General features: G+C 64.0%; 40 protein-coding genes and 2 pseudogenes (1 of these 42 running past the window's edge). 26 read left to right on the top strand and 16 right to left on the bottom strand.

The window, feature by feature from the left end:
• The 6 genes in view from HYR72_16260 to HYR72_16285 are tightly spaced (at most 49 nt apart) and all read left to right on the top strand, a layout consistent with a single transcriptional unit that may run on beyond the window.
• Positions 1 to 901: the 3' end of a DEAD/DEAH box helicase family protein gene (locus HYR72_16260; GenBank protein ID MBI1816534.1), read on the top strand. It extends 1,487 nt beyond the left edge of the window; only the last 901 of its 2,388 coding nucleotides appear in the window; its start codon lies beyond the left edge, outside the window; its stop codon occupies positions 899 to 901.
• The gene (locus HYR72_16265) at positions 898 to 2,181 is read left to right on the top strand and encodes a restriction endonuclease subunit S (GenBank protein ID MBI1816535.1); all 1,284 of its coding nucleotides are present in this window, start codon (positions 898 to 900) and stop codon (positions 2,179 to 2,181) included. Before HYR72_16260 ends, HYR72_16265 begins: the two co-directional genes overlap by 4 nt.
• On the top strand, positions 2,181 to 2,507 hold the full coding sequence (locus HYR72_16270; protein ID MBI1816536.1) for a hypothetical protein: 327 nt from the start codon (positions 2,181 to 2,183) through the stop codon (positions 2,505 to 2,507). Before HYR72_16265 ends, HYR72_16270 begins: the two co-directional genes overlap by 1 nt.
• Positions 2,492 to 2,743 carry a DUF2283 domain-containing protein gene (locus HYR72_16275; GenBank protein MBI1816537.1) on the top strand — a complete coding sequence of 84 codons (252 nt, stop codon included), beginning with the start codon at positions 2,492 to 2,494 and terminating at the stop codon, positions 2,741 to 2,743. The genes HYR72_16270 and HYR72_16275 overlap by 16 nt, the downstream gene beginning before the upstream one ends.
• 49 nt (positions 2,744 to 2,792) lie before the next feature.
• Positions 2,793 to 4,358 carry an N-6 DNA methylase gene (locus HYR72_16280; protein ID MBI1816538.1) on the top strand — a complete coding sequence of 522 codons (1,566 nt, stop codon included), beginning with the start codon at positions 2,793 to 2,795 and terminating at the stop codon, positions 4,356 to 4,358.
• Between the two features lie 25 nt (positions 4,359 to 4,383).
• Positions 4,384 to 4,791, top strand: a complete 408-nt coding sequence (locus tag HYR72_16285; protein ID MBI1816539.1) for a gamma-glutamylcyclotransferase — start codon at positions 4,384 to 4,386, stop codon at positions 4,789 to 4,791.
• 41 nt (positions 4,792 to 4,832) lie between these two features.
• Here HYR72_16285 and HYR72_16290 read toward each other — a convergent pair whose 3' ends face one another.
• Both HYR72_16290 and HYR72_16295 read right to left on the bottom strand, forming a co-directional pair.
• Positions 4,833 to 5,423 (bottom strand): hypothetical protein, encoded by a 591-nt coding sequence (locus HYR72_16290; GenBank protein ID MBI1816540.1) that lies wholly within the window; start codon positions 5,421 to 5,423, stop codon positions 4,833 to 4,835.
• A 36-nt stretch (positions 5,424 to 5,459) separates the two neighbouring features.
• Complete coding sequence (locus tag HYR72_16295) at positions 5,460 to 6,764, bottom strand: hypothetical protein (GenBank protein MBI1816541.1); 1,305 nt, start codon at positions 6,762 to 6,764, stop codon at positions 5,460 to 5,462.
• A 197-nt stretch (positions 6,765 to 6,961) separates the two neighbouring features.
• On the opposite strand from HYR72_16295, the gene HYR72_16300 reads away from it, so the two are divergent.
• The gene (locus HYR72_16300; GenBank protein MBI1816542.1) at positions 6,962 to 9,028 is read left to right on the top strand and encodes a hypothetical protein; all 2,067 of its coding nucleotides are present in this window, start codon (positions 6,962 to 6,964) and stop codon (positions 9,026 to 9,028) included.
• A 282-nt stretch (positions 9,029 to 9,310) separates the two neighbouring features.
• Here HYR72_16300 and HYR72_16305 read toward each other — a convergent pair whose 3' ends face one another.
• From HYR72_16305 to HYR72_16335, 7 genes are all read right to left on the bottom strand, one after another.
• Entirely contained in the window at positions 9,311 to 9,865 is a 555-nt protein-coding gene (locus tag HYR72_16305; protein MBI1816543.1) for a LemA family protein, read from the bottom strand.
• A gap of 124 nt (positions 9,866 to 9,989) precedes the next feature.
• A complete protein-coding gene (locus tag HYR72_16310; GenBank protein ID MBI1816544.1) occupies positions 9,990 to 10,301 on the bottom strand; it encodes a type II toxin-antitoxin system PemK/MazF family toxin in 312 nt (103 codons plus the stop codon).
• Positions 10,298 to 10,531 carry a ribbon-helix-helix protein, CopG family gene (locus HYR72_16315; protein ID MBI1816545.1) on the bottom strand — a complete coding sequence of 78 codons (234 nt, stop codon included), beginning with the start codon at positions 10,529 to 10,531 and terminating at the stop codon, positions 10,298 to 10,300. The genes HYR72_16310 and HYR72_16315 overlap by 4 nt, the downstream gene beginning before the upstream one ends.
• Before the next feature lie 31 nt (positions 10,532 to 10,562).
• On the bottom strand, positions 10,563 to 10,769 hold the full coding sequence (locus HYR72_16320) for a four helix bundle protein (GenBank protein MBI1816546.1): 207 nt from the start codon (positions 10,767 to 10,769) through the stop codon (positions 10,563 to 10,565).
• Positions 10,770 to 10,859: 90 nt separating this feature from the next.
• Positions 10,860 to 11,585, bottom strand: a complete 726-nt coding sequence (locus HYR72_16325) for a DUF1566 domain-containing protein (GenBank protein ID MBI1816547.1) — start codon at positions 11,583 to 11,585, stop codon at positions 10,860 to 10,862.
• Complete coding sequence (locus tag HYR72_16330) at positions 11,543 to 12,577, bottom strand: hypothetical protein (protein MBI1816548.1); 1,035 nt, start codon at positions 12,575 to 12,577, stop codon at positions 11,543 to 11,545. Before HYR72_16330 ends, HYR72_16325 begins: the two co-directional genes overlap by 43 nt.
• 638 nt (positions 12,578 to 13,215) lie before the next feature.
• Positions 13,216 to 14,115 carry a LysR family transcriptional regulator gene (locus HYR72_16335; GenBank protein ID MBI1816549.1) on the bottom strand — a complete coding sequence of 300 codons (900 nt, stop codon included), beginning with the start codon at positions 14,113 to 14,115 and terminating at the stop codon, positions 13,216 to 13,218.
• A 308-nt stretch (positions 14,116 to 14,423) separates the two neighbouring features.
• Between HYR72_16335 and HYR72_16340 the strand changes: the two genes are divergently transcribed.
• The 14 genes and pseudogenes from HYR72_16340 (at position 14,424) to HYR72_16405 (ending at position 30,258) form a co-directional block, all read left to right on the top strand.
• On the top strand, positions 14,424 to 16,931 hold the full coding sequence (locus HYR72_16340) for an NAD(P)/FAD-dependent oxidoreductase (GenBank protein ID MBI1816550.1): 2,508 nt from the start codon (positions 14,424 to 14,426) through the stop codon (positions 16,929 to 16,931).
• Positions 16,928 to 17,374 carry a nitrite reductase small subunit NirD gene (gene nirD / locus HYR72_16345; GenBank protein MBI1816551.1) on the top strand — a complete coding sequence of 149 codons (447 nt, stop codon included), beginning with the start codon at positions 16,928 to 16,930 and terminating at the stop codon, positions 17,372 to 17,374. Before HYR72_16340 ends, nirD begins: the two co-directional genes overlap by 4 nt.
• A complete protein-coding gene (locus HYR72_16350) occupies positions 17,364 to 18,425 on the top strand; it encodes a hypothetical protein (protein ID MBI1816552.1) in 1,062 nt (353 codons plus the stop codon). The genes nirD and HYR72_16350 overlap by 11 nt, the downstream gene beginning before the upstream one ends.
• A gap of 2 nt (positions 18,426 to 18,427) precedes the next feature.
• Complete coding sequence (locus HYR72_16355; GenBank protein MBI1816553.1) at positions 18,428 to 20,599, top strand: molybdopterin oxidoreductase family protein; 2,172 nt, start codon at positions 18,428 to 18,430, stop codon at positions 20,597 to 20,599.
• The gene (locus HYR72_16360) at positions 20,596 to 21,198 is read left to right on the top strand and encodes a 4Fe-4S binding protein (GenBank protein ID MBI1816554.1); all 603 of its coding nucleotides are present in this window, start codon (positions 20,596 to 20,598) and stop codon (positions 21,196 to 21,198) included. The genes HYR72_16355 and HYR72_16360 overlap by 4 nt, the downstream gene beginning before the upstream one ends.
• Positions 21,195 to 21,659: a Rieske (2Fe-2S) protein gene (locus HYR72_16365; GenBank protein ID MBI1816555.1), complete on the top strand. Its 465-nt coding sequence runs from the start codon at positions 21,195 to 21,197 to the stop codon at positions 21,657 to 21,659. Before HYR72_16360 ends, HYR72_16365 begins: the two co-directional genes overlap by 4 nt.
• The gene (locus HYR72_16370; GenBank protein ID MBI1816556.1) at positions 21,659 to 22,861 is read left to right on the top strand and encodes a NarK/NasA family nitrate transporter; all 1,203 of its coding nucleotides are present in this window, start codon (positions 21,659 to 21,661) and stop codon (positions 22,859 to 22,861) included. The genes HYR72_16365 and HYR72_16370 overlap by 1 nt, the downstream gene beginning before the upstream one ends.
• Before the next feature lie 508 nt (positions 22,862 to 23,369).
• On the top strand, positions 23,370 to 24,653 hold the full coding sequence (locus HYR72_16375) for an ABC transporter substrate-binding protein (GenBank protein ID MBI1816557.1): 1,284 nt from the start codon (positions 23,370 to 23,372) through the stop codon (positions 24,651 to 24,653).
• Between the two features lie 12 nt (positions 24,654 to 24,665).
• Positions 24,666 to 25,439, top strand: coding sequence for a nitrate ABC transporter permease (gene ntrB, locus HYR72_16380; GenBank protein MBI1816558.1), 774 nt, complete (start codon positions 24,666 to 24,668; stop codon positions 25,437 to 25,439).
• Between the two features lie 13 nt (positions 25,440 to 25,452).
• Positions 25,453 to 27,212, top strand: a pseudogene (locus HYR72_16385) (ABC transporter ATP-binding protein).
• Positions 27,199 to 28,623: an alginate export family protein gene (locus tag HYR72_16390; GenBank protein MBI1816559.1), complete on the top strand. Its 1,425-nt coding sequence runs from the start codon at positions 27,199 to 27,201 to the stop codon at positions 28,621 to 28,623. Before HYR72_16385 ends, HYR72_16390 begins: the two are co-directional and overlap by 14 nt.
• A 45-nt stretch (positions 28,624 to 28,668) precedes the next feature.
• Positions 28,669 to 29,445, top strand: a complete 777-nt coding sequence (locus tag HYR72_16395) for a Crp/Fnr family transcriptional regulator (GenBank protein MBI1816560.1) — start codon at positions 28,669 to 28,671, stop codon at positions 29,443 to 29,445.
• Positions 29,446 to 29,568: 123 nt separating this feature from the next.
• Positions 29,569 to 29,841 (top strand): acyl carrier protein, encoded by a 273-nt coding sequence (locus HYR72_16400; GenBank protein MBI1816561.1) that lies wholly within the window; start codon positions 29,569 to 29,571, stop codon positions 29,839 to 29,841.
• A 30-nt stretch (positions 29,842 to 29,871) separates the two neighbouring features.
• On the top strand, positions 29,872 to 30,258 hold the full coding sequence (locus HYR72_16405) for a hypothetical protein (GenBank protein ID MBI1816562.1): 387 nt from the start codon (positions 29,872 to 29,874) through the stop codon (positions 30,256 to 30,258).
• Between the two features lie 13 nt (positions 30,259 to 30,271).
• Here HYR72_16405 and HYR72_16410 read toward each other — a convergent pair whose 3' ends face one another.
• Complete coding sequence (locus HYR72_16410; GenBank protein ID MBI1816563.1) at positions 30,272 to 31,546, bottom strand: metallophosphoesterase; 1,275 nt, start codon at positions 31,544 to 31,546, stop codon at positions 30,272 to 30,274.
• 75 nt (positions 31,547 to 31,621) lie between these two features.
• Between HYR72_16410 and HYR72_16415 the strand changes: the two genes are divergently transcribed.
• Complete coding sequence (locus HYR72_16415) at positions 31,622 to 32,212, top strand: YbhB/YbcL family Raf kinase inhibitor-like protein (GenBank protein MBI1816564.1); 591 nt, start codon at positions 31,622 to 31,624, stop codon at positions 32,210 to 32,212.
• On the opposite strand, the gene HYR72_16420 is transcribed toward HYR72_16415, so the two are convergent.
• Together HYR72_16420 and HYR72_16425 are read right to left on the bottom strand one after the other, a co-directional pair.
• Complete coding sequence (locus HYR72_16420) at positions 32,209 to 33,450, bottom strand: MFS transporter (GenBank protein MBI1816565.1); 1,242 nt, start codon at positions 33,448 to 33,450, stop codon at positions 32,209 to 32,211. The two genes, HYR72_16415 and HYR72_16420, sit on opposite strands and share 4 nt — an antisense overlap.
• A 57-nt stretch (positions 33,451 to 33,507) precedes the next feature.
• Positions 33,508 to 34,341, bottom strand: coding sequence for an enoyl-CoA hydratase/isomerase family protein (locus HYR72_16425; GenBank protein ID MBI1816566.1), 834 nt, complete (start codon positions 34,339 to 34,341; stop codon positions 33,508 to 33,510).
• A gap of 213 nt (positions 34,342 to 34,554) precedes the next feature.
• On the opposite strand from HYR72_16425, the gene HYR72_16430 reads away from it, so the two are divergent.
• Positions 34,555 to 35,793, top strand: a complete 1,239-nt coding sequence (locus HYR72_16430) for a HAMP domain-containing histidine kinase (protein MBI1816567.1) — start codon at positions 34,555 to 34,557, stop codon at positions 35,791 to 35,793.
• Positions 35,794 to 35,820: 27 nt separating this feature from the next.
• Entirely contained in the window at positions 35,821 to 37,500 is a 1,680-nt protein-coding gene (locus tag HYR72_16435) for an AMP-binding protein (GenBank protein MBI1816568.1), read from the top strand.
• 21 nt (positions 37,501 to 37,521) lie between these two features.
• Here the strand turns inward: HYR72_16435 and HYR72_16440 are convergent, their stop codons facing one another.
• From HYR72_16440 to HYR72_16450, 3 genes are all read right to left on the bottom strand, one after another.
• The gene (locus HYR72_16440) at positions 37,522 to 37,710 is read right to left on the bottom strand and encodes a hypothetical protein (GenBank protein MBI1816569.1); all 189 of its coding nucleotides are present in this window, start codon (positions 37,708 to 37,710) and stop codon (positions 37,522 to 37,524) included.
• A gap of 47 nt (positions 37,711 to 37,757) precedes the next feature.
• Entirely contained in the window at positions 37,758 to 39,593 is a 1,836-nt protein-coding gene (locus HYR72_16445; protein ID MBI1816570.1) for a glycosyltransferase family 39 protein, read from the bottom strand.
• A 79-nt stretch (positions 39,594 to 39,672) separates the two neighbouring features.
• Entirely contained in the window at positions 39,673 to 40,629 is a 957-nt protein-coding gene (locus tag HYR72_16450; GenBank protein MBI1816571.1) for a hypothetical protein, read from the bottom strand.
• Positions 40,630 to 40,794: 165 nt separating this feature from the next.
• Between HYR72_16450 and HYR72_16455 the strand changes: the two genes are divergently transcribed.
• On the top strand, positions 40,795 to 41,115 hold the full coding sequence (locus HYR72_16455; GenBank protein ID MBI1816572.1) for a hypothetical protein: 321 nt from the start codon (positions 40,795 to 40,797) through the stop codon (positions 41,113 to 41,115).
• A gap of 41 nt (positions 41,116 to 41,156) precedes the next feature.
• Here HYR72_16455 and HYR72_16460 read toward each other — a convergent pair.
• Positions 41,157 to 41,255, bottom strand: a pseudogene (locus HYR72_16460) (energy transducer TonB).
• A gap of 933 nt (positions 41,256 to 42,188) precedes the next feature.
• Between HYR72_16460 and HYR72_16465 the strand changes: the two are divergent.
• Complete coding sequence (locus HYR72_16465) at positions 42,189 to 43,094, top strand: hypothetical protein (protein ID MBI1816573.1); 906 nt, start codon at positions 42,189 to 42,191, stop codon at positions 43,092 to 43,094.
• Positions 43,095 to 43,491 lie beyond the last annotated feature (397 nt).

Raw genomic sequence — 43,491 nt, forward strand, 5'->3', positions numbered from 1 at the left:
GTACGCGTTCAAATGCACCGCGAGTGTCTCCGGGAGCGAGTATCTCGCCGACCTACGCGGCGCGCCGCGGTCGCACTTCATCGCCACGACCGTCGACCTCCTCACCACCGGCGTCGATGTTCCGGTGGTGCGCAACATCGTCTTCTTCAAGTACGTGCGCTCGCCGATTGCGTTCTATCAAATGGTCGGGCGCGGCACGCGGCTCGATCCGCCCACCGGCAAGCTGATGTTTCGGGTGTACGACTACACCAACGCCACGCGCCTGTTCGGAAAGGGCTTCGTCACCAAGCCGTCGCCGCCGCGCGAGCGCAAGGAGCCGGGTCCAGAGCCTCCTCCGCCGATCCAAGTTGAAGGATTCGATGTACAGATCAGCGATGCCGGCCGTTACATCGTGACGACGGTCGACGGCCATGCGATGCCGGTGACCGTTGAAGAGTACAAGGAGCGATTGGCGGCGAAGCTAGTCGAGGAGGCGCCGTCGCTCGATGCGTTCCGGGCGCGCTGGATCGTGCCGCACGAACGGCGCGAGCTGCTTCAGCATCTACCTGACGGCGCGCGCTCGGCAGCGCTGGTGCAGCAGCTCGAAGAAATGACCGAGTATGATCTGTACGACGTGCTCGCTGAGCTCGGATACGGCTTGAATCCGCGCACCCGCTCCGATCGCGCCGACGCCTTCGCGTACAAGCACGCCGGCTGGCTCTCCGCCTTGCCGCCAGAGGCGGCGGCTACGCTCAATGCGCTGGCCTCGCAGTTCGCACGCGCGGGTACCGAAGGGCTGGAGAACCCGGAGGTCTTCCAAACCCCAGAGGTGGTGCGCGCTGGCGGGCTTGCTGCATTGAGAACGATTGGTAAGCCAGCCGAGGTATTGCACGAGACAAAGGAACGGATGTTCGCTGCATGACCGATCGCGCCGCAATCAACTCGAAGCTAAGCAGCGGTGCGTCGTCGCAAGGCGCGGACGTAGCCACAGCCGCAATGCAATCGGTGCGAGGGGGCTGGACACGCGTCCCCTTCGGCGATGTGTCTGAAATCGTTGCTCCCCAGGTTGATCCAACGGACCCTCGGTTCGCAGATCTCCCGCACGTGAGCGGTGAGAACATCGAGTCCGGAACGTGCCGCCTCACCCGCGTAAAGACGGCAGCAGAAGACCGCATGATCAGCGGGAAGTATCTTTTCGAGCCGGGCGATGTTCTCTATTCGAAGCTACGTCCCTACCTTCGCAAAGTAGCCGTGCCTGACTTCCGCGGCGTCTGCAGCGCAGACATGTATCCTCTACGCGTCCGGCGAGAATTCCTCGATCCACATTTTGCCGCCTGGATGTTGGTTTCGGAGGAATTTACAAAGTACGCCATCGAAGAGTCGACGAGGGCGCGCATGCCGAAACTGAATAGAGACCAGCTCTTCGCGTGGAAGGCACCGCTCCCGCCTCTCCCAGAGCAGAGACGCATCGCGACGATTCTGGGGCAGCAGATCGAGGCCCTCGATCGGGCGCTTGCGGCAGCAAAGGCTCAGATGAGTGCGGTCGACGCCTTGCCCGCGGCGTACCTACGCGCGGTCTTCCACAGCTCACTGGCAAAGGCTTGGCCGACGAGAGGGATAGGAGAAGTCGCCAAAGTGCAATCTGGATTCGCATTCAAGAGCGAGTGGTTCGCGGCAAACGGCATCCGCCTACTTCGGAATGCGAACGTTTTTCAGGGATATGTAGCTTGGGACGATGAGGTCCGGCTGCCGATCGAGCGGCGTGGCGAATTCAGAGAGCACGAGCTATCCGTCGGCGACATCGTTCTTTCGCTCGACCGCCCTGTCGTCTCTAATGGCCTAAAGGTCGCTCGCTTGACTGCCGCAGATGTTCCAGCGCTGCTCCTTCAACGAGTGGGACGCTTCCGCCTTAGTGGTTCCGCGGATCCAGATTACGTGTACGCTTTTCTCAATTCCAAAACTTTCATCGCTGCAATAACCCAACATGACTACAGCCTCGCGGTCCCGCATGTGTCGCCAAAGCAAGTTGAGGCGGTCGCGATTCCTCTGCCGCCGCTTCCTGAGCAGCGGCGCATATCGGCAATCCTGCGCGACCAGATGGCGGGAGTGGAGAGATCGCGGAAGGCGCTCCGGGAACAGCTCGACGCCATCAACGCTCTCCCGGCCGCGCTCTTGCGGCGCGCATTCAGCGGAGAGCTCTGATGAACCGGTTCCCGTGCCCGTACCTGCACGGTGACGTGGATCTCACCGACGAACGTGAACGGCACATTGCGGCCCACCATCCGGATATCGTGCCGGAGCACAGCCACCGCATCGCGGAAACGCTTGCCGACCCTGACGAGGTGCGCGCAGACTCGGACTATCCGAACACCCGCCTCTTCCTGCGCTGGTACGATGATCTGCGAGCGGGTAAGTATGTGACTGTGGCCGTGGTGTCGGATCAACCGTCCGGCACGCGACATTGGATTGTGACGGCTTTCGTAGCGCGCAAGCCGCCGAGAGGAGACATCGAATGGAAACGCCCCTGACGTTTGAGTACGACGAGGTGGGCGACATCTTGTACATCAACAAGGTTCCCCCGTACGCCGAGCAGGACAGCGAGCAGTTGGGGTACAACATCGTCGCGCGCCGCAATCCACGAACCGCGGCGATCGAGAACCTGGAAGTCTTGTTCTTCACCCGTTGGTTGTTCAAGGGCGAGCAGCGGAACATCAGCGGCCTGCGTGACCTGTTCGCCGAGCCGGGAAGTTCGGCCCACGCGTAAGATGGTGCGTGCGAGCAGAGGCTCCAACAACCTTCCCAAGGTCAGAGCAATGAGAAGCGGCACCGGAAACGGCAGCGCCAAGCGCCTCGCTACGCCGCAATCCGTCAACAGCGCGGTCAAGAGCATCTGCGACGTCATGCGCCGGTCGAACTGCGCCGGTGCCATGCAGTACGTCCCGGAGCTGACGTGGGTTCTGTTCTTGCGCATCCTCGATGAGCGCGAGGCGCGGGAAGCGGACGCTGCGGAAGCGGTCGGAGCGGAGTACACCCCTTCGATCGAGCCGCCGTACCGCTGGTGCGATTGGGCCGCGCCGTATGATGAGTCATTGCGCACCGTTGGTGACGGAAGGCCTCAAGGGTGGAAACGCAAGGAGCTGCAAGACGGATCACTCGGCAGCTTCTTTTCCTTTGTGAACGGGCTGCTGCTGCCCTTCCTCAAGAAGATGCGGGAGCGGCCCAATGCCGCGGCAAAGCAGAAGATCATCAGCGCGATCATGTCGGGCGTTGAGCGGGTGCGGATCGACACCGAGCGCAACATGCTCGACATCCTCGACAAGGTGGACGCGATCAAAGACGAAACGATCGAGCCCACGCATGTGTTCCCGCTCTCGCAGGTCTACGAGGGGTTGCTCCTCAAGATGGGTGAGAAGGGGAACGACGGCGGCCAGTTCTTCACTCCACGTGAAGTCATTCGGGCCATCGTGCGCACCGTCAATCCGCAGCTCGGTCAGACGGTCTACGATCCATGCTGCGGCACCGGCGGCTTCCTCGTACAAGCGTACCAGCACATGCAGACCGCGCTCGGCGACCGCGCTACAGGCGATCAACTCGAGACGCTGAAGCACGACACGTTCTACGGGCGCGAGAAGGACAACCTCATCTATCCCATCGCGCTGGCCAACATGGTGCTGCACGGGATCGAAGAGCCGCGTCTGTGGCACGGCAACGCCCTCACCGGCAGTGAAACCTATGGTGGTCTCTTCCAAGATGCTCCCGCGCTCTTCGACGTCGTGCTCACCAATCCCCCGTTCGGCGGCAAGGAAGGCAAAGACGCGCAGACGCGCTTCGCCTACAAGACCCGCGCGACGCAGATTCTGTTCCTGCAGCACGTGATCGATAGCCTCAAGCCCGGTGGGCGCTGCGGCATGGTGTTGGATGAAGGCGTGCTCTTTCGCACCAACGAGACCGCCTTCGTGCAGACCAAGCGCAAGCTGCTGGACGCGTGTGATCTGTGGTGCATCGTCAGCCTGCCGCAGGGTGTGTTCACGGCCGCGGGTGGGAGCAGCAAGACCGACCTGCTCTTTTTCACCAAGGGTCAACCGACCGAGCGCATCTGGTACTACGACCTGTCGGATCTGAAGGTCGGGAAGAAGACGCCGCTCACTCTGAATCGGTTCGAAGAATTCTTCCGACTGCTGCCTGAGCGCGCTGACAGCGAGCGCAGTTGGACCGTGACGCGCAAAGAGATCGACGACAGCGGCCTCGATCTCAAAGCCGTAAACCCTCGTGCCCCGGACAATGAAGACAAGCGGACGCCGGAAGAACTGCTCGCGCTGATCGAAGCAAAAGGTCGCGAGGTCGCCGAAGCATTGGCGATACTCCGGAGTCGCGAGTGATGCGGTGCCGGCGCGAGAATATAGGATGCACGCAAGCATTGGCGCGAGGCGCCCCGCGCGCTTCTTCTTCTACGGAACGCTACGCGACGCCGCGCGCGTGAACGCGGTGGTCGGCCCTGCTTCGGGTTGGCGACGAGTCGCCGCTGGTAGCATCAGCGGGCGCATGTACGACGTCGGACCGTATCCGGCGCTCCGCCCCGGGCGCACTGCCGCGGAGCGTGTGCGCGGCGTCGTGATCGAGTTCGCCAACGGCGCCGCGGCGCTGCCTCTGCTCGATGCATACGAAGAAGCCGTCGCGGCGACACTCTACGTTCGTCGCCGCTGTCGCGTGCGTCTGACTAACGGCCGGACCCTGACTGCCTGGGTGTACGTCTACAACCGCCCGGTGACCGGACTACAACGGATTGCGGGCGGAGATTGGATGCATCGCTAGGCAGGCGGTCTCCGGTGCCCTTAGCGCTGCGAGGAGACTACCTATTCACGCACGATGGCGCTGCGGACCTCGGTGGCCGAGTGGCCGCCGCTGTCGGTGAGGGCTGCGGCAATCGACAACACGCTCCCGGGTACTGCGCTCGCATTCGGCAATACGCGGATCTTCACCGTGCCACTTGGCGCCGGCAGCCCGCTCCAGACGAGCTGCCCATCGACCCCGAGTCCCGCGTTGGGCACCGTGAGTTCCGTGGCGAGTCCCGCCGGCAACGTCACCGAGAGATCGCCGCCTCCGCTGACGTTGCGATAGCGGATGAGCAGTTGCACCGTTAGCCCACGGTGTACGGCCGTCGGAGCGACGACGGAGAGCGTGAGTTCCCGCGAGGTCGCCGCGCTGGTCTCGTTGCTCGCGACCGTGTCGCGACTGGCAGCGGCGGCCGCACCAGTGCCGTCGGTAGCCGTGGCATCGGCCGAGAGGATGGCCGGCACCGACGCTTGCGGGTCGATCCGTGTCTTCACCACCAGCAGTCCCGACGGAACGGGAAGATTCAGCCACGTGAGCGACCCCGCAACGATGCGACTGGGCGCCAATGAAGTCGAGAGAACTGTGACACCCGCAGGCAGCGCAAGCGTCACCTCGGCTCCGACAGCCGCGCCGGTATAGCGAACGAGCTAGGTCATCGTTCCACCCGGCACCGCTTTCCTTGGCGCGATCAGGGTCAGAAACAGTCCTGCGCGTTGACTTGCCCGCGGGCGCAACACGTCACTCGCCGCCACTTGCCGCCCGAATGCGTCGGCAAGCGTGGCACGGTTCTCAAGCGCGCTGGCGGCGGCAAGGCCGGGGTCGATCATCGCCTTGATCGTCGCCACGCCCGCGGGGCCCTTCGGCAAGGAGCCGGCGAAGAGAGTGACCGTTCGGCCGTTCACGAGTGTGGCCGCGCTCGCTGACACGCCGCGGATCGACAGGCCGGGTGGCAGCACGCTGGTGATCACCACGTTCGACGCATCACCCTTGCACGGATTCAACCACAGGAGCTGATAGAGGATTGCGCTCCCGAGCACCTCAGTGCCGGAATGGCGTATGCGGAATTGCAGCTCGCACCCGTTCATCGGGCAGGCGACCGCTTGGTAGTCGTCAAACCCCAGCACGCCGACTTCGGTCGCCATTCCCGTCAGCTTGTCGATCGCCCACAGTTTGTTCGCGTTGAGGCCCGCGCCCGCGCCGGTGGTACCATAGAGCTGCCCGAACTTGTCGAAGCTCAGCCCGCCCATATCATCGATTGGAGCCGCCGACGGATCTTGCAGCGCTCCGACCAACGTACAGGAGCCGTCCGTCTTGTCGATGCTCGCCAACTCATCAAAGGTCCCACCCGTATTGCTCACCGCGTACAACTGGCCATCGAGCGGATCGAAGGCGAGGTCCTCGATATCATCGAGGCAGCCGCTGATCGGAACGTAGTCCTGTCCAGCGCCAAAGGCCCGCGGAATACGCGCTCCGCTGGTGGGATCGATCTGAATCAGCACGTCATCCTCGATCAGCCGCCGGTGGCTGCCGTAGAGGATGCCGGTGGCTGGTTCGAAGGTGAGGCCCTTCACATCGTCGAAGGTTACGAACCCGTCGATCCCGTCGCCGATGCCGAACAAACTTGGAAGAGCGGAGAAGGCAGCGGTCGCGCGATCGAGCGTCCCGAGACCATCGGCGGCAGCAGCGTGCAGCACGTTCCCCGCCGGCGGCAACGCAATGGCTGCGATGCTGATAGCAGTATCGGTTCGGTCCTTGGTCAAGCCGATTGTAGTCTCGAGGCCGGACGTCTTGTTGACGCTCACCAACACGTGATTGGTGTTCGAGACCGCGAAGCAAACGTTCGGGTCCAGCTGCGCGTGAGCGGCGGACGAGCCAATTGCGCCCGTGGCAACTGAACTCCCCAGCACCAGGGTGATCAAAACAAGCGGACGGTGTCGGACGGGCCAGTGCATGAAATACCCCATCTCCGCAGCGGACTCTTCTGTTCCTTGGTACCACGCGCTTCGCTACGCGAGCAACCATTATCCTGCGCCTTGCATTTCGACTCCGGCGCGTTTGGGCTTGTTACGGATGCCGTCGCGCGCTTGACTCAGCCGACCCTGAGCTATAACCCCGCACTCATTCTCGCGACTCACAACAAAGGATCTGCATGCATCGCGCGCGCTTTGGAATGGTAGTCGGTTTGCTCCTCAGTCTCGCTGGCTGCGGGGGCAATTCGTCGACGCCGGTCGTGACACCGACGGCTTCGCACACAGCGACCATCGCCGTCGCCACTACGACCCCACTACCTTCGGCAACCGCCACTCCATCGGCGACGATCACCAACACGACCACAGCCACGCTTTCGCCCACGTGTGCCTGCACGCCAACCGCTTCGCCGACACAATCATTTACGGCAACGCCGAGCGTTACCCCGATTCCGACCGGTCCGATTGCATTGTTCTCCGCCGATGCGCTCAATCCCGCGAATCCGTTTCCGAGCGATCGGCTGCTCGACGACACTGGGCACGTCCACGTCACCGGCGCGCTGATTGGCGCGGATCTGCCCGCCGATCCGACCTTCGACACGGCCCGTGATCTCTCCAACACGGTTGCGGATCAGCTCACCGCGTTGACCGGCTTTAGCACCTTCGCGCCGATTCGAGTCAAGGTCGATCGCGCGGTGATCGTGCCGGAACTTGCGCAAGGCGATGTCGTGCTTCTGCAGCTTGATACGCTTCAGGATGCACCCGTCACGGTCGTGGCGGTTACTCCCGACATCAGCGGCGACTACGCCATCGAGATTCAACCGGTCGTGCCGCTGAAGCCGAAGACTCGCTACGTCTACGCCGTCACCCGCAATGCCGCGCACGACGCGGAGGGCCACGCACTCATTGCATCAGCGGACCTCAACGCGAGGCTGCACGGCCACGGCCCCGCCGACGCAGCGACAACCACTTGGGTGGCGACGCTCGCGCCGGTGCTGAGCAAGCTGCACGAGCGCTTCGGAACTACTATCGACGATGTCGTCGCGATCGACACGTTCACCACGCAGTCGATCGCCGATGATTTGATCGCGATTCGCGACGTGTTCGACAGCGGCCGGCTGCCCGCCGCCGATCCGGTGTTCGACAACTCGCCAATCCGCGGCCTGACGCTCGGCGTGTTCGCCGAGGGTACCCCGGAGTTCCTAGACTTGATCGGCAGCGCCACGTCACCCAATGTCGCCGCGGTCGCCATCGGCGTGTTCGACTCGTACGATTTCCGCACCGCAGAGGGCATCTTCGATCCCGACCGCATTGCACTGCGCACGACGCCGAAGCAGAACCATCTCGATTTCTACATGACGATCCCGAAGGCCCCGCCACCGCCGGGCGGCTACCCGATCACGATCTTCGGTCACGGGCTCGGGGGCAGTGGTCGCAACGCGGTCTTCGTCTCACAATTGATCGGCGACGCTCCGATGATGGCAATCGGCATCTCCGATGTGCAACATGGACGGCGCGGCAGTATGGCGAACTTCTTCGTGCTCAGTAACGGCTTCATCACCCGCGAGAACTTCCGCCAGACCATCGTCGACTATTTGCAACTCGCGCGCATGATTCGCCACACCACCGTCGGCCCACTGGCGCAGGTCGACAAGACGCGCATCAACTATATGGGCGTCTCCCTCGGCGGCATCATGGGCACGCTTTACATGGGCGTCGAGCCGCTGGTGAAAGTCGGCATGCTCAGCGTCCCGGGCGGCGGATTGCCCAGCATCATTCAGTCGGTAGAGATCGGCAAACTGCTCAAACCGCTGATCGCGAACACCGCCGGCATCGCGCTCGACGACCCGCTGTTCCCGGTGTTCTTCTACCGCTTCAGTCAGCTCTCGCAGTGGTACATCGATCCGGCCGACCCGATCAATCTGGCCCCCTACATGCTCGACTCCACAAAGAGCCTGCCCGGCGTACCGCCAAAATTGATCCTGATGCACGAAGGTATCGTCGACAACGTGCTACCCAATTTCACCACTGACGCGCTCGCCTTGGCGATGGGCCTGCCTGACGCGAAGGCGACTCACGGCTGCGCGTCATCCGACGGCTGCAGCGGCATCTGGCGCTTCGTGATGACGGAGTACGGTCAGCCCGAACTCTCCGGCCACGGCGTCACCGGCCTTATCCCCGAAGCCAGCGCGCAGGCCGGACACTTCTTAGTCACCGACGGTCACGAGATCAGTGACGCGGTTCCGTAAAACTCGCTGATGGCTGGTGGCTGATCGTTACGGACGATCAACGGTCGCCATCTCTCCAACCGCCATTGGACGGCTTTGCGCAAGGAGGCCCTCGATACGATCGCTTCGCGATCTACTCGGGCAAGCGGGTGGTAGGCTCTCCAAGAAGAAACCGATTCCCCGAGTAGTCGCACTGAGGAGAAGCCGAAGGCTTCGTATCGAAGGGCGGCGTATCGAGCGGCGGCTCTTTGTGTAGAGCTGTCTATCCGCCATACGCCATCAGCAGCGAGGCGAAGCGTCGCTTCAAAACGCGACCTTCGGGACCTGCTGCGCTTCCTTCGCGGCTTCGAAGTATTTCTCCTCGCTGAACCCGAACCAGTGAGCGAACGTCACCTGCGGGATCTTCTTGATGTAGATGTTGTACTCGCGCACGGTGTCGTTGTAGCGGCGGCGTTCGGTGGCGATGCGATTCTCGGTGCCGGCGAGTTCGTCCGACAGGCGCGCGAACTGGGCGTCGGCCTTCAGCTGCGGATACTGCTCGCTGATCACCAGCAAGCGCGAGAGCGCCGAGCCCAGATTCTCGGCCGCGTCGATCTTTTCCGAGCGTGAGCCGGCACCGATCAGCTTCGAGCGCGCGTCGGCGATACGCTCGAACACTTCCTTCTCGTGTCCGGCGTAACCCTTGGTGGTCTCGACCAGATTCGGAATCAAATCGTTGCGCCGTTGCAGTTGGTTCTCCACCTGCGCCCACGTCGCGTCGACCTGCTCTTTGAGCGACACCATGGTGTTGTAACCGCAGCCGCTCACACTCGCCGCCAACAGCATCGCCAACCCGATTCGAGTGATCCGCACGCGCATCACGCAGCCCTCCCTGCGCTTGGTGTCGTCCACTGCCCGCCGCGAGTCAAGCGCCGGCCCGGATGGATTCCCGCCAGAAGCACGCGGGACTGACGGAGGGGGACAGGTGCGTCGTGATTGCTCGTCAGTATCCGAGCGCAAACAACAGGGCCGCGCGCACTTCCGTCATGCGTGGCGCGCTCAGGGTTGTGATCAACGCCCCGATGCGGCCGCGTGAGACCGTTTGCACGTGATCCAAGTTGACCACACATTCTCGGGCCATCCCATCCCCCTTGCTGAGCATCACCTCCGACGGGATCTCACGCACCGTCGAGGTGATCGGGGCGATGGTCACCTCTCCAAGATAGTCGAGCGCCGACTCGCGCGTGAGAATCACCACCGGGCGCTTCTTGTCCGGCGCCTGGAACCGATACCAGCGGACTTCACCTCGCCTCATGGTTCGGGCCACGCCTGCTCGGACTCCCAGGCGTCGAACTCCCCGCGCCGCACCGGTTTTGCGCTGTAGCCGCGACGGTGCTTTTCTTCGAGTCGACGCAAATCCAACCGGCGCAGGGCGTCGCGGAACGCTCGGCGGGCAAAACCCGAGCGCGTAGTCCCCAGCTTGCGTGCGGCCCGATCGACCTTCGCAACCAGGTCATCCTCCAACGTCATTTGTACTGTTCGCATGACCGTCGGCTATCACTATGACTGTAGCTATTCAACCCAACATTCGTAGAGCAGCGGGCGCTTTGTCGCGCCGCGCGTTGGCGCGCACGATCCGCGTCAATATCCGGCGCGCGGTGTCGCGCAAGTCCGATCCGATCGTATACTTGTGGTAGCGCGAGAAACTATGCACCACCTGCTCGATGTACAGACACAGGTCGTATGCCCGTTTGTAGATCGGAAGATGGTCGCTTCGTGCCACTACGCCCTGTGGAAAACTTTTCCCGACCGGGGGCTCACGCCCCCGGTCAAATTGTCAATCGATCAAATCATCCAATGATCAAGGGCGGACTCACAAGCCGCCGCGCACCGCCCGAACGCTGTCCGGGAGGGGCTTATAGTCGCTGTACACGTCCCCGTAGCCGAAGGTCACGACCCACGCGTAGTTCGGGGGGCTGTTGGCGGTGGTAGTGGACGACCAGTAGCCGCTGGACGCCGTACAACTGCAGGTCGTGACGGTACAGCTTGCGACGCACCCAGTGCTGAACGCCGGGCTCACCGTCGGGCCTGGGTACGCGATCTCGTAGTTCACAATGCTCTGCAACTCCTTGATGCTCGGAATGCGCCAGTCCGTGCGCCCGGCGAACCCGCCTCCCCCATTCAGCGCCGCCAGAAACGCGGTCACCATTGTCCCGTTCATCGTGTACGGCGACGTGTTCATGCCCCACGTGTAGGTGTTGTCCTTGTCGTGGATGGAGCCGTTGTCGCTCTTCTTCTCCCACATCAGGCCGGTGTTGGTGTCAGTGATCGTGCCGTCGCCGTTGTCGGTGTACGCCAGCGTCGCCCCCGGCTGCACGTCGCCGTCGGAACCCGTGCCGTACGAGGTGGTCTGCCCCGAGGCGGGAAACCCACCCGCAGACAGCGTACCGGTCACGCCGAACAGGTTGACCCCGCTCGCAATGTTCGAGGCCACCAAATCGGTATCAACGGCGCAGTAGCCGGCGCCGTTGTGATAGCCGGTAGCGATGGTTTGGTTCACTGTGCTTGGGGTGAGCGTGACGGCGCCGTTGTTCGCCATCGTGCCCGTCCCCGCGCCGCTGGCGTTGGAGAAGGTCTTCGGCGAGAGCACGTCGCCGGCCGCCGCGTTGCCGCGTTGCCGCTGGCTTGGATCACGCTGCCGTTGACGCCGAACAGGTTCACGCCGTTCTTGATGTTGCCCGACACCAAGTCGGTGTCGCCCACGCACTTGCCCGATCCATTGTGGTAGCCTGCGGCGATGACTTGATCGCTGGCGGAGGGCGTCAGCGTGACGGCGCCGTTGTTCGGCATGGTGCCGGCCACTCCACCAGCCGTGCCGTTGGAGAACGTCGTACCGGTGAGGCAGCTGCTCGCGACGGCGGTGCCGGTCGACACGATGCCACCACACTGTACACTCGGTTGTCCGTCGTCGTCCGGCCCGTCGATGGCGGCCACCACCGCATCGAGACCGGCCACCGCGTCACTGATCTTGTTCGGGTCGCTGATCGGCGGCGTGAGCGCGAGCATCGCGGTGCGCACTTCAGCGAGCCATTCCAGGGCGCGCGGGTACTGCGTGACGATCGCCTGCTGCGCCGCGCACGCGTGCGAGGCCGCCACGCAGTCGCTCCACTCGTGCAGGGTGTCGATCGAACCGTCGCCGCCGAAGTGCGTGCACCAGGTGTCGAGATTCTCCGCCTCGATCGGCTCGCTCAGGGCCGCCCCGGGTCCGAGAACGTCGGGCACGCCGTGGGTAACGTTGAGCATGCCCGGAGCGCACTTCTTGTCGATCGCCGCCGTCAGCTTCTCGCCCAAGCTCTTGCCGGTGGCGCGCGTGTCGTAGATGTTGCGAAACTGGAGCACGCAGATTACGGGCACCGGGGTGGTGAGCGGCGCGTTGGCCTTTATCACCTTGCCGGCCACCGCGTTGAGGCAGTTCGCCACGGCGTTGAGGTCATTGTCGGCGTAGGTTTTGGAGGCGGTCTTCACCGTGTTCTGGCAGGTGTTGAGGCTGGTCGCCGGCGGCGGCGGCAGGGCCGTGACCGGCCGGCCCACAGCAGGGCCCCGGTGATGGTGAGCGCTGATCGTGTTCTCATGATGGTTCCCCCTCTCTTTTTTTCGGACTGCTTTATTCGCTGCTTGCTTCTGAGTGCCGCGATGATCACGGCGGCCCTAACGGACCGCCGGACAGGCACGGAGGCCTGTCCCCACCGGATCGGATTTCGTTCCGCTCCCCCCGTCATTCCCGCAGGATTCCCCTCCGTCATTCCCGCGTGCTTCTGGCGGGAATCCATCCGGCGTCTCCATCCGCCTGGATGCCCGCCTAGTGATTGCGGGCATGACGGAACCGGGGGAAGTGGCATGCGGAAGAAAAACCGATTTGTGAAAGGGAGAAACCGCGAACGGTGGCGAAGCAACTAGTGCGTGCGTGCGTGCGTGCGTGCGTGCGTGCGTGCGTGCGTGCGTGCGTGCGAGAAGCGCGCCATCGATGCGAACGGTTCGAGGAATACTGTCGCTCCCGAGCATCGCAAGCACGGTAACCCAGTGACTCAATCAGTGTCAATCGAGATTCGTGAGGCGTGACTCGTGAGTCGGGGTCGTCGAAGCCATCCGCTCCGTAAGATCGATCGACCTGTTTGCCCGAGTTGTGAGCGGAGCGAACGCATCGAGGGCTTTTCCCTCGTGCAAAGCCCCTACGCAGTCAACAGTTGCGGCAAGCGCTCGGTACACAGCCGCGCGAACGCCTTTAGGGTCTGCAACTGGTGATTCGCTTCGCGAAAGCCGAGGCCCCAGCCGCGACCCAGGCCGCTTTTGCCGATGGAGACCGTGGCCACGTTCCCACTCGCCGTTTCCGCACGCACCGCCCAGCGCGGTACGATCGCCACTCCCAAGCCGACTCGGACCATTCCAACCACGGCTTCGAGATGATCCATTTCCATCGCGACCTGCGGAAACACCCCGGTCTCCAGCAAGATGCGCTCGATCAGGGCAAACGTCTGGCTGCGGCGCTCATAGATGAGCAATGGCTGGCCGGCGAACTCGCTCGCTTGAATGCGCTTGCGTTCCGCCCACGGATGCGACGGCGCCACGATCGCCACCAGCTCATCGCGGCCGAGATCGAGAATGCGCAACTTGGGCTGCGACACGGGCAGCGTCAGCACACCGACATCCAACTCGCCTTCGTGCAGGCGTTCGAGCGTCAGCCGTGTGTGTCCGCTCACCACGCGCAGTTCGACTTTCGGAAAACGGTCGCGAAACTCCTTAAGCACGCTCGGAAGTAAGTAGTGACACGCGGCGCCGCCGGCCCCGATGCGTAACACACCACCGCCCGCGTGCTCGTAGTCTGCGAGCACACGCTCCGCCTCGTCGATCTTGGCCAGAATCTGCCGCGCATAGTGCAGGAGAATATCGCCGGCGGCGGTCGGTCGCGCACCGGCTCCGGTGCGCGCCACCAGCTTCACGCCGACTTGCCGTTCGAGCGCGCTGATCTGCTGACTGATCGCCGACTGGCTCAGGTTCAGTCGTCGCGCCGCGCGCGTAAAGCTCGCCAGATCAACAATCGTCGCGAACGTCCGCAGTTGCTTCGTGTCCATTACGGCACTCCCTCTTCATAAGTCAGACCGATCGACGGGTTCCATCCCGCTGATGTCCTATCCACCACACCGTTGCTCGCTTCTGCAGCAGGCCGCTGCCTATGTGAGCGAGCGATAGGCACACTCGCACCGTCACGCAGATCGGTCCTCCACGGCGCAAGGCACTGAGGCTTGGGGCACGCGACCCGCGCCAATGCTGGACCTCTGCTTGCTTCTCCACAAGCAATGAACGTGCGCGCGACCCGATCGGCATTTCGAATGATCATAAGAAGCAGATCGGATGCCAGCAGCGCGGCCAGGAGGAACGCATGAGCGAGAGCGCACAACGCCGACTCGTAGTGATCGGCAACGGCATGGCTGGCGCTCGGGTGGTCGAAGAGATCTTGCAGCGCGATGCCGTGCAGTTTCGCATCGCCATGTTCGGGGCCGAGCCGTACGGGAACTACAACCGCATCCTGCTGTCGAACGTTCTCAATCGCACCCAACCCATGGAGCAAATCTTTCTCAATCCGCTGCCCTGGTATGCGGAGCGCGGCATCGCCTTGCACGCCGGAGTCAAGGCGCTGCGCATCGATCGAGCGCGCAAGGTCGTCATCGGGCGACCGATGGATTCGGCGGCGCGGCCGTACGACCTCGATGGCAGCGACGCTGCCGCCGCTGACATCGAAGTGCCGTACGATCACGTCATCATCGCCACCGGTTCGCGCCCGTTTGTGCCGCCGATGGACGGCATGGGGAAGGTGGGCACATTTCTCTTTCGCACCATCGACGATTGCGATCGCATCGCTGCGTACGCGGAGGGCTGCCGCCGCGCGGTGGTGATCGGCGGTGGCCTGCTCGGGCTCGAAGCGGCGCGCGGGCTGCTAACCCACGGCGTTGCGGTCACCGTCATCGAAGCCGCGCCTCAACTGATGATGGCGCAGCTCGATGCCGACGCCGCGGCCGTTCTCAAGACGACGATGGAGCAGATGGGCGTCGAGGTTCTGCTCGACACTATCACCACGCACATGCTCGGCGACGCCCGAGTCACCGGGCTGCGTTTCAAAGACGGCCGCACGTTCGATACCGACATGGTGGTGGTCAGCGCCGGCATCCGGCCGATCACCGAGATTGGCGGCAGCTCCGGGCTCACGGTCGAGCGCGGTATCGTCTGCGATGATCAGCTCCGCACGAACGACCCCGACATCTTCGCCGTCGGTGAGTGCGTGCAGCACCGTGGTCTCATCTATGGTCTTGTCGAGCCGATCTGGGATCAGGCCAAAACCATCGCCGACGTGATCACGGGCGTGAATCCCTCGTCCGCCTATGTTGGTTCGAAGCTGGCCACCAAGCTGAAGGTGATGGGTGTCGAACTCGCCTCGATGGGCGATGTCCGCACCACGCAGCCGGGCGACGATGTGGTCGTCTACCGCGAGCCGAGTCGCGGCGTGTACAAGAAACTCGTCGTGCGTGACAACACGCTCGTCGGCGCCGTGCTGCTGGGCGAGACCGACACGGCCGGCGTGCTGACGCAGATGTTCAGTCTCGGCACGGCCGTTCCCGAGCGCCGCGCCGATCTGCTGTTCGGCACGACCAGCGGCGCGCCCATCCTTTCAGTCTTCGACCTCCCCGAGCACGCGCAGATCTGTAACTGCAACGGCGTCTCGAAGGGCCAGATCAAGGAGGCGATTCAGATCGGCAAGTGCCGCTCGGTGTCGAAGGTCGGCGCCTGCACCAAGGCCGGCATGGGCTGCGGTAGTTGCAAGCCACTGATCCAGCAGTTCCTCGAAGTCTACGGCGGCGAGGTGCAGGACGATGATCCGAGCGAGCACTACTACGTTCCCGGCGTGCCGCTGCCAAAGCCCGAATTGATCGCTGCCATCAGGGCGCGCCGACTCATCAGCGTCAGCGCGGTGTTTCGCGAGTTGGCGGGTGGTCGTGAAGATCCCGCGAGCAAGCCCGGCCTGGCGTCGCTGCTCAAGTCACTGTGGCCGGATGAGTACGACGACGAGCGCGATGCGCGCTACATCAACGATCGCGTCCACGCCAACATTCAACGCGACGGCACCTTCAGCGTCATCCCGCGCATCTACGGCGGCGTGACTTCGGCCGCGGAGCTGCGCCGCATCGCCGACGTCGCCGACAAGTACGATGTGCCGATGGTCAAAATCACCGGGGGCCAACGGATCGACTTGCTCGGAGTGAAGAAGGACCAGCTCCCGGCGATGTGGAAGGACCTCGGCATCCCGAGCGGGCACGCGTACACCAAGGCGTTCCGCACCTGCAAGAGTTGCGTCGGCACCGACTTCTGCCGCTACGGACTCGGCGACTCGATCGCGTTGGCGCAACAGATCGAGCGCCGCTTCCAAGGGGTGGAGTCGCCGCACAAGATGAAGCTCGCCACGGCGGGCTGCCCGCGCAATTGCTCCGAAGCCTACGTCAAGGATCTCGGCGCTGTCGCGATCGGCAACGGCAAGTGGGAGATTTATCTCGGCGGTGCCGCCGGCGGCACCGTGCGCAAAGGCGATCTGCTGTGCACCGTCGACTCGCATGCCGACGTCCTCAAGTACATGGGCCGCTTCATGCAGTACTACCGCGAACACGCGAAGTACATGGAGCGAAGCTACGGCTTCGTCGAGCGTCTCGGCATCGCCCATCTGCGCGACGTGTTGGTCAGCGACAGCCAAAGCATCTGCGCGCACCTCGACGCCGAGATCGAGGCGGCCGTCGCCGCCTATCGAGATCCCTGGGCGACCGACGCCGCCGAACCCGCATACGAAGCGCAGTTCACCGGCGCGCTGCCGGTAATGAGCGAGCAAGAAGAGGCCCGGCTATGAGCGCAACCGGAGCCCATCTTGTAGGGGCGACGCATGCGTCGCCCGCAAGGGGCAACGGCCACACTCAATCGGAGGGCGACGCATGCGTCGCCCCTATCGGCCGGAGAGCGCTCGACAACACTCCGATCGACATCGGCCCGCTCGACTCGATCGCACCCGGCCAAGGGCGCGCGTTTGTGATCGCCGGCCGCACCATCGCCGTCTTCCGCCAGCGCGATGGTCGGGTCTTCGCCACTGACAATCAGTGTCCGCATCGCGGTGGACCGCTGGCGGAAGGCATCGTCGGTGACGGCAAGGTGATTTGCCCGCTCCACAACTGGAAGATCGACCTCGCCACTGGCCAATGTCTCGGCGAATCGGCGACGCTGCGAACGTACCCCGTGAGCGTGGTGAACGGACGAGTCTTCGTGAATGCGGAATGCGGAGTGCTGAATGCGGAATAGAAGAGGGCACAATCCGGATTCCGCATTCCGCACTCCGCATTCCGCATTGTTCGCGATGCTGACGACCGGGTCGCTCGTCGCGGCGATCTACTTCGGCTCGCACCGTCTCACCTACTTCGATCCGGCATTGGTCGGCTACTGTCTGGCGACGATGATCGCGTGCTTCGCCACTGTCTATCAGGTCTCGGCGTTCTGGCAGCGGCGCGCCTCGGCGTTCTATGGATGGGCGCTGGTTCGTGCGCTGCGTCGGCCCCGGCAACTGGCGGTAGTGATGCGAGGGGCCGCCCGCGATCTGGCGGCGCAGCGCTTCGTTGCGCCGCGCGGTCGGCTGCGCTGGCTTGCGCACATGCTGTTGGCGTGGGGCACGCTTGCCGGTTTCGCAGTGACGCTGCCGCTGGTGTGGGGGTGGTTGCACTTTGAGCCGGTCGGCGATCACGCGTATCGAGCGGTCGCGCTGTCGGTGTCGACGCCGCAGTTCGCCACCGACGGCGCGATTGCTTGGCTGATATTTCACGCCCTCGATCTCGCCGCCGTCGCGGTGACGCTCGGCGCCGGCTACTTCTTGGCGGCACGCGTGCGCATGCGTCGGCACCCAGGCGTCGGTGGTGGATTCCATCTCGCACCCTTGTTGCTGCTGCTCGCGGTTGCGCTCAGCGGTCTCGCGCTGCCAGTCGCAGCCGATCTTGGCCACAGCACGTTTCGCCTCGCCGCAATGACCCACGAGGCCACCGTGATTGCGCTGCTGGCCGCCCTGCCCTACGGCAAGTTGATTCATCTGTTCATCCGCCCCCTGCATCTCGGCGCGCAACTGGTCCGCGCCAGCGCCGCGCCGGTGGGCTGCCCGCGCTGCGGCGCGGCAATGGCGCCCGCCGCACAGATGCACGCGATCGAAGATCTGCTCACCGCGCAAGGTTTTCACTTCGCCGGCCATCACCAACAGTGTCCGCCCTGCCGCCGCAAGCGACTGGCGAGTGTGCACACGCAACTGTTCGGCGCGCATTTCCAACCGCAGCAAATGACGCGGCGCCTGGCGCTGGAAAAGGCGGCATAGCGATGGGCTACCTTCCGGCGTCGGCCGAGACGCTCATCGAGCAGTACGGCCCGCATCTGCAGTACGAGCCGCCCGGCGGTTTCGCCGCGCGCACGGCGCCCGATCGCAAAGTGCAGACTCATTGCTGCTTCTGCGGTCAGCAGTGCGGGGTCACGCTGCTGGTGAAGAATGAACAAGTCATCGGCGTCGAACCGTGGGAAGAGTTTCCGTTCAATCAAGGCAAGCTGTGCCCGAAGGGCGTGAAGCGCTACTTGCAAAACAATCACCCCGACCGCTTGCGTTACCCCCTAGTCCGTAGCGGTCATGGTTTCGAGCGCATCAGTTGGGATGAGGCGCTCGACCAGATCGCCGAACGGTTTCAGCGGCTGCAGGCGCATTACGGGCCCGACAGCGTCGGCGTGCTTTCCGGCGCCTCGCTCACCAACGAGAAGGCGTACCTGATGGGCAAGTTCGCGCGCGTCGGGCTCGGCACGCGCCACATCGACTACAACGGCCGGCTGTGCATGGTGGCGGCTGGCGCGGCTAACCTGAAGGCGTTCGGTCTCGATCGCGCCGCCAACCCGTGGGCCGACATCGCCAACACCGATCTGATTCTCGTCACCGGCTCCAACGTCTCCGAGTGCAGCCCGATTACGGTCGACTACATCTGGCGGGCACGTGATCGCGGCGCCAAGTTGATCGTGATCGATCCACGTCTGACCCCGATCGCGCGCACCGCCGATCTCTATCTTCCGGTCAAACCCGGACGCGACTCGGCGTTGATGAATGCGATCCTGCACGCGGTGATTCGTCTCGGCGGCGTCGACCACGATTTCGTCGCCGCCCACACCGACGGCTTCGACGCCGTGCGCGACACGGTGGCCGACTACAGCCCTGAATCGATGGAACAGCTCGTCGGCATCCCGGCCGCGCGCATTCGGCAAGCGGCGGCGATGTGGACGCAGGCGCCGCGCACGATGCTGCTGCACGCGCGCGGCATCGAGCATCACACCAAGGGCGTCGACAACGTGCTGTCGTGCATCAACCTGGTGCTGGCGACCGGCAAGATCGGTAAGCCCGGCTGCGGCTACGCCACCATCACCGGGCAAGGCAACGGCCAAGGCGCGCGCGAGCACGGGCAACGCTGCAATCAACTGCCAGGCGCGCGCGACATCGAGAACCCCGAGCACCGCCAGCACATCGCCGACTTCTGGGGCATCGATGAACGCGAGCTGCCGCAGAAGGGCGCGACCGCACCCGAGATCATCGAGATGGCGCACCGCCGCGAGATTCGCGGCTTGCTCTCGCTGTGTTTCAATCCGATCGTTTCGCTCCCCGATTCCGCGTTCACCCGCGAAGCGTTGGAACGGCTCGACTGCTACGTCGTGATCGATTTCTTCATGTCAGAGACTGCTCGACACGCCGACATCATCCTGCCCGGTTCGTTGCAGGAGGAAGACGAGGGCACGGTAACGAGCACCGAGGGGCGCGTCATTCGCATCCGGCAAGCCGTCAACCCACCTGCCGAAGCGCGGCGCGATTGGAACATCATCTGCGATCTCGGTCGCCGACTCGGCAAAGGGCAATACTTCGACTTCAATTCTGCGGGTGAGATCTTCGATGAGCTGCGGCGCGCGTCACACGGCGGCAAGGCCGACTACTTCGGCATCAGCTACGAAAAGATCGAGCGACAGATGGGCGTGTTCTGGCCCTGCCCGACGGCGGCGCATCCCGGCACACCGCGACTGTTCGAAGGCGGACAGTTCGCGCATCCCGACGGCCGCGCGCGCTTTCACGCCATCGAGTACCGTCCACCGGCGGAAGACACCGACGACGAATATCCGATCCTGCTGACGACCGGGCGGGTGGTGTCGCAATTTTTGTCGGGAACGCAGACGCGGCGCATCGGCCCGCTAGTCGATCAGTGTCCGCAGCCATACGTCGAGATGCATCCGCGCCTCGCCGACCAGTTGGGCATTCGCGACGGTGCACCTGTGCACGTGATCAGCCGGCGCGGCGAAGTCACGCTGCCCGCGCTGGTGGTTGCCACGATTCGCCCCGACACCATTTTCATTCCGTATCACTGGCCGGGCGACCAGTCGGCGAATCGGCTGACGCAACGCGCCTACGACCCGATCGCCAAGATTCCCGAGTTCAAGGTGTCGGCCGTGCGTGTCGAGCGAGCGCTCGCATGACCGGCGAACTCTTCATCGATCCGCAGCGCTGCATCGGCTGCCGTGCGTGTGTGGAGGCCTGCAGCGAGTGCTCGGGGCATGGTGGCACTTCGATGATTCACCTCGACGATCTCGCGCGCACCGCCACGGTGCAAACCGCGCCGACCGTGTGCATGCACTGCGACGAGCCCGCCTGCGCCGCGGTGTGCCCCGCCGATGCGATTAGCAAAGGCCCCGACGGCGTCGTGCACACGGCGATGACCGAGCGCTGCATCGGTTGCTCGAACTGCGTCCTCGCCTGCCCGTTCGGCGTGCCGAAGTACGACGCGCGACTCGATCTCATGATGAAGTGCGACTTGTGTTACGACCGCACTTCGGTCGACCTCAAGCCGATGTGCGCCACCGTGTGTCCGTCCGGCGCCCTGTTCTACGGCACGCGCGCCGAGGTCGAAGACCGCCGGCAGGCGCAACCGCGTAACGTGTTCCAATTCGGCGACGAAGTGGTGCGCACCAAGATCAGCTACATGGTGCCAGCACATCACGAGCAGATTCGTGTCACCGAGAGCGCCGAAGTCGTGCGCTCAGTGGCGGAGCAATGTCTCGAGGAGGCAATTGTATGAAGCCCGAGAGCGAGGCCATGGGTCGGCGCGCGTTCTTGTGGACGGCAGTCGTCAGCGCGGTCGCCGCAGTCTGCGGCGAGTGGTGGGCGCAGCGTCGCGTATCGACCGGTACCATGATCGCCCCGTTTCGCATCGCTGCGGACGTGCCGCCGGGAACCGCCGTGAACTTCACTCTGCCCGGAACCACGATCCCGGGGGTGTTGGTGCGGCTCAATGACGACGAGTACGCCGCGTTCGATCAGCGCTGTCCGCATTTGGGCTGCCCGGTGCAGTGGTCGGCCGCACGCGAGCGTTTCGAATGCCCGTGTCATCGCGCCGTCTTCGACGGCCCGAGCGGCCGGGCGGTGTCGGGACCACCACGACGCGGCCTGCGACGGATTCGCGTCGAGCGTCGCGGCAGCGAAGTGTGGGCGCAGCCCGCGCACGACGACGACGATGACGATGAGGAGGGGATTGCGTAATGCGAGTACGCGAGTTTGCGCGGGCCGGCCACTGGCCGACGTTGGTGTGTGCGTTTCTCTACTTCGATCTCAGCTTCATGTTGTGGATGCTGCTCGGCGCGCTCGGCGTGTTCATCGCCCAAGAGTTCGGACTGACACCGGCCGAGAAGGGTCTGTTGGTCGCGCTGCCGATCCTCTCGGGCGCGGCGCTGCGCTTGGTGTTGGGCGCAGCCAGTGATCGCTGGGGCGCGCGGCGCGTGGGAATCGCCGGCATGCTGCTGACGGCACTGCCGCTCGTATGGGGTGGGTTCGCGATGAGCAGCTTTGCGGATGGGTTGGGGGTAGGTGTGCTGCTCGGCGTGGCGGGTGCCAGTTTCGCGGTGGCGTTGCCGCTCGCGAGTCGCTGGTACCCGCCCCGCTATCAGGGGATCGCGATGGGAATCGCCGGCGCCGGCAACTCGGGGACGGTGTTGGCGGCGTTGTTCGCGCCGCGTTTGGCGGAGCACTTCGGCTGGCGCGGTGTCTTTCAGCTCGCGCTGATCCCGCTCGTGATTGTGTTGTGCGCCTTCGCGCTGTTCGCGCGCGACAATCCGCAACAGCCGGCACGCACCACTCGCTACGCGCAGATCCTGCGCGAACGCGATCTCTGGTGGTTGAATCTTTTCTATACGATCACGTTCGGTGGCTTCGTCGGCCTCGCGAGTTTTCTGCCGATCTTCTTTTGTGACCAATACGGGTGCACACGCGTTGCGGCAGGCACCTGGGCCGCGGCGTGCGTGTTTGCGGGCAGCTTCCTCCGTCCGTTCGGTGGAGCGCTGGCCGATCGACTCGGCGGCGTACGGGTACTCGGCGTGCTGTACGTCATCGTGACCGCACTGGGCGCGCTGTTGGCGCAACTGCCGGCGTTTCCACTCGCGGTTTTCACGCTCGTTCTGATGTCCGGTAGTCTCGGCATGGGCAACGGCGCGGTGTTCCAGTTAGTCGGCAAGCGTTTCCATCGCGAAGTGGGTCTGGCCACCGGCATGGTCGGCGCGTGCGGCGGGATTGGCGGCTTCTTGCTGCCGTCAACGCTCGGCGTGCTCAAACAAGTCGGTGGCTCGTACGGCTTCGGGTTTGCGGCCTTCGCACTAGCCGCCGCGGGAGCCGCACTCGCATTGACTTTGGCGCACCGCGAGTGGCAACGCACGTGGGCGACGCATATCACGCTCGAACCGACTCCGTAGCCATGCGCGGGGTTGGTCCCCGCAAACGGAACTGAGTCGGTCATCGGCTGCGCCCTGTTCATCTCTCAATCGATCGGTGCTCGTTGTTCGAGCGCAATCCCACTCAGCCGACGATGTTGTGAGGACGTGCGAGTTGCAGTGCGCTGATCCCGTGCTTCCATGCACAACTGCGGCTGATCACCGGCTTCACTAGAAGTGATGCCATCAGGCGAGGGCCGGTGCGCATCGGCAGAGCAGTCATCGAAGCAATGGTGCGATCTTGGGCAGCCGCGGCATCGTTCGCAGTGCGGTGATGTTGTCTTGTGGTGAATCCGGCTTCCGCCCACGTGTCGTGGCCGCGGTCTTGCTCACCCCTTCCATCATGCGGAGTGAACGTGTGCCATCGGTCATTCGAATTGAGGTTAGCAGGGTTTGCGATGACGATTCGCTGCATCGACTGCGATGAATGTCGAACTGGAAGCATGGAACGGAACGCTGAGCGCTCGACGGGATAGAAGGAGAGAAGTGCATGTCACAACGTAAGGGCAAGTCAGCGCAGCAATCGCCGCGGGCCGTCTCGCGGCGGCAATTCTTGAAGATCTCGGGCGGCGCCGCGGGCATTCTGTTGGCCGGGCTTCCGCGCGGTTGGGTCGGTGGTGTCTATGCCGCCGACGGGCCAGAGACGTCCCAGGTTCGCTTCGGCATCATCGCACTCACCGATTGTTCATCGATCGTGATGGCGCACGAGCTCGGGCTCTTCAAGAAGTACGGTATCGAAGCCACCATCTCCAAAGAAGCATCGTGGGCCGTGATCCGCGACCGCATGAACCTGGGAGAGAATCAGGCGACGCATATGCTCTACGGCATGCCCTACGCGTCGACGATGGGGCTGCTCGGTTCGCCGAAGCGGCCGATGGTCATCCCCTTCTGCCTCAACCACAACGGCCAGGCGATCACGTTGACCAAGGCGCTGCGCAACCAGGGCATCAAGACTCCACAAGCACTGAAACCCCTGGCCGACGAGGCGAAACAGAAGGGCAATCCGCTGACGTTTGCGATGACGTTCCCGCCGGGGACGCACGCCATGTGGATGCGCTATTGGCTGGCAGCAGGGGGCATCAATCCGGACAAGGATGTCACCCTCATCACCATTCCGCCGCCGCAGATGGTCGCCAACATGAAGGTGGGCAAGATGGACGGCTTCTGCGTCGGCGAACCATGGAACGCGCGCGCGATCGCCGACGACATCGGCTTTACCGCAATCACCTCGCAACAGATTTGGAAGGATCACCCCGAAAAGGTGCTCGCCTTCAACGAAGAGTTCGCGGAGAAGAACCCGAAGACGCTGAAAGCCATCCTGCGCGCGATGATCGAGTCGAGTCAGTACATCGACCAGCTCGACAACCGCCCCCACGTCGCCGAGGTCGTGTCACGACCGCAGTACATCAATTGCGAGCCCGGCGTCATCCTCGGTCGGCTCCTCGGCCGCTACGACTATGGTGACGGCCGCACGGAGCAGGATCCCCTGTACATGACCTTCTACGATCGCCAGACCAACTTCCCGTGGAAGTCGCACGGGCTGTGGTGGCTCTCGCAGTTTCGGCGGTGGGGGATGATCCCGGAGGGCACCGACTACAGCGGCGTCGTCAACAAGGTACATCGGCCCGACGTGTATCGCGAAGTGACGAAGGAGCTGAGTATCGAGACGCCGGCCGAGGATGTGAAGCAAGAGACCCTGTTCGATGGCGTCGTCTTCGACCCGGCTGACCCCGAAAAGTATGCCAAGAGTTTCGCCGTGAATGGCATCGTGTGAGGTGGAGCGAGGATGAAGAAGCGAGTGGACGTTGGGGCATTGCTGTTGCCGCTCGTCGGAGTAGGTCTGGTGGTGTTCGTGTGGACGGTACTCAGCCAAACCGTCGCACCCGATCTGCCGTCGCCGTGGCGGACTTGGGTCGAATCGAAGAGCTACATCGTCCGACCGTTCTTCAAAGACGGCGAGATGAATCAAGGGATCGGCCGGTTCGCTTTTCTCAGCTTGGTGCGCGTGGCCAAGGGATTCTTTCTCGCCATCGTGATGGGTACGCCACTCGGGTTCGTGCTCGGGCTGTCGGCCTCGTTCAACCGGGCGTTCGATCCGATCATTCAAATCCTGCGGCCGATCTCGCCGCTGGCGTGGCTTCCGCTCGGACTCATCATCTTCCAGCGGTCGGAGCCGGCGGCGCTGTTTACCATCGCTGTGTGCGCCATGTGGCCGACGGTGATCAACACCGCCGTCGGGGTTCGCAGCATCAACCAAGACTATCTCAACGTCGGTCGCGTGTTGCGGTTGTCGCGCGCCAAGATGCTGCGCAAGATCATCGTACCGGCGACCCTGCCGTACATGTTCACCGGCTTCCGGCTGTCGCTGGGTATCGCGTGGCTCGTCATCGTCGCCTCCGAGATGCTCACCGGCGCCCCGGGCGTCGGCGGCTTTCTCTGGCAAGAATACAATAGCCTCGTCTACTCGCACATCTTACTCTCCATCATCACCATCGGGGTTATCGGCTTTCTGCTCGACCGCCTGATGGGCATGGCCGAGCGTCGTTTCCAAACCGCGTGAGTCGAGCGTGGGCATGGCACTGCTGACACTACGCAACGTTAGCAAGAGCTACGATACGCCGGGCGGCCGGCGACACCGGGTCTTGCACGGTCTGCACCTCGACGTCGCCGACGGCGAGTTCGTTTCGATCGTCGGCTACTCGGGATCGGGAAAGACGACCTTGGTTTCGCTCATCGCCGGTTTGATCGAGCCCGACGAGGGCGAGATTTCTCTCGGCGGCGTACCCATCGACGGACCGAGTCCGGACCGTGGCATCGTGTTTCAGAATTATTCTCTGCTCGCGTGGATGACGGTGTTCGAGAACATCTTCCTCGCGGTCGACGCCGTGTCACCGCAGCGTTCGTTGGCGCAGAAGCGAGAGCGCACCGAGCAGCTCATCCATCTCGTCAATCTTCAGCAAGCGATGGACAAGCGGCCGCGCGAACTCTCGGGTGGCATGCGGCAGCGCGTCGCCGTCGCCCGCGGGCTAGCGATGGACCCCAAGCTGTTGTTGCTCGATGAGCCGTTCAGCGCGCTCGACGCGCTCACCCGCGCCACGCTGCAGACCGAACTCGCCCGCATCTGGATGGGCGAGCGCAAGACCGTCGTAATGATCACCAACGACGTCGAAGAGGCGATTCTGCTCGCTGACCGAATCTATCCACTCACCTCGGCTCCGGACGCCACGCTTGGTCCCGGTATTCCGGTCGATATTCCTCACCCGCGCTCAAGCCGCAGTCTGAACCTCCATCCCGAATACCGCCACGTGCGCCACGCATTGGTCGACTTTCTCGTCAACCAGCGAAACGCGAGTCGTGCGTCGCACGCCACCGCGGGGAGACAGTGAACAAGCGTTTTCTCGAGCTGACCCAGCTCGGTAAGAGTTACGAGACGCCCTACGGCGCCGCTGTCATCGTGCAGGACTTCAATCTGCTCGTCGCGGAGAGCGAGTTCATCTGCATCATCGGGCATTCGGGCTGTGGCAAGTCGACCGTGCTTTCCATCTTGATGGGTCTCAGTACCGCCACGGAAGGCGGCGTCATTCTCGCTGGGAAGGAGGTCGTCGGGCCCGGCCTCGATCGCGGCGTGGTGTTCCAATCACCGTCACTGCTGCCCTGGCTGACGGTGCGCGACAACGTCTTGCTGGCAGTGGATCAGGTTCACGCACAGGAGCCGCACGCACAACGCATCTTGCTGGCTGAGCGCTACCTCGATCTCGTGGGGTTGCGTGATTCCGCGGATCACTATCCCGACGCGTTGTCAGCCGGAATGCGCCAGCGCGTTGGCATCGCGCGCGCCTACGCCCTCGAGCCGAAGGTCCTCTTGCTCGATGAGCCCTTCAGCCTTCTCGATGCGCTGACGCGCATGGAGCTGCAAGACGATCTGATGCGACTTTGGGAGCAGGAAAAGAAGACCGTGGTGATGGTGACCCACGATGTCGACGAGGCCCTCCTGCTCGCGGATCGGATCGTCATGATGACGAGCGGCCCCGCCGCAACCGTCGGCGCCGTGCTCGACGTACCGCTCGTGCGGCCGCGCCAGCGCGCCATGCTGTTCGAGGACCCCAGCTACTATCAGGCTCGCGACCGTCTGCTCGCCTTTCTCGAAGGCACGGACCGCCACGGGGCGCAAAACCTACCGGCAGGTTCGGTTGTAAACGTAGAATCAGGGTGCCAGATGGAGACGGAGGAAAATGCAAATCATCGGAACGGCAACAGGAAGACAGATCTGGCGTCGGCTCAGCATTGGGATGGTGTTGGCCGTACTAGTCAACCCAGAGGTGAGCCGAGCTGAGGTAACGCTCGATCCGATCTCGCCAAAACTGTCAGTGGCCGCCAGCCTCCGCACCCGTTGGGAGCTGTGGAACTGGTTTGAACCACACGGCACGCAGAACAACGACTACGACTTCATCGGGACGGTCGCGCGAACCTCGCTGAAGTGGAAGGACGATGCCTTCGATGTGTTCGTCGAGGCGCAGAACTCCGCACTCATCGATCTGCCCACCACGGCGTCGGCACCTCCGCCGCAGGGGAATCTGGGACTCGGCGGAGTCTATTACCAGCAGAACCGCGCGCGGAACGACGCCAGCATCTTTCTCAAGCAAGGCTACCTCACCCTCAAGCAGGTCGGCATTCCCGGGCTGACGGTGAAAGGTGGGCGCTTCGAGTTCTCCGAGGGCAATGAAGTCCTCTCCGGCGATGCGACGGTCGATTGGCTGAAGAACCAGCGCATCGCGCAACGACTGATCGGGCCGTTCGGCTGGTCGGATGTCGGCCGCGCGTTCGACGGCGGCACGGCGGCGTGGAATCAGGCGCCGTATAACGTCACGATCATGGCCTCGCATCCGACCGCGGGCGGCTTCGATCTCAACGGGATGCCTGACATCGACGATATCGACGTCGCTTACGCCGGCTTCAATCTCACCAAGTTGTTGGCGTCATCCACCACCGATGCTCGGCTCTTCTACATTTGCTACGACGACCGCCGTCATCAAGTGAAGTCGGACAATCGGCCTCTGAAAGTGCGCGCCGGCGCCGACCGCTTCGACGACATCCAGATTTCGACCGAGGGCGCCAATCTCATTCACCTGCTGCCGACCGCGGCCGGACCGATCGATGTGTTACTGTGGGGAGCGATCCAGCAAGGTGACTGGGGGTTGCTCGGTCATGACGCCTGGAGTTGGGACGTCGAAGCCGGATGGCAACCGGCGTCGTTACCCTGGAAACCGTGGCTGCGGGTTGGAGTGACGCGCAGCTCCGGCGACGACAACCCGAACGACGGCGACCACCGCACCTTCTTTCAGATTCTCCCCACGGCGCGACCCTACGCGCTCTCGACCTTCTACAACATGCTGAACACCACCGACATCTTTCAGGAAATCATCCTGAGGCCGATCCCAGGCTTGATCTCACGCACGGATGCACACGTGCTGCGCCTGACGGAGGCGCACGATCTCTGGTATCAGGGATCCGGCGCAACGCTCTCGGATTCCAACCGACCCGAAGGCTTCGGATTCGCCGGTCGGCCCGCCAACAACCTGCACGAGTTGTTCACCGTGCTGGAGACTTCACTTGGCTACGATTGGAACGCGTATCTCAACACCAGCCTGTACTACGGTCATGTCTTCGGTGGCGCCGTGGTCTCCTCGATTTTCGCCGGCGACGAGGCGGACTTCGGCTATTTCGAGATGACGCTGAAGCTCTGATCGCAATCTTGACTTTCTCCGGCTTGGCTGACGTAGTGTCGCGCTGTGCGAAACGAACGGCCCACCCTGAGCATCCCGAAAGAACAGTTCCGCTCGCTGCTGGCGGAGACCGGGCGACGCATGGGGTTGACCGAGGCAGCCCTCGGCGAGTTGGTGAAGCGTGCGCAGCTCGGGCACTGGCAGAAGAACCAAGAGATCTTCACCCCCGATGATGCGGCAGACCTGGTAAACTTTCTGGTTGCGGGGGCGGTCAAGGTGACCTGTCCATCGGGCAACGGCACGGTGTTGGTGCAGTTGGTGCGGCCGGGCCAGTTCTTTGGTCTCAATTGGTTCGCCGAGCGCGGCCGCCCGCGTCTGTTCGGCGCCACCGCGTTCACCGACTGCACGGTGGCGATGGTGACCAGCGAGATGATGGCGACTCTGATCAGCGACTCGCCGCCACAATCGGTGATGCGCATCATGTCGTACAGTTGGCGAGCGCTTAGTCGCCTGCTGTACCAGAAGTGCTGCCTGCTAGGCTTGCGCTTGGAAGACCGCCTCAAGCGGGAGTTGGGCGTGCTCGCGCGCGACTTCGGCCGCGAGCATGACGGCGGCATGCTGATCGATCTGCCGCTCACGCACGCCGACCTCGCTGAATTTGCGATCGCCTCGCGCGCCAACGTGGCGCGCGTTATGAAGCAGTTCGAGCGCAACGGTTTGGTGTCGCGCATCGGTCGCCGAGTCTTTCTCACGCCGACCTTCTTCGATCGCGATCAGAATCCCGACTTCGACCGCCTGCTCGCCACTGATTTGCTGCGGCCACCCTCGCAGCGTCTCGCCTAACACAAAGAAACCCCACGCCGCTGTGCCGAACGGCACAGGCGTGCATGGACGGGTCATCATCCTGTCTCGTATCGTGCGTGCGTACGAGCGGAGGCGGGGCGGCGACGACCATCACCAACCCAAATGGACGCCATGCAAACTTTGACCGAACTCATTGCGGAGCACTTGGGTGTCGACGCCAGCGAGATCACCGCGGAGACCAACTTCGCCGACGACCTGGGCGCCGACTCACTCGACGTCGCCGAGATCGCCATCGCGGTCGAAGACCGCTTGGGCATTACGCTCGACGACGCGGAACTCGATCGCATCCGCACGGTGGGACAAGCGGTTGAGATGCTCGACAGCAAACTGCGCCACGCCGCTGCACTACGCAGCGGGCGGTCGCGAGCATCCTGACCGGACAACGGATGAGAGGATGAAGGGGCGATGATCGACGACGCATGTTCGCTACACAGCAGCGAGGACTTCGACGAGTTTCTGTGGCCACTCACCAACGCAACCTGGCCAGTGAACTGGACGCGGCTGGCGGAGGAGCATCGCCTGCGGCGTCGCCTGCAGGAGATCCTCGCCCACGTGCACGAAACCCACGTGGCGCCGCGCCTGAGCCGACTCGGTCACGCCGCCAGCGCCGACGCGATCGCCCAGATCACCCAGAGCGTGATCGCCGGGCCAATAGACGGCAATCTGTGGGAACGCAGCTTACGCGACTTGGTGCCGCGCGCACTCCGCGACGAGTGGCAAGCGCTGTGCACTGAGTTGCGCGGCTTGTGCGATCCACCGTCGGCGGCGCGCAGTACGCGCGAGAAGCGCTAGCGCTGCTGGCGGCTCACGCCGCGGCGACCTCGATCACCGAAATCTCGCGCGGCGCGAACAGCCGGATGCGTTGCCCCGTCACCCCCAGCCCGCGATTGACATAAAGGAAGCACCCCTCCTTCTCGAACAGCCCTCGATCGAACGGCGTCACGAAGCGCGCCAGGCCGCGCGGACGGCCGCCGAACCACGGCATCGCTACTTGCCCACCGTGCGTGTGTCCCGACAGCGTGAGGCCAATCCCGAGCGCCGCCGCGTGGCTGAAAGCCTCCGGGCGATGCGACAACAACAGTACCGGCTCGGTCGCGGAGAGCTGCGACTCCAGCGCTGCGAGTCCGTCATGACGGTGAACGCCGCGCGCCCAGTCGCGTCCGACGTCATCAACGCCAACAATGTGCAAGCGCGTACCGCGCACCTCGACCGTGGCGATCGCGTTGCGCAAGATGGTGAACGGCGTGTATTGGCGCAGCTCGGCCTCGACACGGTCCGCGCCGGCATAGTGATCGTGATTACCCAGAATGGCGAAGACGCCCAGGCGAGCGTGTAGCGCCGCCAGGATCGGCAATTGCGTCGAGAGATTTGCGGCCGGTCCGTCCGCGATATCGCCGGTGATGCAGATCAGATCCGGATCGAGGGCGTTAACGCGGGCAACGAAGCGCTGCAGCTGCGCCACAGTGAGATTCTGGCCGATGTGAATGTCGCTGATCTGGGCGATGCGCAGCCCTAGCAACGCCGGCGGATAGGCGAGCGGAATACGCAACTGCGTGACCGTGAGACGCCACTGCCCAATCGTATAGCCGTAGGCAAACGCCAGCGTGATCGTGCTCACCCCGGTCACCGAGAACCAGTGAAAGAGGCCATCAATCGCCGAGCGCGCCGAGCTCATGACGACGGGCTGCGTCGTGCCGGCTTCGACCGTGAGTGCGCCCAGCAGCAACCGCATGGTCGCCCACCCCAGCGTGCTCAACCCGAGGAAGACGGCACAAAATAGCGCCGTGAACGCCACGCCCGAGTAGCCACGCAACACCCGCGCCTGCCAGCTGCGCCCGTCGCGCTGGCCACGCATGGTGCCGATCACCTTGCGATTGATCGCGTAGAGCGTGAGCGCACCCGCGAAATGAATCGGCGCCGGCAACGGATGCCCCAGCACCGACAGCAGCCACGCACCGGTGACCCACTGAGCCAGACTCACCGCCGCCAACAAGAGCGTGAAGAAGTGACCGAAGAACCACCCGACAGCAGCCTGCCACAGCTGCGCCAGCGGTGGCCGAGACGATTGTACGAACGACATGGGACGTAGAGTAACCAAAAGGATGGTCGCACGCCACCGCTAGACGCCTTGGCGACGTTTCGCTACCCTCCGGCCATGCTGCGTCGAGTGATCGTGTGCGGCACTCGTGTCGTCGTCGCCACGCTCGTCACTCTCGCGCTGCCGGCATCGGCTCGCGGCGCCGCGGCGTTTTCTTTGAACAGCAGCGCGTTTCCGCGCAAGGGTACGCTCCCCCCAAAGTATACCTGTGACGGCTCGGATACCGCCAAGGATGGCGGCGCCGCCGACATGAACGCCGGAATCTCGCCGGCGCTGCAGTGGCAAGACCCGCCGGCCGGCACCAAGGCGTACGCGCTGGTCGTCGACGATCTCGATTGGCCGAGCGGATCGCGGGTGCATTGGTTGTTGTTCGACATCCCCGCCACGGCCACGGCGCTGCCTGAAGCCGTGCCCAAGAGCGAGACGCTCGCCGACGGGAGCCGCCACGGCCGCAACGACTTCCGCAATCCGTTCTATCAAGGACCATGTCCGCCGCGCGGCGATCCAGCGCACCAGTACCTGTTCACTCTCTACGCGCTCGATGCGCCGACGGGTTTGCCAGCGGGAGCCAGCAAGTCGCAACTGATGCAAGCGATTCAGAAGCACACGCTCGCAACCGCCGAGTTGACTGGTAAGTACGCGCGCTAGTCGGTCGCGGTCCCCGCCGCTAGCGCCGGTACCGCCTCGGCGCGTGCCCGCACCATGAACGCGCTGGCGGCGATCAGGCAGACGAGCGCGCCACTGGCGAGCGCCCACGGCGTTCCCCACTGCGCCGCGACCACCCCGAGCAGCAGATTGCCAAAGGTGGCCGTGCCTTGGTGCATCAGGGTGTAGACACTCATGACCCGCCCGCGATAGCGATCTTCCACTTGCAACTGAATCAACGAGTTCGTGGAATTGAAATAGAGGATGCCACCAACTCCCACCAGCGTCAGCATTCCCAACGCCGGCCAAAACGATCGCATCGCCGAGTAAAGCAACAGCATGATCGAGAACACCATCACTGTGATCGGCAGCAAACGCCGATAGGCGTCGCGGCCGACTCGGAACGCCGCCAACACCAACCCCCCGCTGCTCGCCCCCACGCCGGCCGCGGCAATCAACAAGCCGTACTGCCACGCGTTAGCGCCCAGCACCGTGCGCGCCATCGCCGGCAGGAAGTTGCGATACGGCACGCCCACCGAGCTGATCACGCCGACCAGTAGTAAGATGGGCCGGATCGCGTCGTGCCGCCACACGTAGCGCAATCCGTCCGCGATCGCCGTGAGACCTTCCGCGTGCGGACGAGCGGGCACCGCGAACGCCGGCCGGATCGTCGCCAGCGTCCAGATCACGGCGATGTAGCTGACCGCGTTGAGCAAGAAGCAATAGCCTTCGCCCACCGCGGCGACGATCAGCCCGCCGAGCGCAGGGCCAATGACGCGCGCGATATTGAAGGCCGAGGAATTGAGCGCAATCGCGTTGCCGACGCTCTCCGGTCCGACCAACTCGACCACGAACGCCTGGCGCGCCGGCACGTCGAACGCATTGATGGTTCCCAACACCGCTGCCAGCCCGATGACCTGCCACGGCTGGATGTGGCCGCCCAACGTGAGCAGCGCCAGCGTCAGCGCCTGCACCAGCGACAGCATCTGCGTGAACAGAATGAGTCGACGTCGATTGACCCGGTCGCTGGCCACGCCGCCGAGCAACACGAACACCAGCAACGGCGCCGAGGCGGCAGCACCGAGCAATCCCAACATGAACGGCGAGCCGGTGAGCTGAATCAGCAGCCAGCCCTGCGCGGCGGTCTGCATCCAGGTACCGATCAGTGAGATCCACTGACCAATCCAGAAGCGGCGATAGGCGCGTTGGCGCAGGACGCCGTAGCCATCGAGGCGGGGCATACGATCAATATCTGTTGGCGGTAACTCGCCGTGGTCTACTGCACGCAATGGCCGCGGTCACTTCGGCTTCGGCAGAAAGTCCGGCATGTCGCTGCTGGGTTTCATCTTCCACTGCGGCGCGCGCTTTTCCAGAAACGAGCGCACGCCCTCGAACGAGTCCGGCTGCGTGCCGCTCCACCAGAATGCCCGACCTTCGACGGCCTCGGCGCGTTGCATATCGGGCTCGGCGAGGTTGCTCCAGATCAGGCGCTTGGTGATCGCCACCGACACCGGCGCGGCGTTGCGCGCGATGTCCTCCGCGATAGTGCGCGCGGTCGGCAACAGCTCAGCGTCGGGCACCACCCGGCTGAGCAAGCCGAAATCGAGCGCCTCGCGTGCGGTGAGCGTCCGCCCCGACAGCAAGACTTCAGCGGCGCGACTGACGCCGATCAAGCGCGGCAATATCCAGGTGCTGAGCGCTTCCGGCACCACGCCGCGGCGGACAAACGCGAAGGCGATCTTGGCACTCTCCGCGGCGATCCGAATGTCCCACTGCATCGCCAGCGTGATCCCGACCCCGACGGCGGCGCCGTTGATCGCGCCGATGATCGGCTTCTTCACCGCCCACGGCCGGATCGCACGGCGGCCGCTCTCCACCTGCTGTTCGAAAGTCGTCCGGCTGTCGCGACCGAAGCTGCCGCCGCCGCCCGCGAGATCGGCGCCCGCGCAAAAGCCGCGGCCGGCACCGGTCACGATGATCACGCGCACACGATCGTCCGCGTCGTAGTCGCGAAACGCCTCGTGGAGCTCGCGCCCCATCACACTGGTGAACGCGTTGAGCCGCTCCGGGCGATTCAACGTGATGGTCGCAATCCCGTCCGACTCTTCACAGAGGATCTGCTCATATGCCATTTCGTCCGTCCTACATTCAGATTGGTGACCGCAACTACTTATCGCTGTTGCGCCGGGCGCGGCAAGTAACCCTCGACTGGCGTCGAGAACATGCAGCTTTCGCGCGGAACGGCATCGGGGCAACACCTGGTGCGCACGACACCCAATCGGGTCTGCTCCGCGGTACGTATGGCCCCTTGCTTGCTCAATCGCCGAAGGGAGAGGGCTGAAACCATGGGAGAAACCTTTGTCGACAAGCGCAACACTATCGTGATGCTGCGGTGGGTGCTGATCATCGCATCAGCCTACTTGCTCTTGTTTGGGCCGGAAGGTCCCATCATGGATGGCGGGCGGGCCCTGTTTGTCGCCGCCGTGTTGGCTTCCAATGTCGTGCTCAATCGACTGCCCGAACGATGGTTGCACTCGCGCACCTTTGATTTGGCGCTGGTGGTGTTCGACACAGGCTGGCTCACCGTCAGCCTCGCCTGGTCCCCGCACGCGTCGGATGACTTCTTCATGCTGTACTTCCTCGTGCTGTTCGTGGTGGCGTTGGGCGAATCGTTGCCGATGATTGTGGGCAGTGCCAGCTTGATCACGCTGGTCTACGGCTGGGGGCTGAACCGCAGCTTCGGGTCGCAGGCGCTGACTTCAGCGGCGTTCTTACGCATCTTGTTCCTGTTCGTCGTCGCACTGTTCTACGGCTACTTCGTCACCGCATTGCGCGGCCGCCGCCGCGAGGCGAACGAGGCGCGCCAGCTTGACCGCGCCAAGACCGACCTGTTGGCCTCGATCAGTCACGACCTGCGCGTGCCGCTCGGCAACGCGGAGAACTATGCGATGATCATGCTCGATGGCCACTGCGGCCTCGTGCCCGACAAGGCTCGCACGATGCTCGCGCGGTTGCAGGCCAATCTGCGCCGCGTGTCGACATTGGTGAGCAACTGCCTCGACGCGACGCGCATTGAGAGCGGACAACTGCACCTCCAGTGCAACCCGACGCAACTCAATGACGTGATCGAGGATGCCCTGCAGCTCGAAGCCAGCGCCGCGGCCACCAAGGGCATCGCCCTCGAGCGCGAGCTGGCGCCCAATCTTCCGGTCATCGCGGCAGACTTGATGCAGCTCGGTCGCGTCGTCGCCAATCTCGTCGGCAACGCGCTCAAGTACACCCCGGCCGGTGGCCGCGTCATCGTGCGCACGCGCATGACTGAAGACGGCGTATGTCTCGACGTGGAGGACACCGGTCCCGGAATCGCCGCCGCTGAACAGCCGACGGTGTTCGACCGCTTCGAACGGCTGCGCAGCGGCACGCATCAGCCCGGCACCGGTCTCGGACTGTTCATCGTGAAAAACCTGGTGCGCGCACACGGCGGTGCCGTCACGCTCAAGAGCGCGGAGGGAAAGGGCTCGACCTTCACGGTGACGCTACCCGTGGACGATCTGGCCGCGGCGCACGCGCGCCTGGCCGCATAGAATCTCACGAGCGAGTTGCCTTTCCCCGTGGGCGTCGCTACACGCTCGCGCGGGACGACACCTGTGACGCTCGGCGCACTCATCGACGATCTCGCCCGTACCCACGGTGACCGCGTGGCGTTGATTGCGGCGCAGCGACGACTCACCTTCGCGCAACTCGCCACCGAGTCCGACGCCGCCGCCGGCGCCCTCGCGCACCTCGGTGTGTCCGCCGGAACGCGGGTCGGCGTGTTGATGCCGAATCGCCCCGAGTTTCTCACCACCGCCATCGGTGCGTGGAAACTCGGCGCCATCGTCGTCCCGATCAACACCCTCTTCCGCCTGCCCGAACTCGAGTATGCCCTGCATCACGCGGACGTCACGATATTGATCGCGGCCGCGCAGTTCTTACGCCACGACTATGCGGCGATGCTCAGCGAACTCTGCCCGGAGCTGACGCATGCGGGCGACCGGTCGCTGCACAGCTGGCGCGTCCCCTGCTTGCGTCGGGTGATCCTTTGCGGCGAGCCGCGGCCCGCTGGCGCGCTCGACTTCGACGCGTGGATCGCGTCGGCTGGTGAACCCGATCGCGACTGGCTCGCCGCCGCCGGCCGGCAGGTCACGGAAGGCGATGACGCGGCGATCTTCTTCACCTCCGGCAGCACCGCCGCACCCAAGGGCGTGGTGCACAGTCATGCCACCATGGTGCAGGCCGCACGCAACGTCGCCGATCGGCTCGGCACCACCGCCGACGATCGCACGTGGGCGTACCTACCATTCTTTTTCAACGGCGGCATGGTCGGAGTCGCCCTCGCGACGCTGGCGCAGGGCGCGACGTTGCTGTTGCAGGAAGTGTTCGAGCCCGGCGAAACCTTGCGTCTGATGCGCGATGAAGAATGCACGCTGCTATTTGCCTGGCCGCATCAAGCCCAGGCATTGATCGCACACCCGGACTTCGATCGAAACGCGCTGCGGATTCGCAAAGGACCCGGCGCCAACACGCCGTGGGCGGCGCAGTTGTTTCAGCCCGATCACCAGGCCGTCGGTACGTGGGGCATGACCGAGACCGGCCCAATGGCGTGCTCCTCGCGTTTCGATGATCCGCTGGCGCTGCGCGCCGGGGCGCATGGACGCGCCATGCCGGGGCTCGATGTGCGCATCGTCGATCCCGTCGTCGAGCCTGTCATCGATCCCGATCTCGGCGCACCGCTGCCAACCGACGCGGAAGGCGAGATCGTCGTGCGCGGCAGTAGTGTGCGCGGCAGTAGTGTGATGGACCGTTACTACAAGATACGTCCGGTCGATTGCTTCGACGCGCAGGGATTTTTCCACACCGGCGATCTCGGTCGACTCGACGCCAGCGGACATTTGCATTTCATCGGCCGCATCAAGGACGTGATCAAGACGGCCGGCGTCAATGTCGCCGCGGCCGAGGTCGAGGCGGTGCTCACCGCGCACCCGGACGTGCGGCTGGCGTGCGTCACCGCCGTGCCCCACCCGGCGCGCGGCGAGAATGTCGCCGCCTTCGTCGTGGTGCGCAGCACGGCGCTCGGCGCCGAAGCATTGCTCGACTTTTGTCGGGCACGCCTCGCCACATACAAAGTGCCGCGGCATCTCTTCTTCTGCAGCGAAGCCGATCTACCGGTGCTGGGAAGTGGCAAGATCGATCGCCAGCGGCTGCGTGCGCTGGCCGCGAAGCGTGCCCTGGCGGAGAGCAGTCCGGAGTGAGCGCGACTCACGCCGGCTTGGTCACTTTAGCGGGCGCTGTCCGGTGTACTTGTCGCGGCCCTGGTCGCGCAGTTGAGCGATGCGCTCTTCCGCATCACGAGTGGCCGCGGACTTGCGGTTGAGTAGGAAGTACAAACCGACCACGACGACCGCGGCCACGCCGATCGCTTTTCCCGGATTCGCCTGGGCGAGTTGCAGCAGCTTGTTCATGGCCACGCAGCATACGACCGACCTGGCGAGCGCTCAAGCGGTTTTTTTCATCGTCTCGACTTGACCGTCGGACGCGTGCGCGCCCCGCGCGAGTAGATCTCCAGATCGTAGGTGCCACCGCTGACATCCTCGTTCAGCAAATAATTCTGCTCGATCCAACGTTTCACCAGGGGATTGTAGGTGGTGAAATTTTCCAACCCGAATTCATGGAAGCTGCGATTGCTGACGATGATGAATTGCGGACCGTCGGCATACAGGTGCGCGGCGAATGCCTCCTCCTCCGCGCGGCCGAGCAACATGCCGGGAATCACCGTCGAGTTGTAGATGCGAGAGCGGCGTCCGGAGAGAAAATTGAGAAACCCTTCCTCGGGGAGCGCCAACAGCTCGGCGTCGGACGGCTGGGCGGCGAGGAACGCGAGCGTCCGCTCGAAGGCGCGGCCATGATCGGCATCCGTGTAGATCTCGCCGTAGGGCGTGCGCAGCGGGTAGTCCCGCCATTCGTACAAGCCGAGGATCTCACCTCTAATGGCGTAGCCGTGCAGAGCGATGACCAGCGCCACCGCCCATGCAATCAGGAGCGGCGGCGCCACCGCGCCAACCCACACAGCGAATCGCGGGAGCAGCCGGCGCGCAATCGCGGCACTGAGCAGCGCGGCGATCACGATCACTGTCGGCGCCGAGTACTCGCGCGAGTATTCGTGCAGGACAAACCCCCAACGCGCCAGCATGCCCAGCGTGAACGTGCCGACCAACAGCGTCACGGGCGCCCGCGTCGACGCCGGGGTGCGACGCAGTCGCTGCAGCGCCCATAGCACGCACGCCAACGCACCGAGCGGACCCCACCGCAGTCCCGTCAGGCCGATGCGCGCGAGAGGCGCCAGTAGCGCCGGCCACCCGAAGGCGATCATGCCGCTCAGCACCACTGTGATCGCGACCGCCGTCGACACCGCCATCACACGCGTCGGCGCGATCATCACGCCCCCAATCGCCGCCAACGCCGCGCTCGTCGTCACGACGAACCACGCGCCATCGCCGACGATCTCCGCCACCTGCGCCACGCTCGGGAATCCGACGTGGTAGAAGCGCTGGTTCCAATACTCGACGCGCGCCGCCGGGAAGATATTGTCGAACCAGGCGATGCCGAGTGCGCCCTCGCTGACCAGCCAACCGGCACAGAGCGCGACCACCAACGCGGCGCCCGCACTGAACCAGACGCCGTCGCGCGCCAGCTCACGCCAATCAAGACGCTCGCGTTCGAGCGCGCGGCCCACGCAGAAGCTGGCACCTGCGGCCGCCGCGGCGAGACCCAATTCCAGCTTGCACACCAGCGCCAGTCCGCAGCACAGCCCAGCACCGGCTAGTGGCATCATCGCTCGACGCTCCCACGCGCGCAGCAAGAGCAGCATCGCCAGCAATCCGAAGATCAGACCATACAACCCGGAGTAGCTCGGCGGGAGAATGTAATCGAACAAGTATGACCGGAAGCCACAGACGAAGAGCAACAGCCCGGCCGTCGCCGCGGCCACAGGCGCCGCGAGGGCGCGACGACACAGGCGATAGGTAAGCAGCGTCACCAGCGCACTACTCACCATGCCGCTGGCATAGAGCACATCGAGATGCACACCGAACAGCCGCATCAGTAGAGCATTGAGATACGGCGCGAACGGCGGGTACTGCGACGCGACGTCGCGATACAACACGTCGCCGGTCACCAGCCGCATCGCTAGATACGCCTCGCGCCCACAGTCGGACACGATATCGCCCCAGCGGTGCCAAGTCCGGTGCAACAGAATAACGAACAGCGTCGCCAGCGCGATCAGCGCGAGAAGATCAGCGCGCCACGCAGAACGCGGCGAATCAGCAGAAGCGGTCGAGCCAGTCACCGTGCGCTCATAGCGCACGCGCCGCAGAGGGCGCAAAGGGCGGTCCGGCGGATGTAGAAACTCGCGGCTACGTTCTCGCTTACTTCGCCGTGAAGGTACTGGTCACGACCTCGTCACCGACCAGGTCAACGTCCACTGATGCGAATGCGCTGACGCTGGCCGCGCCCATGGTGATGCCATTGGCAAGTTGGGCGCAGTTGTACGGGGTTCCGGTGACCGACGCCTTGCAGTGATCCCCAGGGTCGTTGCCACACAGATGGTCCGCGTCGATCGCGTCATCCGAGATGGCTGTACCATCGCTGGTGAGCCCACCGGCGTGCAGGACCGCCGCAGTCGTGGTGCCAGTAGTCGTGGTCAAGGTCTGCACTATGCCCTGCGCTTCGATCGGATCGTCGTCATTGCAGGGAATACCGTCTGGTCCCTTGGCCGGGACGCACGTTCCGCCACCGGTGCACGCCAAAGCATTGAGGGTGCACCGTGCGCCGGGGTTCGAACCGCCGACGCAGACCTCCGTCCTTTTCTCAGTGGCGCAGGTGCCACTGTCGGCGATGTACGCGGTAGCGGTGCTCGTAACGAGCAACGCCGATCCCATCTCGCCATACCCGTCAAAGTTGACCACCGGTCGGCTATTGCACAGCCCCGCATGCGGATGCGCTTGGCTACCATCTTCGATCACTCCATTTTGATCTGCGCAATTCTGCGCAGTGAACCCGTTCACACCGACCCAGCCGAGGACATGGTCAAGCTCGAGGTGGACGTTAACATTGTCGAGACCGTCGGCACCGCAGCCAACGATCCCGTGGCCGGAGTTGCCGGGTCCAAACGCTGGAACCTCCTTGGCGCGGATGCACGCACACACCAGACCCGTCACGCGAATTGGCTCGATTTTCACGTCAACGACCCGCACGGCAATCGGGATAGTGCCATCGGCGTTCGGCTTGCCCAGTATGTTCGCTTGACTGCCTTTCAGTGCCAACGGCAATGCAAACGAGGGGGTTTGCAGCGTCGAGCGCGACTTGGCGGGATCGAACGTCACCGTAGTCGGCGTCCCTTCGACGGTACAATTCGCCGCGCAGCCGTCCCCCCCTGTTGCCTGGCATGAACCGGCCAAACCACCGCAATCCGCGTCGCCGGTACAGAGCGCGCCGACGTTGCCTCCCGGGTGCAGGTTCCGCCGTCGTCACACTCCTCAGGCGCCTCTATGACACCATTGCCGCAGATCGGGCCACCTTCTGTCGGGGTTGCCGGCGTACCCGGCGTCGCACTTGGGCGCCGTGTCTTCGTTGGCGTTACACTCGGCGTTGGCGTCCGCGTGACACTCGGTGTCTTCGTCACGGTGGCCGTGCGCGTGACGGTCGGGGTGCGCGTGGGCGTGCTGGTCGGAGTACGAGGCGGCGCGCAGACGCACCCACTCGCACAGATGTCCGATGCGGCTTCGGCGGCGCAGCCCGCATCCCAGATCGTTCCGCAACAAAAGCTGTCGCCGATGGTTTCGCAGACGCACGCCTGGCAGGACGACTGATCGCACCCGGGGCCGCGACCGGATTCGCAGCAAGCTCCGGGTGTCGGCGTCACAGTGGGCGTCGAGGTCGGTGTCGGGGTCGGGATATGCGTGGCCGTAGAGGTCGGGGTGTCGGTCGGCGTCTCTGTCGGCGTGGGCGTGACGGTGGAGGTCTCAGTGCCCGTTGGCGTCGCCGTTGGGGTCTGCGTGGCTGTGGGGGTCGCGGTACGCGTCGGCGTCTCCGTTGGGTCACACCCGTTCAACGCGTTGTTTAGCGATACAATCAGTTCGTCGACGGTCACCTGTCCATCTTCATTCAGATCACCGGGGCACTGCTGCCCCGACGCGACCCGAACCCACAGGAGTATCCCCGTGCACGCCAATCCGACCCAAACCAACGACGCAAGCGGACGAGTAGTGACAGCAGCAAGATCCCGAAGACACACCAACCATTCCCGCATCGGACACCTCTGAGTGTGAGATGCGCGCACTAGTCGCAGACTCGGCGGGCCGAGACAAGAGAACGAAGGACGAAGGGTCTTAAGGCAGACCCTCCATCCGATTGGAGGCGCGGTGTTAGGCTGGAGCCGTAGCCGTATCGACCTTGCCCCTCGTGCTGCGATAGCTGGTCCGTTGCGGTCGCGTCCGTGGGTGTTGTAGCGACTGCATATGGCGCGTATGAACTGGACCAATCGATCGGGCGCCCAGCCCGCTCGACAGAACCCCGGGTGGCGGGTGGTTTGACAATCTCAAGCATTCAGAACTTCCATAGACAGCCTGGGTTGTGAAACCGATGCGACTCCTTGTCGGACTCACTCTGACTCTCGTGGTTACGGTCGCCCTCGCCATCCTTGGCGCGCAGATGATTCTTCCTCGCTGCGTCGCAGATGCAGGGAGATCACCCGAGGAGTGGCAACGAGAATTCGATCGCGATGCTCAGCGGGAAATGGCCTCAATCGCGCTGTCCGGCCGTCGGTTCGCCAGTGCTACGAAGCTCTCGGTCGATCGTATCTCGTAGCGGTATGCCACACCCCACAAGTCTCTCGGCGCGTGACCGTCTACCTCTCTCAGATCTGATACTTCTTCCAAATGGAGTGGTAGTTGCCCTGGTGCCCGGCGATGCCGGCGGCATTGCGATCACACCGGACGGGCGGAAGGTGTATGTGGCCAACCACTACTACGGAAAGATCTCCGTGATCGATGCCGCGACCAACGCGGTGATCAAAGACTACGGCACCAGCACCCGACCGGGCGGGATCACGCTCACTCCCGACGCGGCGTTTGCGTACGTCGCCAACCTTGAGCCGACCAATATCCAAATCCTCGACACCACCCTGGATGAGATCGTTGACTACATCGACGCGAGTCGGCGGACCGGCGTCATCGTCACCGAGCTGTGCGCCACCGCATTCACGCCAGACGGAAGTCGTGCGTATGTAACCGACCACTTCGGCGGAGGCGTGTTGCTCGTAGACGCCAACCAGCGCAAAGCGCTCTCGAAGATCTCGCTCATTGATGCCGCGCACATCTATGCGGCGGACACCTGCGGCATCGCCATGGCCCCGGACGGTCGGCTCGCTTACGTTACGAACCATACCAACAGTGCGGTTGCCGTGATCGACACGCAGACGAACGCAGTGGTTCAGCAGATCACCGTCGACGCAGCGCCTTACAACATTGCGATCGCCTGCCCCGGCGGTTGCCCGAGCGCGACGCCAACAACGACGTTCACGGTCACGCCAACCCCAACGGCCACGCCGACCGCGACGCCGACGGCTACACCCGGCCGGTGCTACGGCGACTGCGATCACGATGGCGTGGTGACGGTCGACGAGCTGATCATCGGCGTCAGAATCGCGCTACTCGGAACGCCGGTCGCGCCGTGCGCCTCGCTCGACAGCGATCACGACGGCACGATCACCGTCGACGAGCTGGTGCGCGCGGTCAACGCGGCGCTGGCAAGCTGTCGCGGCGAACCTGCCGCGGCGCGGCGCTTGTAGTTCGCCCCTCGATACGGCCGCTGACAATTCTCACCACAGACGCAGAGCCGCAGAGAGGTCGATAGAGGAGAGCTTTGGGGCACTCGACAATGGCTTTGCACAAAGCCCTGGGTCCGTCATACCGGCGAAAGCCGGTATCCAGGCTGGGCCTGGGGCGCGATTCTGGATTCCGGCTTTCGCCGGAATGACGAGTGGAGAGCCGCTCCATGCTCACGCAATCCGCTCGAAACCAGAATCCGTCATCTTCGTCCCGCGTTCTCAGCGTCTGCCATGGTTCGGTTTGTCAAGGGGCGGGATGAAAGCCACACCTCTTCTCTGCGGGGGCGGCGGGGTGGTGGTCCGCGCGCAGCCGCACCGGGCCACTGGCGTTGATGGTTGTCTCCCGGTGAACCTCCCA

This window comes from Deltaproteobacteria bacterium, assembly GCA_016178705.1.
GTDB lineage: Bacteria > Desulfobacterota > Binatia > HRBIN30 > JACQVA1 > JACOST01.

Bases quoted from the DNA above. Each gene is read 5' to 3' on its own strand.
- HYR72_16405 (MBI1816562.1), top strand. From the start codon at position 29,872: ATGATCGACGACGCATGTTCGCTACACAGCAGCGAGGACTTCGACGAG.
- HYR72_16335 (MBI1816549.1), bottom strand. From the start codon at position 14,115: ATGGACACGAAGCAACTGCGGACGTTCGCGACGATTGTTGATCTGGCG.
- HYR72_16325 (MBI1816547.1), bottom strand. From the start codon at position 11,585: ATGGCGAACAACGGCGCCGTCACGCTCACCCCAAGCACAGTGAACCAA.
- HYR72_16305 (MBI1816543.1), bottom strand. From the start codon at position 9,865: ATGCGCGTGCGGATCACTCGAATCGGGTTGGCGATGCTGTTGGCGGCG.
- HYR72_16265 (MBI1816535.1), top strand. From the start codon at position 898: ATGACCGATCGCGCCGCAATCAACTCGAAGCTAAGCAGCGGTGCGTCG.
- nirD (MBI1816551.1), top strand. From the start codon at position 16,928: ATGAGCGCAACCGGAGCCCATCTTGTAGGGGCGACGCATGCGTCGCCC.
- HYR72_16430 (MBI1816567.1), top strand. From the start codon at position 34,555: ATGGGAGAAACCTTTGTCGACAAGCGCAACACTATCGTGATGCTGCGG.
- HYR72_16300 (MBI1816542.1), top strand. From the start codon at position 6,962: ATGCATCGCGCGCGCTTTGGAATGGTAGTCGGTTTGCTCCTCAGTCTC.
- HYR72_16285 (MBI1816539.1), top strand. From the start codon at position 4,384: ATGCACGCAAGCATTGGCGCGAGGCGCCCCGCGCGCTTCTTCTTCTAC.
- HYR72_16310 (MBI1816544.1), bottom strand. From the start codon at position 10,301: ATGAGGCGAGGTGAAGTCCGCTGGTATCGGTTCCAGGCGCCGGACAAG.
- HYR72_16270 (MBI1816536.1), top strand. From the start codon at position 2,181: ATGAACCGGTTCCCGTGCCCGTACCTGCACGGTGACGTGGATCTCACC.
- HYR72_16280 (MBI1816538.1), top strand. From the start codon at position 2,793: ATGAGAAGCGGCACCGGAAACGGCAGCGCCAAGCGCCTCGCTACGCCG.
- HYR72_16275 (MBI1816537.1), top strand. From the start codon at position 2,492: ATGGAAACGCCCCTGACGTTTGAGTACGACGAGGTGGGCGACATCTTG.
- HYR72_16415 (MBI1816564.1), top strand. From the start codon at position 31,622: ATGCTGCGTCGAGTGATCGTGTGCGGCACTCGTGTCGTCGTCGCCACG.
- HYR72_16365 (MBI1816555.1), top strand. From the start codon at position 21,195: ATGAAGCCCGAGAGCGAGGCCATGGGTCGGCGCGCGTTCTTGTGGACG.
- HYR72_16315 (MBI1816545.1), bottom strand. From the start codon at position 10,531: ATGCGAACAGTACAAATGACGTTGGAGGATGACCTGGTTGCGAAGGTC.
- HYR72_16350 (MBI1816552.1), top strand. From the start codon at position 17,364: ATGCGGAATAGAAGAGGGCACAATCCGGATTCCGCATTCCGCACTCCG.
- ntrB (MBI1816558.1), top strand. From the start codon at position 24,666: ATGAAGAAGCGAGTGGACGTTGGGGCATTGCTGTTGCCGCTCGTCGGA.
- HYR72_16440 (MBI1816569.1), bottom strand. From the start codon at position 37,710: ATGAACAAGCTGCTGCAACTCGCCCAGGCGAATCCGGGAAAAGCGATC.
- HYR72_16370 (MBI1816556.1), top strand. From the start codon at position 21,659: ATGCGAGTACGCGAGTTTGCGCGGGCCGGCCACTGGCCGACGTTGGTG.
- HYR72_16420 (MBI1816565.1), bottom strand. From the start codon at position 33,450: ATGCCCCGCCTCGATGGCTACGGCGTCCTGCGCCAACGCGCCTATCGC.
- HYR72_16355 (MBI1816553.1), top strand. From the start codon at position 18,428: ATGGGCTACCTTCCGGCGTCGGCCGAGACGCTCATCGAGCAGTACGGC.
- HYR72_16455 (MBI1816572.1), top strand. From the start codon at position 40,795: ATGACACCATTGCCGCAGATCGGGCCACCTTCTGTCGGGGTTGCCGGC.
- HYR72_16340 (MBI1816550.1), top strand. From the start codon at position 14,424: ATGAGCGAGAGCGCACAACGCCGACTCGTAGTGATCGGCAACGGCATG.
- HYR72_16400 (MBI1816561.1), top strand. From the start codon at position 29,569: ATGGACGCCATGCAAACTTTGACCGAACTCATTGCGGAGCACTTGGGT.
- HYR72_16360 (MBI1816554.1), top strand. From the start codon at position 20,596: ATGACCGGCGAACTCTTCATCGATCCGCAGCGCTGCATCGGCTGCCGT.
- HYR72_16295 (MBI1816541.1), bottom strand. From the start codon at position 6,764: ATGCACTGGCCCGTCCGACACCGTCCGCTTGTTTTGATCACCCTGGTG.
- HYR72_16375 (MBI1816557.1), top strand. From the start codon at position 23,370: ATGTCACAACGTAAGGGCAAGTCAGCGCAGCAATCGCCGCGGGCCGTC.
- HYR72_16410 (MBI1816563.1), bottom strand. From the start codon at position 31,546: ATGTCGTTCGTACAATCGTCTCGGCCACCGCTGGCGCAGCTGTGGCAG.
- HYR72_16425 (MBI1816566.1), bottom strand. From the start codon at position 34,341: ATGGCATATGAGCAGATCCTCTGTGAAGAGTCGGACGGGATTGCGACC.